Raw genomic sequence first — 42,606 nt, forward strand, 5'->3', positions numbered from 1 at the left:
CGCCCCCCCCCGGCCGCCCGCGGGCCGGCCGCCCCCGCCCCCCCCGCCCCCCGCGCGCCGCGGCGGGCGCGGGGCCCCCCCCCCCCCCGTCCGGTGTGGCGGGTGGCGCGGGGTCAGGAGACCTTCTTCGCCTTCTCGATGGCCTTCGCCAGGTCCTCCAGGATGGGGGCGCACTTGGCGTACGAGAAGATCGGCTCGGTCACGCGCGGGATGACCTGCCCGGCCTTGACGGCGGGCAGCTTGCCCCACGTCGGCTTCTGCTCGGCGAGGCCCTCCGGCTGGAGCGCCGACGTGCGGTTGTCCATCATGATGACGTCGGCCTCGTACTTGTCGACGTTCTCCCAGGACAGGTTCTCGAACCAGCCCCCGCTCTCCTTCAGGGCCTTCGCGGGCGGCTCGACGAGGTTCACGCCGAGGGACTTGAAGTACTCCAGGTCGGCGGAGAGGTTCGAGCCGGAGACGTAGAAGATGTCGGCGCTCGCGGAGCCGACCAGGACCTTGATCTCCGGGCGGGCCTTCGCGGCCTTGCGCAGCCGCTCGGCCGCGGCCTCGAAGCGCTTCTTCGCCGAGACGACCTTGTCGGCCTTCACGTCGGCGCCGAGCGACTCGGCGAGGGCCAGCAGGCGCTCCAGGGGCTTGGTCATCTGGCGGTCGTAGACCGAGATGCCGACGCTCGGGGCGAGCTTGAGGATCTTGTCCTTGGACGCCTCGGGGACGTACCAGAGGGTGCCCTTGTCGTCGAACATCGTGGAGACCAGCACGTCGGGCTGGAGGCCCACGTACTTCTCGATGCTGAACTGGTCCCAGGCGTTGCCCAGGATGGTCACCTTGCTGATGTCCATGTCGCCGGCCTGGACGTCCGGCTTGCCGTCCTTGGTCTTTGTGGGGCCGAAGACGCCCTTGACCTCGATGCCGTAGTCGTACAGCGCGGCGGCGACGCCCGTGAACGCCACGATGTTCTTGGGCGTGGAGTCCTTCTTCGCCGTCGTGCCGCGGTCGTCCTCGAAGGACCAGGGGCCGCCCTCCTTGCCGGAGCCGCCGCCCTTGGTGCCGCTGCCGTTCTTGTCGCCCTTCTCGTCGCCGCAGGCGGCGAGGACGGCGGTGAGGCCGAGGGCGCCGCCCGCGGCGAGGAGGCCGCGGCGGGTGGGCTGGGGGAGTCGGGGCATGGGGGTCTCAGCTTTCGTACGGGGGCGCCTCGGGCGGCGTTGGCCGGAAAACGTGCTTAGGCTAACCTAACCTTCCCTGAGCTCCCCCACCCGCCCGCCCCTTCCCCGGCGTCCGGCCCCGGCTGCCCCCTCTGCACTCGTCTGGGGCTCCGCCCCTTTCCCCCGTTGTCGGCGCTCCGCGCCTCGCCCTCAAACGCCGGGCGGGCTGAAAGTCGCCCCTTTCGGCCGGGCGCGCCGCGCTGGTGAAGGGGGGGTGGGTGGGGGAAGCGGCGCCGGGCCTCAGCTCGTGAGGCCGAGCTCTCGGGCGATCAGCATGCGCTGCACCTCGCTCGTGCCCTCGCCGATCTCCAGGATCTTGGAGTCCCGCCACATCCGGGCCACCGGGTACTCGTTCATGAAGCCGTAGCCGCCGTGGATCTGGGTCGCCTCGCGCGCGTTGTCGACGGCGACCGTCGACGAGTACAACTTGGCGAGCGCCGCCTCCTTCTTGAACGGCTCCCCGGAGACAAGCCGCGACGCCGCGTCCCGCCAGGCGAGCCGGGCCGTGTGCGCCTTCATCTCCATGTCGGCGATCTTGAACTGGATGGCCTGGTTGGAGCCGATGGGCCGCCCGAAGGCGTGCCGCTCCTTGGCGTACTTCACGGACTGGTCGACGCAGCCCTGGGCGAGCCCGGTCGCGAGCGCCGCGATGGCGATGCGGCCCTCGTCGAGGATGCGCAGGAACTGGGCGTAGCCGCGGCCGGGTTCGCCGACGAGGTTGGCCTTGGGGACGCGGACGTCGGTGAAGGACAGCTCGCGGGTGTCCGACGCGTTCCAGCCGACCTTCGAGTACGGGGCGGCCACGGTGAAGCCGGGCGTGCCCGACGGCACGATGATCGAGGAGATCAGCGGCTTGCCCTCGGCGGTGCGGCCGGTGACGGCGGTGACCGTGACCAGGGCGGTGATGTCGGTGCCGGAGTTGGTGATGAAGCACTTGGTGCCGTTGATCACCCATTCGTCCGTGGCCTCGTCCAGGCGGGCCGTGGTGCGCGTGCCGCCCGCGTCCGAGCCGCCGTCCGGCTCGGTGAGGCCGAACGCGCCGAGGACCTCCCCGGCGCACAGCCGCGGCAGCCACTCCCGCTTCTGCTCCTCGGTGCCGAACAGGTGCAGCGGCATGGCGCCGAGCGAGACGCCCGCCTCCAGGGTGATGGCCACGGACGAGTCGACGCGCGCCAGCTCCTCCAGGGCGATGCCGAGCGCCAGGTAGTCGCCGCCCATGCCGCCGTACTCCTCCGGGAACGGCAGGCCGAACAGGCCCATGCGGCCCATCTCGCGCACGATCTCGTAGGGGAACTCGTGCCGCTCGTAGTAGTCGCCGATCTTCGGGGCGACCACGTCGTTGGCGAACTCCTCCACGGTGCGGCGGAGTTCGTCGTGCTCGGGGGACAGGTGGTGGTCCATCGTTCTCACGGCTCCTGGTGGGAGAGGGCGCGCACGGTGCGCGACGGGCTCGGTCGGCCCAGCTGGGCGGCCATCCACCCGCTCGTGGCGGTGAGACGGCCGAGGTCGACCCCGGTCTCGATGCCGAGGCCGTGCAGCATCCACACGAGGTCCTCGGTGGCGAGGTTCCCGGTGGCGCTCTTCGCGTACGGGCAGCCGCCGAGGCCGCCCGCGGAGGCGTCCACGGTGGTCACGCCGTGCTGGAGCGCGGCGAGGGTGTTGGCCAGGGCCTGGCCGTACGTGTCGTGGAAGTGCACGCCGATGCGGTCGGTGGGCACCCCCTGGTCGTTCAGGGCGGTGAGCAGGGCCTGGACGTGGCCGGGCGTGGCGACGCCGATGGTGTCGCCGAGGCTCAGCTCGTCGCAGCCCAGGTCGAGCAGGGCCCGGCAGACGCGGACGACCTGGGGGATCGGCACCGGGCCCTCCCACGGGTCGCCGAAGCACATCGACAGGTAGCCCCGTACGTGCGCCGGTCCGGCGTCGGCGGCCTTCGCCCGGGCCACCACCGGCTCGAACATGGCGAGCGCCTCGTCGACCGTGCGGTTCAGGTTGGCCTTGGCGAAGGACTCGGTGGCGCTGGCGAACACGGCGAGGCGGCGGGCACCGAGCGCGAGCGCCCGGTCCAGGCCGCGCTCGTTCGGCACGAGGACCGGCAGGTGCACGCCCTCCAGGTCCCGCACCTGGGGGAACAACCGCTCCGCGTCGGCCAGTTGGGGCACCCACGTGGGGTGCACGAAGCTGGTGGCCTCGACGGTGGTGAGCCCGGCGCCGGCCAGGCGGCGGATGAACTCCGCCTTCACCTCCGTGGGGACGGCCGTCTTCTCGTTCTGCAGGCCGTCCCGGGGGCCGACCTCGTGGATCCGCACGCGCGGCGGCAGCCCCGGCGCGGGGACGGCCATGGGCAGGCCGGTCGTCGCATCGCTCATGCCTCGTCCTCCACGGACTCGTCGGGGACCACCACGGCGAGGACCTGGTCCATGGCGACCGTGGTGCCCGGGGTGACGTCCAGCTCGGTGACGGTGCCCGCGTGCGGGGCGGAGACGACGTGCTCCATCTTCATCGCCTCCACCACGACGAGGCTCTGGCCCGCCGTCACCCGGTCGCCCGCGGCGACCTTGACGACGGTGACGGTGCCGGGCATCGGCGCGGTCAGCGCGTCCGCGCCCGCGTGGGCCGCGCCGGTCAGCGCGGCCTCCACCGGGTCGTGGTCGCGGACCTCCCAGGCGTCGCCGTCCCGGCCGAGCCAGTCGCCGGCGCGGTGGAAGGGGGTGACGGGGCCGGACCCGCGGGCCCCCTCGCCGTCGACCTCGACCGTGCCGTCGGCGGCGAGGCGGGTCCGTACCGACACCGGGTCGTGCCCCGGCACCCGCAGGTGGTGCACCGTCCAGGCGGGTTCGCCGCCCAGGCGCCAGCCGCTGGGCACGGAGAACGGGTCGGTCCAGGTGCTCCCGTCCCGCGCGGGGGCCGTCACCCGGGCCCGCGCGGCGGCCTCGTACACCTCCGCCGGGACGTCCGTGTCGAGCAGCGCCTCGGCCTCGCGCTCCACGAGGCCCGTGTCCAGCTCCCCGGCCACCACCGCCGGGTGGGCGAGCAGCCGCCGCAGGAAGCCGGTGTTCGTCGGCACGCCGAGGATCACCGTCTCCGCGAGGGCCGCCCGCAGCTTGCGCAGCGCCGTCGCCCGGTCGGGGCCGTACGCGACGACCTTGGAGAGCATCGGGTCGTACAGGCTCCCGACCTCCGTGCCCTCGCTGAGGCCGGAGTCGGTGCGCACCCCGTCGCCGGAGGGCTCGCGCAGGGCCAGGACCGTGCCGCCGGAGGGCAGGAACCCGCGGGCGCCCTCTTTGAAAGACACCGTCTCGGCGCAGATGCGCGCCTCCACCGCGTGCCCGGTCAGGCGCACGTCCTCCTGCGCGAAGGGCAGCGGCTCCCCGGAGGCGACCCGGAGCTGCCACTCCACCAGGTCCAGGCCGGTGATCAGCTCGGTCACCGGGTGCTCGACCTGGAGGCGGGTGTTCATCTCCATGAAGTAGTACGACGACGGGTCGCCGCCCGGGACGATGAACTCGACCGTGCCGGCGCCGACGTAGCCGCAGGAGCGGGCGGCGTCCACGGCGGCGGCGCCCATCGCGGCGCGGGTGGCCTCGTCGAGCAGGACGCTGGGCGCCTCCTCGATGATCTTCTGGTGGCGGCGCTGGAGGGAGCACTCGCGCTCGCCGAGGTGGACGACGGTGCCGTGGCCGTCGGCGAGGACCTGGATCTCGATGTGCCGCGGGCGGTCGACCCAGCGCTCCACGAGCAGCGTGTCGTCGCCGAAGGAGGCACGCGCCTCGCGCCGGGCGGCGGCGATCTCCTCGCCGAGCAGCGCGGCGTCCCGCACCAGGCGCATGCCCTTGCCGCCGCCGCCCGCGGACGGCTTCAGGAGCACCGGGGTGCCGATCTCCTGGGCGGCCTCGGTCAGTTGGGCGTCGGTGAGGCCGCTGCCCGAGGAGCCGGGCACCACCGGCACCCCGGCCGCGCGCACCGTCTCCTTGGCGCGGATCTTGTCGCCCATCAGGTCGATCGCGGCGGCGGGCGGCCCGATGAAGACCAGGCCGGCGTCCGCGCAGGCCTGGGCGAAGGCGGCGTTCTCCGCGAGGAAGCCGTAGCCGGGGTGGACGGCCTGGGCGCCGGAGACCGCGGCGGCGGCGAGGAGCCGCTCCACGGACAGATAGCTCTCGGCGGCGGGCGCCGGGCCGAGCCGCACCGCCGTGTCGGCCTCGCGCACGTGCCGGGCCTCGGCGTCGGCGTCGGAGAAGACGGCCACCGAGCGCACGCCGAGACGGCGCAGCGTGCGGATGACGCGGACGGCGATCTCGCCCCGGTTGGCCACAAGGACTGTGTCGAACATGCTCATCGCGTCCGTTCCCCTCACATCCGGAAGACGCCGAAGCCGCGGTCGCCCAGGGGCGCCCCCGAGCAGGCGGTCAGGGCCAGGCCGAGGACCTGGCGGGTCTCCAGCGGGTCGATGACGCCGTCGTCCCACAGCCGCGCCGTGGCGTAGTAGGCGTTGCCCTGCTGTTCGTACTGCGCGCGGACCGGGGCCTTGAAGGCCTCCTCGTCCTCGGCGGACCACTCCTCGCCGCGCGCCTCCAACTGGTCGCGCTTGACCGTGGCGAGGACGGACGCGGCCTGCTCGCCGCCCATGACGGAGATCTTGGCGTTCGGCCACATCCACAGGAAGCGGGGCGAGTAGGCCCGGCCGCACATGGAGTAGTTGCCCGCGCCGTAGCTGCCGCCGACCACGACGGTCAGCTTCGGCACGCGCGTGCAGGCCACGGCGGTGACCATCTTGGCGCCGTGCTTGGCGATGCCGCCGGCCTCGTAGTCCCGGCCCACCATGAAGCCGGAGATGTTCTGCAGGAACACCAGCGGGATGCCGCGCTGGTCGCACAGCTCGATGAAGTGCGCGCCCTTCTGGGCGGACTCCGAGAACAGGATGCCGTTGTTGGCGACGATCCCCACCGGGTGGCCGTGGATGTGCGCGAAGCCGGTGACCAGGGTCTGCCCGAACTCCGCCTTGAACTCCGCGAAGCGGGAGCCGTCGACCACGCGCGCGATGACCTCCCGCACGTCGTACGGCGTACGGGAGTCCACCGGCACCGCGCCGTACAGGCCGAGCGGGTCGGCCTTCGGCTCCTCGACCGGCCGCACCTCCCAGGGCGGCGCCCCGCGCGCGGGCAGCGTGGAGACGATCGTGCGCACGATGCGCAGCGCGTGCGGGTCGTCCTCGGCGAGGTGGTCGGTGACGCCCGAGACCCGGGCGTGGACCTCGCCGCCGCCCAGCTCCTCGGCGGTCACGACCTCGCCGGTGGCGGCCTTCACCAGCGGCGGGCCGCCCAGGAAGATCGTGCCCTGGCCGCGGACGATCACGGCCTCGTCGCTCATCGCCGGGACGTACGCGCCGCCGGCCGTGCAGGAGCCGAGCACCGCCGCGATCTGCGGGATGCCCGCGCCGGACATCCGCGCCTGGTTGTAGAAGATCCGGCCGAAGTGGTCGCGGTCGGGGAAGACCTCGTCCTGCATCGGCAGGAAGGCGCCGCCGGAGTCGACCAGGTACACGCACGGCAGGCGGTTCTCCAGGGCGATCTCCTGGGCCCGCAGGTGCTTCTTGACCGTCATCGGGTAGTACGTGCCGCCCTTGACGGTGGCGTCGTTGGCGACGACCACGCACTCGCGGCCGCTGACCCGGCCGACGCCCGCGATGACCCCGGCGGCCGGGGCCTGCCCGTCGTACATCCCGTCGGCGGCCAGCGGCGCGACCTCCAGGAAGGGCGAGCCGGGGTCGAGCAGGGCGTCCACGCGGTCGCGCGGCAGCAGCTTGCCGCGCGCGGTGTGGCGCGCGCGGGCCTTCTCGCCGCCGCCGAGACGGGCCGCGGCGAGCTTGCCGCGCAGCTCCTCGGCCAGCGCGCGGTGCGCCGCCTCGTTGGCCCGCCAGGCGTCCGAGGCGGGATCCGCCGCGCTCGTGAGGACTGGTGCCTGTTGCATCCGCTGAGCTCCCCGGGTTAGTGAGCGTTAACGTGTGGCCACCAGGTTAACGACCGCTAACCGCCCTGTCTAGAATTGCTGCCATGGCCACCAGGACCGACGCCCCCACCCGCCGCGAGCAGATCCTCAAGGAAGCCGCCCGGCTCTTCGCCGAGCGCGGCTTCCACGGCGTGGGCGTGGACGAGATAGGGGCGGCCGTCGGCATCAGCGGGCCGGGCCTGTACCGGCACTTCGCGGGCAAGGACGCGATGCTCGCCGAGCTGCTCGTCGGCATCAGCGAGCAGTTGCTCACCGGGGGCAGGCGCCGCGTGGCGGAGACGGCGGGGGCGCCCGAGGCCACCCTCGACGCGCTCATCGAGGGGCACATCGACTTCGCCCTCGACGACCGCTCCCTGATCACCCTGCACGACCGCGAGCTGGACCGCCTGCGGGACACCGACCGCAAGAAAGTGCGCCAGCTCCAGCGCCAGTACGTCGAGCTGTGGGTGGCCGCCGTCCGCGAGGTCTACCCCGCCCTCGCCGAGGCGGAGGCCCGCGCCTCCGTGCACGCGGTCTTCGGCCTCCTCAACTCCACCCCCCACCTCTCCCGCCCCGGCACCCTCCCCGACCGCGACGCCACGGCCCACCTCCTCCACCGCCTCAGCCGCGGAGCCCTGGCCGCGGCGGCGAACTCCGCCGCGCGAGAGGGCGGGGATTTCAGCCCGCCCGGCGCCTGAGGGCGAAGACCCGCACCCGACCGGCAGCGGAGGGCAGTCCCAGCCCGTCCGGCGTTTGAGGGCGAAGACCCGCACCCGACCGGCGGCGGAGGAGACGTCTCAGCCCGTCCGGCGTTTGAGGACGAGGAAGGCCGAAGGTCGCGAGGAGGAACCCGCACCCGACCGCCGGCGGAGGGCAGTCCCAGCCCGTCCGGCGCTTGAGGACGAGAAAGGCCGAAGGCCACGAAAACCCGCACCGAAGCCACCCCGCTCTGGACGGCACCCGAAACCCACGGGTAACCTCAGCCCCTGAGCAAGCGCTTAGTCGGATCCGTGACCCAGGGAGCCAAACCGTGCGGCGTACCGTCTTCAACGAGGACCACGAGGCGTTCCGGGAGACCATCCGGGCCTTCATCGAGGCCGAGGTCGTCCCCGTGTACGACGAGTGGTACGCGGCCGGCCAGGCGCCCCGCGACTTCTACCGCAAGCTGGGCGAGCTGGGGGTCTTCGGCATCCGCGTCGAGGAGGAGTACGGCGGCGCCGGCATCGACTCGCACAAGTTCGAGGCGGTCATGTACGAGGAGACCGCCCGCGCGGGCGTCACCTTCGGCGGCTCCGGCGTCCACGTGCTGCTCGGCCTGCCGTACCTCCAGATGCTCGCCACCGACGAGCAGAAGAAGCGCTTCCTGCCGAAGTTCGTCACCGGCGAGGAGATGTGGGCGCTCGCCATGACCGAGCCGGGCACCGGCTCCGACGTCGCGGGCATGAAGACCACCGCCAGGCTCTCCGAGGACGGCACGCACTACGTCCTCAACGGTGCCAAGACCTTCATCACCGGCGGCGTGCACGCCGACCGCGTGATCGTCTGCGCCCGCACCTCCGCCCCGCGCGAGGACGACCGCCGCTTCGGCATCTCCCTGTTCGCCGTGGACACGAAGTCCGAGGGCTACTCCGTCGGCCGCAAGCTCGACAAGCTCGGCCTGAAGGTCTCCGACACCGCCGAGCTGGCCTTCACCGACGTCAAGGTCCCCGTCGAGGACCTGCTCGGCGAGGAGAACAAGGGCTTCGCCTACCTCGGCCACAACCTCGCCTCCGAGCGCTGGGGCATCGCCTTCGGCGCCTACGCGCAGGCCAAGGCCGCCGTCCGGTTCGCCAAGGAGTACGTCCAGGAGCGCACGGTCTTCGGCAAGCCCGTCGCCGCCTTCCAGAACACCAAGTTCGAACTCGCCGCCTGCCAGGCCGAGGTGGACGCCGCCGAGGCCGTCGCCGACCGCGCCCTGGAGGCCCTGGACGCGGGCGAGCTGACCCCGGCCGAGGCCGCGTCCGCGAAGCTGTTCTGCACCGAGGCCGCGCACCGCGTCATCGACCGCTGCCTCCAGCTCCACGGCGGCTACGGCTTCATGAACGAGTACCCCATCGCCCGCCTGTACGCCGACAACCGCGTCAACCGCATCTACGGCGGCACCAGCGAGGTCATGAAGATGATCATCGCGAAGTCGATGGGGCTGTAGCACCGCGCATGAGCACGGAACACGCCGCCCTCGACGCCCTCCTGGACCTGCTCGACCTGGAGCGGATCGAGGAGGACATCTTCCGGGGCGCGTCCCGCCCGGCGCTCGTGCCGCGCGTCTTCGGCGGGCAGGTCGCGGCCCAGGCGCTGGTCGCCGCGGGCCGCACCGTGCCCGGCGACCGCCCGGCCCACTCCCTGCACGCGTACTTCCTGCGCCCCGGCGACCCCGGCGCGCCCATCGTCTACACCGTGGACCGCATCCGCGACGGGCGCTCCTTCACCACGCGCCGCGTCGTCGCCGTGCAGCACGGACAGGCGGTCTTCCACCTGTCGGCGTCGTTCCAGGCGTACGAGGAGGGCCTGGAGCACCAGGTCCGGATGCCGGCCGCGCCCGACCCGGAGACGCTGCCCACGGCCGCCGAGGCGCTGCCGCGCGACCTGCCGCCGGACGTCGCCGCCCGGCTGGTCGAGGCGCGCGCCGCCGTCGACCTGCGCTACGCCGAGGCACCGCCCTGGGCCACCGCGGGCCGCCCCCGCGAGCCCCGCTCCCAGGTCTGGTTCCGCACCGCCGGCAAGCTCGACGGGGAGGACGCGGGCTCGCTGCTGCACGTCTGCCTGGCCACGTACGTCTCCGACATGACGCTGCTCGACTCCGTGCTGCTGGCGCACGGGCGCGGCGGCTGGGCCGTCGGGGACGTGGTGGGCGCCTCGCTGGACCACGCCATGTGGTTCCACCGGCCGTTCCGGGCCGACGAGTGGCTCCTGTACGACCAGGAGTCCCCGACGTCCGGCGGCGGCCGCGGCCTCGGCCAGGCGCGGATCTGGACCCGGGACGGGCGGCTCGCCGTCACCGTCATCCAGGAGGGCGTCGTCCGGGTGCCCCGGGACTGAGGACCGCCGGACCACTGGACCTCCGGACCTCCGGACCCCGGACCGCCGGACCACCGAGCCCCCGGCCCGCCGGACCGCCGACGAATCCGGCATACTCCCCCGACATGGGTGAAACCTCAACACGTACGGCGGAGGGCGACGGCGCCGCGGCGGGCGGCGAGAGCACCGTCACGGTCGTCGTCGCCGCGCTCGCCAACCTCGGGATCGCCGCCGCCAAGGCCGTGGCCGGCGCGGTCAGCGGCTCCAGCGCGATGCTCTCCGAGGCGGCGCACTCCGTGGCCGACACCGTCACCGAACTCATGCTGCTCGTCTCGCTGAAGAGCGCCGAGCGGCCCGCCGACGAGGACCACCCCCTCGGCTACGGCGGCGCGCGCTACGTCTGGGCGCTGCTCGCCTCCGTCGCCACGTTCGTCGGCGGCGGCGTCTTCGCCGTGTACGACGGCGTCCACACCCTCACGCACGGCCACGAGCCCGGCGACCCGCTCCTGTCGTACGTCGTCCTCGGGGTCGCCTTCCTCCTGGAGGGCTACTCCCTGCGCACCGGCCTCAAGCAGGCGCGCGGCGCGGCGGCCCGCTTCGACGTACGGGTCGGGCGCTATCTGCGGCACACGCCCGACACCGCGGTGAAGGCGGTCGTCATGGAGGACTCGGCCGCACTCGCGGGCCTCGTGCTCGCCGCGGGCGGCCTGCTCGGCGGCCAGCTCACCGGCTCGGGCGTCTGGGACGGCGTCGCGTCGCTCACCATCGGCGTCCTGCTCGTGTACGTGGCCTGGGTCCTCGGGCGCGCCAACGCGGACCTGCTCATCGGGCGGCCCCTGCCGCGCCCCGTACGGGAACGGGTGCGGGCCGAGCTGCTCGCCGACCCGCACGTGGTGGACGTCCTGGAGCTGACCACCCTGCTCCAGGGGCCCGACGAGGCGCTCGTCGCGGCGAAGGTGAACTTCCGGGACGTGTCCACGGCCGCCGAGGTCGAGCAGGCCTGCGACCGCATCGCCCGGCGGGTCCGGGAGCGCTTCCCCGCGGTCCGGCGCGTGTACCTGGACCCCACGCCCGGGCCCCGCTGACCGCGGCCCCGGGCCGTCGTCGGCGGCCGGGCGGGCTCACCTGTCCCCGGCGAGCCCCGCCGCTCCCAGGAGGTAGGCCGTCAGCGGGTCGTAGTACCGCGGGCTGGTCACGTGGTCGTCCAGGGGGACCGTCACCTGGACCGTGCCCTCGGCCTCGCCGATGAACAGGGCCGGGTCGTTGCAGTCCGCGTAGCCGACGGCGTCGATGCCGCGCTGGCCCGCGCGGCCCGCCCAGCCGTGGTCGGCGACGACCAGGTCGGGCAGCGGGCGCTCGGCGCGCAGCAGCCCGTCAAGGACGACGTTCATCGGCTCGGGGGAGTGGGTGTGCCACAGCGTGGCGCCCCGCTCCAGGACCGCCACGTCCGCGAACTGGAAGACGAAGCCCTCGTCCGCCGTCAGGCCGTCCGGGACGACCACGATCTCGCAGCCCGCGGCGCGCAGCGCGGCGGCCGTCGCGCGGTGCACGTCGAGCAGCCCGCCGGGGTGCCCGGTCGCGAACAGCACCCGCTCCCTGGCGTCGGCGGCCTTGCGCAGGCGGCCCGCCATCCGCTCCAGGGCGTCGACCGTCAGCTCCGGGTCGATGGTGTCCTGGCCCTGCCGGTGCCCGGGGTCGTCGATGACGCCGCAGCGCTCGGCCATCACGGCGAGCACGTCCTGCTCGTCGCTCCAGCGGTCGCCGAGTTCCAGGCCGAGCCAGTAGTGCCGGTCGCCGTTCGCGAGCTTGCGGTAGTGGGAGAGGTTGTTCTCGCGGGGTGTCGCCACGCTGCCCGCAATGCGGGTGCGGACGAGGTGGTCTACGAGCGCTGCGCGGGTCGGTATCGGCATGGGTCCATTGTGCCGTCGGTCCGGCTCGGCTCCGTCGGAGTCCGGCGCGCGGTTCCCCGCCCCCTCGGGGCGCCGACCCTGGGCGTTGTCGCTCAGCCGGGCCGGGTCAGGGCGAACCACAGCTCCATGCGGACGTCCGGGTCGTCCAGGTCGGCGTCCAGCAGGGCGGCGCAGCGCGCGACGCGCTGGCGGACGGTGTTGCGGTGCACGGCCAGGGCGGCGGCCGTGCGGTCCCAACTGCCGTGCAGGGACAGCCAGGTGCGCAGGGTCTCGGTGAGCGGCGTGCTGCCGCCGAGCGGGGCGAGCAGCGCCCGCGCGTGGGCGTCGGCCTCGGCGGGCGCGACGAGCGCGGCGAGGCCGGTCCCGTGGTGCCGTACGAGGGGGGCGCGGGTGGCGGCGGCCCGGCGCAGCGCCCGCGCGGCCTGCGCGTCGGCGGCGACGAGCGCGTCGGCCCCGGCTGGGGCGGAGACCCCGAGGGTCCAGCCGCGCTGCGGGGTGACCTCGCGGTCGGCGGGGACGAGGAGGGTGGTGTCCCGCGCGCCGGCCCCCTCGCCCTCGCTCTCGCCCCCGCCCCCGTCCTCACCGCTGCCGCCCCCGTCGCCGTCCCGGCCCGGGTCCACCAGCGTGCTGCCCAGGGCCGCCGCGAGGGACGCCGCCGTCGGCGCGGTGCCGTCGGGGGCGGCGCGCTGCGCCCGCGCGTGGACCACCCGCCAGGGCCCGGCGCCGAGGAGGGGCGCCACCGCCTGCGGGGCCGCTCCGAGCAGCAGCCGGACCAGGGCGGCGGAGCGGGCCGCCTCGGTGGCGCCCTGGAGGGGCGCGGTGAGCAGCGAAAGCAGCACGGCGGCGACCTGGGCGACGGTGTGGTCGCCCGGCTCGCGGCGCCGGGTCGCCACGCCCAGGGCCAGACCCTGCGGCCCGGCGAGCGCGTAGGCGGCCAGATGGGTGCCCGCGACGGTGTCGGTGCCGGAGGCGGGGGCGGGCGCGGGGCGGGGCCCGGCGGGGTGCAGCACCACTCCGGCGAGCCGGGCCAGGGCGGCCCGCGCGGCCTCGCCCGGCGGGGTGCCCGCGCTCTGGGCGGGGGTGCCGTCGGCGGCGTGCAGGGCCGCGTACCCGCCGAGGCGCGTCGCGAGCTGCCGCAGCAGCGCGGGCACCGGGTCGGGCCGGGCCGCGGCGGCCGCGAGCCCCTGCTGCGCCTGAGCGACGCGGCGCAGCTCGGTGTGCCTGGCCTCCGCCATGAGCTGCCACACGGCGCGCGCGACCCCGCTGAACGTGGTCCGGGGCGGCACCTCGAGCAGCGGCAGCCCGTACCGGTCGCAGGCCGCCACCAGCGCGGGCGGCACCGCCGCGTGCACGGGCGCGACCCCGAACCCGAGAGCGGCGCCGCCCGCCGCGACGATGCGGGACACGTACGCGTCCAGATGCGGACCCGCCTGCGCCCCGTCCGGTACGTGCACCCCGGCCGTGAGCAGCAGCTCACCCCCGAGCAGGTACGGGTACGGGTCGCTCATCTCCGAGGTGTGCACCCAGTGCACGGCGGTCCCCGCCGCGTCCGGGCCCGCGATCCGGCGCAGGCCCAGCTCCTCGTGGGCGAGGAGGGCGGTGAGGGGGACGGCGGGGGTGGGCGGGGCCGGTGAGACGGCCCCGGCGGCGGGCGGCGGGGGCGGCGGTGTGGCCCCGGCGGCGGGCGGCGGGGGTGGCTCGGCGGACGACACGATGGATGGTTCCTCCATCTCCGGCTCGGAGGGTGGAGGAAACGTACACTTCAGCGTCGCTTTCCGGCCACCTAGGGTCGTGCCGACCGGGCGCCGCGGGTACGGGCGGATGTCCCCGCGACCGGTCGCCTTCCGGCTCCATCCGCACGACACGCCACCGACCAAAAGCGCAAGGAGACCCGCCATGGCCGTGGACTACACCGTGATCGTCCTCTACCTCGCCGGGATGCTCGCGATGGGCTGGTGGGGCATGCGCCGCGCCCGGTCCAAGGCCGAGTTCCTGTTGGCGGGCCGCCGCCTCGGGCCGTGGATGTACTCCGGCACGATGGCCGCGATCGTCCTCGGCGGCGCCTCCACCATCGGCGGGGTCGGCCTCGGTTACACCCACGGCCTGTCCGGCGCCTGGATGGTCTTCACCATCGGCCTCGGCCTGCTGGCCCTGTCGGTCTTCTTCTCGGCCCGCATCGCCCGCCTGCGGGTCTACACCGTCTCCGAGATGCTCGACCTGCGCTACGGCGGCCGCGCCGGCGTCCTGTCCGGCGTCGTCATGTGGGGCTACACGCTGATGCTCGCGGTGACCTCCACCATCGCGTACGCCACCATCTTCGACGTCCTGTTCGACGTCCACCGCACGCTCGCCATCGTCATCGGCGGCTCCATCGTCGTCGCGTACTCCACGCTCGGCGGCATGTGGTCGATCACGCTCACCGACATGGTGCAGTTCGTCGTGAAGACCATCGGCGTCCTGCTCCTGCTCCTGCCGATCGCGGTCGTCAAGGCGGGCGGCTTCGGCGCGATGCGCGACGAGCTGCCCGGCGACTACTTCGAGCCGCTCGGCATCGGCGGCGAGACCATCTTCACGTACGTGCTGATCTACACCTTCGGCATGCTCATCGGCCAGGACATCTGGCAGCGGGTGTTCACCGCGCGCAGCGACAGGGTCGCCCGCTGGGGCGGCACGGTCGCCGGGACGTACTGCCTCGTGTACGCGCTCGCGGGCGCCGTCATCGGCACCGCGGCCAAGGTCATGTACCCGAACCTGCCCAGCGCCGACTCCGCGTTCGCGACCATCGTCAAGGACGAACTGCCCGTGGGCGTACGGGGCCTCGTCCTCGCCGCGGCGCTCGCCGCCGTGATGTCCACCTCGTCCGGGGCGCTCATCGCGTGCGCGACCGTGGCCAACAACGACATCTGGGCACGGCTGCGGGGCGCGACCGCGGGGGCTGCGGGGGCCTCGGGGGCCTCGGAGGCCGACCCGCACGACGAGGTGCGGGGCAACCGCGCCTTCATCCTCGTCATGGGAGTCGCCGTGATCGGCGTCTCCATCGCCATCGACGACGTCGTCCAGGCCCTGACCGTCGCCTACAACCTGCTCGTCGCGGGCCTGCTCGTGCCGATCCTCGGCGGACTGCTCTGGCGCCGGGGCACCGGCGCCGGGGCGCTCGCCGCCGTCGTCGCGGGCGGCGCCTCGGTCATCGGCCTGATGGGGCACTACGGCATCCTCGCCACCGAGCCCGTCTACTACGGGCTGCTCGCGTCGCTCGTGGTGTACGTCGTCGGCTCACTGGTGACCCGGCCCACCGACCCGGTGACGCTGGCGGCGTGGCGGGAGCGGGTCGCCGGGCGCGAGGCCGAGGCGGAGGTGCCCGTGACGGCCTGAGTTTCCCCCGGCCCTTCCCGGCCCCCTGGGCCCCGCCCGGCTTCCAGCCCGTCCGGCGCTTGAGGACGAGGCCGAAGGCCGATGAAGGCGGGGTCCAGGGGCGGCAGCCCCTGGTAGGGGAAAAGGGGCGGGTTCGGGGCGCCCCGCGAGGGTTCACACTGTTTACGTACATTCGCACCGTACATACGCAACACCAGGAGACACCGACCATGACCAGCACCGAGAACACCGCCCAGGGCACCCCCGCCGAGCCCCGCGGCCCGGTCGACTCCTCGCGGATCCCCCGCTACGCGGGCCCCGCCACCTTCGCCCGCCTGCCCCGCCTCGACGAGGTCGGCACCGCGGACGTGGCCGTCGTCGGCGTCCCCTTCGACTCGGGCGTCTCCTACCGCCCGGGCGCCCGCTTCGGCGGCAACGCCATCCGTGAGGCGTCCCGCCTGCTGCGCCCGTACAACCCGGCGCAGGACGCCTCCCCGTTCGCGCTCGCCCAGGTCGCCGACGCCGGCGACATCGCGGCGAACCCGTTCAACATCAACGAGGCCGTGGAGACCGTCGAGGCCGCCGCCGACGACCTGCTCGCCACCGGCGCCCGCATGATGACGCTCGGCGGCGACCACACCATCGCCCTGCCGCTGCTCCGCTCGGTGGCGAAGAAGCACGGCCCGGTGGCGCTGCTGCACTTCGACGCGCACCTGGACACCTGGGACACGTACTTCGGCGCCGAGTACACGCACGGCACGCCGTTCCGCCGGGCCGTGGAGGAGGGCATCCTCGACACCGAGGCCCTCAGCCACGTCGGCACGCGCGGCCCGCTGTACGGCAAGCAGGACCTCACCGACGACGAGAAGATGGGCTTCGGCATCGTCACCTCGGCGGACGTCTACCGCCGCGGCGCCGACGAGGTCGCCGACCAGCTCCGCCAGCGCATCGGCGACCGGCCGCTGTACATCTCCATCGACATCGACTGCCTCGACCCGGCGCACGCCCCGGGCACCGGCACCCCGGAGGCGGGCGGCATGACCTCCCGCGAGCTCCTCGAGATCCTGCGCGGCCTGGCCTCCTGCAACCTGGTCTCCGCCGACGTCGTGGAGGTCGCACCCGCCTACGACCACGCCGAGATCACCGCCGTGGCCGCGTCCCACACCGCGTACGAACTGACCACGATCATGTCCCGCCAGATCGCGGAGGCCCGTTCGAAGTGACCCACGACCACGACCTGGAACTGCGGCCCACGCCCGCGCAGACCGAGGCCGCCCTGAACCCGCCCGCCGGGCGCACCGGCGGCGACCTGGTCGTCGAGACCCTGCGCGGCCTCGGCGCGTCGACCGTCTTCGGCCTGCCCGGCCAGCACGCGCTCGGCATGTTCGACGCGCTGCGCCGCTCGGACCTGGCGTACGTCGGGCTGCGCGTGGAGAACAACGCGGGGTTCGCGGCGGACGCGTACGGCCGGGTGACCGGCGAGGTCGCGCCGCTGCTGCTCTCCACCGGGCCGGGTGCGCTGATGTCGCTCGCCGCGCTCCAGGAGGCCGCGGCGGCGAGCGCGCCGGTGCTCGCGATCGGCAGCCAGGTCCCCGTCGCCGGGCTCGGCGGCGGGCGCCACGGCTATCTGCACGAGCTGCGCGACCAGCAGGCCTCGTTCCGGGACGTGGTCAAGTCCGTCCACACGGTCCGTACGCAGTCCCAGATCCCGTCCGCGCTCGCGGCGGCCTGGGAGTCGGCGCTCACCGCGCCGCACGGGCCGGTGTGGGTGGAGATCCCCCAGGACGTCCTCCTCGCGGAGACGTCCCTGCCCGTCGTCACAGCGGTGGACGCCACACCACGCGAGCTGGTCCCGCGCCCCGAGCTGACCGCCGTAGCGGCGGACCTCCTGACGCGGGCCGAGCGCCCGGTGATCGTCGCGGGCGGCGGCGTGGTCCGCGCGGACGCCGCCGGCAAGCTCCGCGCGCTCGCCGAGAAGCTGAACGCGCCCGTCGTCACCACCTTCGGCGGCAAGGGCGCCTTCCCCTGGGAGCACCCGCTGTCCCTCCAGTCGTGGCTGGAGGACCGGCACACCACCGACTTCCTGGAGGACGCCGACGTCCTCCTCGTGGTCGGCTCGGGCCTCGGCGAACTCTCCTCGAACTACCACACGTTCCGCCCCCGCGGCCGGGTGATCCAGATCGAGGCCGACCCGGGCAAGCTGGAGTCCAACCACCCGGCGCTCGGCATCCACGCGGACGCCCGCCTGGCCCTGTCCGCGCTCCTGGAGACGGTGGGGGAGCGGCCCGACCCGGCGGCGCCCGAGCGGGTCGCGGCGGTGCTGGCGAGGGTCCGCGAGCGCATCGCAGCCCAGGACCTGACCCTGGAGCAGCAGGTCCTGGCCTCGGTGCGGGCCGCCCTGCCCTCCGACTCCCCGTCCTTCTGGGACATGACGATCCTGGCCTACTGGGCGTGGTCGGCCTTCGACGCCCGCCGCCCCAACACCATGCACTCCGCCCAGGGCGCGGGCGGCCTCGGCTACGGCTTCCCGGCCGCGCTGGGAGCGGCCGCCGCGGACCCCACCCGCCCCGTCCTCGCCGTCTCCGGCGACGGCGGCGCGATGTACTCGATCGCCGAGCTCGCCACGGCACGCCAGTACGACCTGAACGTCACCTGGCTGATCGTCGACGACGGCGGCTACGGCATCCTGCGCGAGTACATGACGGACGCGTTCGGCGAGCCGACGGCCACGGAGCTGACCCGCCCCGACTTCGTCGCGCTCGCGCACTCCTTCGGCGTCCCGGCCACCCGCACGACCCCGGACCACCTGCGCGACGACCTGACGAAGGCCCTCTCCGAACCGGGCCCGTCGGTGGTGGTCCTCCCGGCTCTGCTGCGGATGTTCGCGCCTACGCACGTCGACGGGGGCTGATCACCCGGGGGGTCGGCCGCGCGGCAGCCCGAGTTCCGCCCATACCGTCTTGCCGATCCCGTACGCGCGGGGGCGACACCCCCACCGCTCCGACAGGGTGACCACGAGGGCCAGGCCCCGGCCGTGCTCGTCGTCGGCCCCCGCCGCACACGGCGCGGGCCGCTCGCTGTTCGCGTCGGCGACCTCGATCCGCAACCGCCGGTCGAGGCGGACGATCCGTACGCCGATCTCCCGGCCCGCGGGCACGTACGCGTGCCGGATGGAGTTGGTGACCAGCTCGGAGAGCACCAGCACGGCGGTGTCCGCCACGTCGCCGTCGACTTTCCAGACAACGAGCTGCTCACGCAGCAGGGCTCGGGCACGACCTGCGCTGCGGGGGGTGCGGGGTAGTTGCCACCTGGCTTCGAAGCATTCGGGGCCTGCCGGTTGCGGGGACGCGGTGTGGGCTGACACAGGTACCTCCAGGGCGACGCCGGTCGCAACATCTCTAGAGATGTTGTTTCTGCCGCCAGTGAAGCGAAGCCCCTCGTAGGGCGTCAAGACATCTCTAGAGATGTACACCCGTACCGGTGAGGTCGAGCGTGGCTACGTCACGCGGTGCGCGGTACTTAAGGTGTCCGGAGACGACAGGAGGAGGTCGGATGAGCGGGCGCAGCAGGGAACGCCAGGCCAAGTACCAGCGCATTGCCGCCGAGCTGAGGGCAGGGATCGAGGCCGGTGACTACGAGCCGGGGCAACGGCTGCCCGGCGAGAACGACCTCATGGCCGCCCATGGCGTTGCGCGTATGACGGCCCGGCAGGCGCTCGCGCTCCTGCAGGCGGAGGGGCTCGTCGAGGCTCGTAAGGGCGCCGGGGTGTTCGTCCGGGATTTCAAGCCGATCCGGCGGCGCGGCGTCGAACGCCTCGCTCACGCGCAGTGGGGTGCGGGACGTTCCGTCTGGGCCGCTGACGTCGGTGAACGCGACCTGGTGGTCGACTCCGTCGAGGTGGCCGAGGAGGACGCTCCGGCCGCGGTGGCGGACATCCTGGGCCTCGGTGAGGAGGGCCGCGTCTGTGTTCGGAGGCGCCGGTTCGTCCTCGACGACAAGCCGGTGCTGCTCTCCGTCTCGTACCTTTCGGCGGAGCTGGTCGGGGAGACGCCCATCGCCCAGCCGGACACCGGTCCCGGCGGTACGTACGCAAGGCTCGAAGAACTCGGGCGCCGTCCGGTCCGGTTCCGCGAGGAGGTGCGCTCACGTATGCCCAACAGCGAGGAGTCCGCCCACCTGCGTATGTCGCCGGGCATGCCGGTCATGCTCATCGGCCGCACCGCGTTCGACGAGCAGGGTCGTGCCGTCGAAGTCAACGAGATGGTCCTTGACGCCTCGGCTTACGTCTTGGAGTACAACTTCGAGGCCTGACATCGGCTCCGTGGACGCGCCCGGAGGGTGGACCGTGCGAAGCGGGGCCAGAGAGGAAGTGCGGAGATGCCGTTGCTCTCGTCTGAGTGGTGCGAGAGCAGTTACAGCGGCCAGAACGGCGAGTGTGTTGAGGCCCGTTCGGTAGCCCGGGGCCTCGATGTGCGTGACTCCACGGCTTTCGCGGAGCCGATGCTGACCTTTTCCGCTCCTGCCTGGACCACTTTCCTCGTCGGAGTCAAGGCGGGCGTCCTGGACGCGGGTCCTCGCTCACCGCATCGGTGCCGATAGGGCTGTTGGGATACCGGGCTGTCGTTTCTGTCCTGCGGTGAGGGACCACCTGAGCGTGGAGGGGGCGGCCACCTTGATGATGGCCCCTGCCCTGGCCTTCTTCAGGCTCTGTTCGTTGTACGCACTGCTGACTTCGCCCTTCACGCAACTAAGGGGGAAGTGCATACCCATGGGCTGAAGGGTCACCTTGAGCGTGCCCTTGCCCTGGCAGTTGACGAGTACGGACAGCGGGCCTTCGCCGATTCGCCGGGGAGGGACGCTCGTCCCACCTCTGCGATCAACGTGCTCACGTCGGCCTGCGAGCAGCCGGTGTCAGCAGGCTCCTGGATGTTCCGGTGGGCTCGTGTGCCCGTCACGTCCTGCCCGGGTGGCGGTGGGCGACGAAGGTCACGGGGGCGGAATCGTATCTTCGTGCAACCTTCACCCACACCGGTGAGTCATGTGAGGCGAGTGCGCTGGGGGCGCACGCGTACGTACTTCGAGGGGGAACCTCCATGACGCACCATCTGTCCATATCCCGCCGTGCCCGCGTGCTGAGCGCGGGAGCGGCCGTCGCCGTGCTCGCGCCGCTCGGCGCGGTCGCCGTCGCCGCCCCGGCCACCGCCGCGGCACCGAAGGTGAAGTGCACCTCCGCGCAGGCCGGCCTGGCCGCGAAGCTGGAGAAGGACATCACCGCCGCCCTGAAGAACCGCAAGGGCACCATCGCGGTCGGGCTGCAGGACAAGAGCACCAAGACGACGTGCGCGCTGCGCGGCTCGACCTCGTTCGACTCGGCGAGCGTCGTCAAGGTGACCGTACTGGCCACGCTGCTGTGGGACGCGAAGAAGAACGACCGGTACCTCACGGACCGCGAGTCCGACCTCGCCACCGCCATGATCACCAGGTCCGACAACAACGCCACCAGCACGCTGTGGCGGCAGCTCGGCGTGGGAAAGATCAAGAAGTTCCTGGCCGAGGCCAAGATGACCAAGACCGTGCCCGGCGCGGACGGCTACTGGGGCCTCACCCGCATCAACGTCACCGACGAGCAGAAGCTCCTCGCGCTGATCACCGCCAAGAACTCCGTCCTCAGCGACAACGCCCGGGCGTACATCCTCAAGCTCATGAACAAGGTCGTCCGCGACCAGCGCTGGGGCACCCCGGCCGGGGCGCCCTCCGGCGTGAAGATCCACGTCAAGAACGGGTGGCTGCCGCGGGCCACGCACGGGTGGCGCGTCCACAGCGTCGGCGCCTTCAAGGGCGGCGGCCACGACTACACGATCTCCGTGCTCACGCACGGCAACAGCAGCATGCAGTACGGCGTCGACACCATCCAGAAGGTGTCCAAGGCCATCCACAAGGACCTGACGCCCCGCGCGTCGGGGGCCCTGCGCTACGTGCCCACGGACACGCCGAAGGAAGCGGCCGTGCCCGCGCCTCCGCAGGGCTGATCTGATCTGACCTGTCCTGGACTCTTCCGCCCGCGCGGCTCTGGTCACCGGTCCGGCCGCCCGTTCGGGCTCGGCCCGGCGACCGGGTGAAAAGTCTGACCCTTCGCGCAACTTATGCCGCGGCATCCCGGTTGGGCCCGGTATGGGCACCCGTACGGGGTGCCGTGGCATTCGCGGGAAGGGGCGCTCAGTGACCATGAGCTCTACGAACAAGAAGGTGCTGGCCGGGTCGATGCTGACGCTGGCCGCGACGGGTATGGCCGTTACGTCGGCCGCGGCCGACGAGGACGTCCACGGGCACTACGGGCAGAACATCGAGATCATCCGTGACGTCTGCCCGACCGTTCAGGACATCGACGCCGTCATCACCATCGAGGTGCTGGACCAGGCGCGTGCGTTCCAGTGCAACGAGATTCGGCAGAAGTCGCGGTACGTGAGTGACGCGGGGGCTCCTGCGTTGCCGGTTCTGGGCATGGTGCAGGGCTAGGGCTGGCGGGGGCGCCCTGGGCGGTTGTCGCTGGGCCTCCGCCCAGGCCCGGGGTGCCCCGGGGGCCTCCGGGCGGGGCCCGCGTTCCGCCGCCTCACCCGCCCGCCCACCCGTACCACCCCGGCGCCCGGCCCGGCCCCGACCTGGCGGCTTCCCGCCCGGCGGTCGGCCTTCCGCCGCTGCCGCGACGATGTTTTCCCACCCGCCCACCCGTGCTGCCCTGGCGTTCGGGCGTCCGGCCCCGACCTGGCGGCTTCCCACCCGGTGGTGGGTGTTCCGCCGCTGACGCGGCGGTGTTACCCAGCCGCCCACCTGTGCGGCCCCGGTGCAGGGCCCGGCCCCGACCTGGCGGCTTTCCGCTCGGTGGTCGGCTTTCCGCCGCTGCCGCGGCGATGTTTTCCCACCCGCCCACCCGTGCTGCCCTGGCGTTCGGGCGTCCGGCCCCGACCTGGCGGCTTCCCACCCGGTGGTGGGTGTTCGGCCGCTGCCGCGGCGATGTCTCCCGCTCGCCCACCCGTGCGGCCCCGGCGTTCGGGCGTCCGGCCCCGACCTGGCGGCTTCCCGCTCTGCCGCCTTTGCTGCCGCTTCGCAGCGGTGGGTTGGCTGTCAGCCCGTCCGGCGTTTGAGGACGAGCGCGCCAGCGCGATGCAGGAGCGGGCGGCAGGGAGCGGCGAGCCCGTCCGGTGGCCGAGGGCGACGCGCGCGTCAGCGCGGTGGGCGGGCGGGTGGCGGGAAGAGCCCGTCCGGGGCCGCGGGGCTGTGCCCGAGGGGGCGGGCGGGTGGGTGGGGGAAGAGCCCGTCCGGGGCTGCGCGGCTGCGGGCAAGGGGGCGGGTGGGTGGGAGAAGAGCCCGACGGTGAGCAAGGCCGAGGCACACCACGCCCAGAGCCCCACTCAAGCGCAGAGCCATCGTTTTGTTGCGGCGGGATGAAAAGCGCAGCGTCCCGTGTTGGGCCTCTCGGCAGGTCAGACGGTGGGAGGCGGACACGTGACGGAGCGGCCGGAGCAGCCGGAGCAGCGGAACCGGGCCGGGCAGCCGGAGGAGCCCGGGCCACGGAGCCAGGCTGCGCGGCCGAAGGAGCCCGAGCCGCAGAGCCAGGCGAAGCAAGGCCCGGCCGAGCGGCCGGAGCGAGCAGAGCGTCTCCGGCCTAGGAGCGAGGCGAAGCAGCCGCCGCAGCCCGAGTCGCAGAACGACGCCAAGCCGCCGAAGGCCCAGGCCCCGGTCGGCCAGCCCGAGGCCGGAAGCCGGCCCCAGTCGCCAAGCCAGGCCCACCCGCCGAAGGCCCAGGCCCCGGTCGACCAGCCCGAGGCCGGAGGCCAAGCCAAGCCGCCGCAGGCTCAAGGCCAGCCCGGCCAGGCCGGAGGCAGAGCCGGAGCTGACGCTGCGGTCGAAGCGCGGCCCACCCCCCAGGCCCAGCCGCCAAGCTGGGCCAAGCGGTTGTGGGCCTATGCCTGGCGGTATCCGAAGGACGTCGTGCTGGCGCTCGGGTCCTCGCTGGGCGGCATGGCCGTCATGGCCGTCGTACCGCTGCTCACCAAGGTCGTCATCGACGACGTGATCGGGGACCACAGCCGGGACATGGCGCCGTGGGCCGGGGCCCTGATCGGGGCCGCGGTGCTCGTGTACGTGATGACGTACATCCGCCGGTACTACGGCGGCCGCCTCGCCCTCGACGTGCAGCACGACCTGCGTACGGAGATGTACGACACGATCACCGCGCTGGACGGGCGGCGGCAGGACGAGCTGTCGACCGGGCAGGTCGTGGGCCGGGCCACCAGTGATCTGCAGCTGATCCAGGGGCTGCTGTTCATGCTGCCCATGACCATCGGGAACGTCCTGCTGTTCCTGATGTCCCTGGTGATCATGGCGTGGCTGTCGCTGCCGCTCACCCTCGTCGCGCTCGCCGTCGCGCCCGCGCTGATGTGGATCGCCCGCCGCAGCCGTACGAAGCTCCACCCCGCCACCTGGTACGCGCAGGCGCAGGCCGCCGCCGTCGCGGGCGTCGTCGACGGCGCCGTCAGCGGCGTGCGCGTGGTGAAGGGCTTCGGGCAGGAGGAGCAGGAGACCGGCAAGCTGCGCGAGGTGAGCCGCAGGCTGTTCGCGGGGCGGTTGCGGACCATCCGGCTGAACTCCCGCTACACGCCCGCCCTGCAGGCCGTGCCCATGCTCGGGCAGGTCGCGATGCTCGCGCTCGGCGGCTGGCTCGCGGTGGAGGGGAAGATCACGCTGGGGACGTTCGTGGCGTTCTCGACGTACCTGGCGCAGCTCGTGGGCCCTGTGCGGATGCTCGCCATGGTGCTCACCGTCGGGCAGCAGGCCCGCGCGGGCGCCGAGCGCGTCCTGGAGCTCATCGACACCCGGCCCGCGATCAAGGACGGGACGAAGGAGCTGCCCGCCGACGCCCCCGCGACCGTTGAGTTCGACGACGTGTCGTTCGGGTACGACGGGGGTAAGGTCCCCGTCCTGGACGGGCTCAGTTTCGAGATCCGGCCCGGCGAGACCCTCGCCGTCGTCGGCTCGTCCGGCAGCGGCAAGTCCACCGTCTCGCTGCTGCTGCCCCGGTTCTACGACGTGACGCGCGGGGCCGTCCTCATCGGCGGCCACGACGTGCGCGAGCTGACGCAGGAGTCGCTGCGCGCCGCCATCGGCCTCGTACCCGAGGACTCCTTCCTCTTCTCCGACACCGTGCGCGCCAACATCGCGTACGGCAAGCCCGACGCGACGGACGAGGAGATCGAGCGGGCCGCGGGCGCCGCGCAGGCGGACCGGTTCATCGCCGAGCTGCCCGAGGGCTACGACACGAAGGTCGGCGAGCACGGGCTCACCCTCTCCGGCGGCCAGCGCCAGCGCCTCGCCCTCGCCCGCGCCATCCTCACCGACCCGCGGCTGCTGGTTCTGGACGACGCCACCTCCGCCGTCGACGCCCGCGTCGAGCACGAGATCCACGAGGCGCTCCAGCAGGTCATGGAGGGCCGCACGACCCTCCTCATCGCGCACCGCCGCTCCACCCTGAACCTCGCCGACCGCATCGCCGTCCTCGACGACGGCCGCCTCGCCGCGATCGGCACGCACGCGGAGCTGGAGCGCACCTCACCGCTGTACCGGCGGCTGCTCACCGACCCGGACGAGCTGGGCGGCGTCTCGCCCGGCCACACCGCGCCCCGGACGGCGGACACCCCCGAGGACACCTCCGTACGCGACGAGCTGGACGCCGAGTTCGACGCCGAGCGCGGCATCACCCCCAGGCTGTGGACGGGCGACCGCGAGCCCAAGGACACCGCGCTGTCCGGCTCCCCGGCCACCCCCGAGCTGCTCGCCCAGGTCGAGGCGCTGCCGCCCGCCACCGAGACCCCCGGCATCGACGAGGCGCGCGCCGTCGCCCCCGAGGAGTCGTACGGCCTGCGCAGGCTGCTGCGCGGCTTCGGGGCGCCGCTGCTGCTCAGCCTCCTGCTCGTGGCCCTCGACGCGGGCATGGGCCTGCTGCTGCCCGTGCTCATCCGGCACGGCATCGACGAGGGCGTCACCCGGCTCGCGCTCGGCGCCGTGTGGGCGGCGTCCGGGCTCGCGCTCGCCGCTGTCGCCGTGCAGTGGGCGGCGCAGACCGCCGAGATCCGCATGACGGGCCGCACCGGCGAGCGCGTCCTGTACGCGCTGCGCCTGAAGATCTTCACGCAGTTGCAGCGGCTCGGGCTCGACTACTACGAGCGTGAGCTGACCGGGCGCATCATGACGCGGATGACGACGGACGTGGACGCCCTGTCCACGTTCCTGCAGACCGGTCTCGTCACCGCCTTCGTCTCCGTCGTCACCTTCTTCGGCATCATGGCCGCCCTGCTCGTGATCGACGTCCAGCTCGCGCTGGTGGTCTTCGCGACGCTCCCGCTGCTCGCCGTCGCCACGTACTTCTTCCGCCGGGCGAGCGTGAAGGCGTACGAACTGGCCCGCGAGCGTGTGTCCGTGGTCAACGCCGACCTCCAGGAGACGGTGGCCGGGCTCAGGATCGTGCAGGCGTTCCGGCGCGAGCGGACGGGCGGCGAGCGGTTCGCGGCCCACAGCCGCGCCTACCGCCAGGCGCGGGTGCGCGGCCAGTGGCTGATCTCCGTGTACTTCCCGTTCGTGCAGCTCCTGTCCTCGGTCGCGGTGGTCGCCGTGCTCGTCGTGGGCGCGCACCGCGTGGACGCCGGGACGCTCACCACCGGCGCGCTGGTGGCGTACCTGCTCTACATCGACCTGTTCTTCGCGCCCGTGCAGCAGCTCTCCCAGGTCTTCGACGGCTACCAGCAGGCCACCGTGTCGCTCGGCCGCATCCAGGAGCTGTTGCGCGAGCCCACCTCCACCAAGGCCCCCGACGAGCCGCTGGACGTGCTCTCCCTGCGCGGCGAGATCGCCTTCGAGGGCGTCGAGTTCGCGTACGGGGCCGACGGCGCGGTCCCGGCCGCGGACGCTCCCGGTGCCCCCGCGGGGGAGACCGCGCTCAGCGGCATCGACCTGCGCATCCCCGCGGGCCAGACCGTCGCGTTCGTCGGCGAGACCGGCGCGGGCAAGTCCACGCTCGTCAAGCTCGTCGCCCGCTTCTACGACCCGACGGCCGGCCGTGTCACCGTCGACGGCACCGACCTGCGCGCCCTGGACCTGACCGCGTACCGGCACCGCCTCGGCGTCGTGCCGCAGGAGGCCTACCTGTTCGCGGGCACGGTCCGCGACGCCATCGCCTACGGCCGCCCCGACGCCACCGACGCCCAGGTCGAGGCGGCGGCCCGCGCGGTCGGCGCGCACGACATGATCGCCACCCTCGAGGGCGGCTACCTGCACGAGGTCGCCGAGCGCGGCCGCAACCTGTCCGCGGGCCAGCGCCAGCTCATCGCCCTGGCCCGCGCCGAGCTCGTCGACCCCGACATCCTGCTCCTGGACGAGGCCACCGCCGCCCTGGACCTCGCCACCGAGGCCCAGGTCAACCAGGCCACCGACCGCATCGCGGGCCGCCGCACGACGCTGGTCGTCGCCCACCGGCTCACCACCGCCGCCCGCGCGGACCGCGTCGTCGTCATGGACCACGGCCGCGTCGCGGAGGACGGCACCCACGCCGAGCTGCTCGCGCGCGGCGGGCGGTACGCGGAGCTGTGGCGGACGTTCGTGGGGGAGCCGGTGGAAGCCTGACGGCCCGGCGGTCCGGCGGCCCGGCGTCCGATGCGGCCCGCCGGGCGCCCGGAGCCGGGCCGCCCGCGCGGTACGCGGCTCCGTACACGACTCGGTACGCGGCTTCCCGCCCGACTCGGTACGCGGCTCAGTACGCCGACTCGATGTCGGTGATCTTCCGCGTCGCGAGGTCGGACCGCACCGTCAGGTACGTGTACGTGCGCTCCTCGCCGGTGCCCCAGGTCAGCCGCACCGTGGACGTCGTCTTGCCCATGCCGCTGTCGCCCGCGGTCACGCGCCAGGCGGTGGGCACGTGCGCCGCGCGCAGTACGCCGTCCGCGTCGTGGCGCCGCTCCCAGACGGCGAGGCGGTCGCGCAGGTCCGCGGTCAGGTAGAAGTTCCGCAGCTCGGCGGCGGCCCGCGCGGAGCCCGCCTCGTCGGCCATGTCGACGTACGCGCCGTAGAAGTGCGCGACCCGCTCGTAGGCGGGGCCGGGGCTGCCGCTGCGCGGGGGCGCCTGGCCCGGCCCGTCGGCGGGGGCCGTCCCGGTCTCGGGGGTGGCCGAGACGGAGGACGGCACGGCGGCCGCGGCGGCGAGGACGACGGCGACGAGGGCGGCGCGGGGACCGAAGCGGCGGCGCGCCGGGCGTGACAGGTGCCGTGACGGGCGCCGTAACGGGCTTATCGAGGTCATGACAGACCCACCTTTCGCGTTCTGCTCCGTACTCGCGTTCTACTCCGTAGGGGCACGGGTATCTGCCGCGAGTTGTGTCAAACCTGAAAACTGGCAGGGACGATTCCGCAACCGTCGGATGCGTGTCCGGCGTCCGTACGTCAGTACGCTGATGCCGGTGTGACGGGAGGGCTCGTCGTGAACAGTGGTCGGATCCGGAGCCGCCTCGCGGCGGGTGCCGCCGCGCTCGCCGTCGCCCTGCTGTGCGCGCTCGCGGGTCCCGGCGCGGGCACCGCCCACGCCGCGTCGCCCTGCCCCGGCCACAAGATCCGCACCCTCGCCTTCGCCACCGGCAAGGTCGTCCTCTACAAGAAGCGCGGCTTCGTGTGCGCGGTGACGTACGCCAAGAACACCCGCGGCCGCAAGCCGATGGCGATCAGTGTGCAGGCGCGCGGCAGCCGCCCGGTGCGGGACGCGGGCCGCTACGTGCGCCTTGCGGGCCCGGTGAAGGTGCACGCGGGCCACCGCTGCGTATGGGTCAGGGGCAGCGTGAGCGGCCGCGGTGTCAGCACGGGCTGGACCCTGTGCTGAGGGAGCGCCGCTCCTGAGCCCGTGGCATCCCGAGGGCGCCCGTCCGTCCGCTCACCGGACGCCCCTGTCCCGTAAGTGAATGTTCCTGCCGGGGCGTTGGCGGCGTATCGCTCATATGCCCGCAATGCGGCCTGGTGTGCGGCCCGTTGCTCCGTTAGGTTCCGGGGAACCGCCGCGCCGACAGGGAGGACGCATGCGCAAGGCGCTCAGATGGGTGCTGTCGCTCACGGTGCTGATAGGCACCGCGGGCTACACCGGAACCACGGTGGCCACCGCCGACGAGGCCGGGACGCCCGCCACCGGCTCCGGGGCACCCGCCGCCACGACCGACATCAAGGACCGGCTCCTCGCGATCAAGGGCATGAGCCTCATCGAGGAGAAGCCGTACGACGGCTACCGCTTCTTCGTCCTGAACTACCGGCAGCCGGTCGACCACCGGCACCCCTCCAAGGGCACCTTCCAGCAGCGCATCACCGTGCTGCACAAGGACACCGCCCGCCCCACCGTCTTCCACACCTCCGGCTACGGCCTGAACACCAACCCGGGCCGCTCCGAGCCGACCCGCATCATCGACGGCAACCAGGTGTCGATGGAGTACCGCTTCTTCACCCCCTCGCGGCCCGACCCGGCGAACTGGAAGAAGCTCGACATCTGGCAGGCCGCCAGCGACCAGCACCGGATCTTCAAGGCCCTCAAGCCCCTCTACACCAAGAAGTGGCTGTCCACCGGCGCCTCCAAGGGCGGCATGACGGCCACGTACTTCGAGCGCTTCTACCCGCGCGACATGGACGGCGTGGTCGCGTACGTGGCGCCGAACGACGTGAACAACGACGAGGACTCCGCCTACGACCGGTTCTTCGAGACCGTCGGCACCAAGGAGTGCCGCACGAGGATCGAGGCCGCGCAGCGCGAGGCGCTGGAGCGCCGCAAGCCGCTGAAGAAGAAGTACGCCGCCTACGCGGCCGAGAACGACTACACCTTCCACACCGTCGGCACCCTCGACAAGGCCTTCGAGGCCGTCGTCCTCGACGTGAACTGGGGCTTCTGGCAGTACCAGCAGTCCACGACGGCCTGCGCGCAGGTGCCGGCCGCGGCGAGCGCGAGCGACCAGGAGCTCTTCGACTGGATCGACCGGGTCGGCGGCTGGTCCTCCTACACCGACCAGGGCCTGGAGTACTACACGCCGTACTACTACCAGGCCGGTACGCAGCTCGGCTCGCCCGACATCGAGCAGCCCTGGCTGGCCGATCTGAGCCGCTACGGCTACCAGCCGCCGCGGAACTTCGTGCCGCGTGAGATCTCGATGCGCTTCCAGAAGCACGCCATGAAGGACGTCGACCGCTGGGTGCGCACCCACTCCCACCGGATGATGTTCGTGTACGGCGAGAACGACCCGTGGGGCGCCGAGCCGTTCCGCCCCGCCCGCGGGGCGAAGCACGACTCGCACGTCTTCACGGCGCCGGGCGCCAACCACGGCGCGAACGTCGCCGGCCTCACCGCCGCCGACAGGGCCAAGGCCACGCAGCGCATCCTCGCCTGGGCCGGCGTGCCCGCGGCGAAGCCCGCGCCGTACGACGCGAAGCTGGACCGGGAGCGCCGCGACCGCCACAACTCGCTGCGGCCGTAGCCCGCGCGGGTGCGTCCCTGGCCCACCCCTTCCCGAACCGGGGGCTCCGCCCCGGACCCCCGGCTCGTCAAACGCCGGAGAGGCTGTTCCCAGCCTCTCCGGCGTTCTCCGTGGAGCCCCCGCTAGGGCAGCCGCACCGCGCAGCCCACCGGACGGGCCCCGCCCACCGCCACGTACAGGTCGGTGCCCGGCGCGCACGCCGCCCGCGTGCGGACGACGGCCGCCACCCGGTACTCCGGGCGCCGCCGGCCCGAGCCGTCGCAGGCGGTCTCCCGCACCTCGCCCCGCCCGGACCCGTACACGCAGTCACCGGCGACGGTGCGCGGCCCGCCCCCGCCGCCGGGGTCCCCGGGGTGCGGCGGCTCCAGGTTCCGCATGCAGGCGTAGCCCCGCGGCACCGCGCCGTCCCCGTCCTCGTCGGTGGCCGGGCGGGCCTGGCTGATGTGCAGGACGAAGTCGGTGCGCGCGGGGCAGGCCGGGCCCTCGCCGACGCGCCCGGTGTGGCGGGCGACGACGCGCGCGGCGGCCCGCTCGCTGCCGCACGGCACCTCCGTGACCCGCGCGCGCCCGCGCGACGCGCAGGCGTCGGCGCCGAGGAACACGCCACCGGTCCCGACGGGCCCGACGGTGCGCACCGGCTTCTCCGAGGCCGCCCGGGAGGCGCCCGGGCCCTGGCACCCCGTCAGCAGCAGGGCGGCGGCCAGCAGCGCGCCCCCGCACGCCGCCGTCGCCCCGGTCGCCCGCATGGCAGCCCCCCCGCTCCCCGGCCATGTGCACCCAGCGTGACCCCGGCGGGCGGGGCCACGCCAGGCGCTCCGGGGGCTTTGCGCTCGTTGGCGGCGGGGCCGGGCGCGGGCGGCGTACCGCCCGTACGCCCGTCAGCCGCCGGTGGCGTACGGCTCGTACGAGAGTCCGTGGCCGATCGGGTACAGCACCTGCCCGGGGTCGTCCGGGTGCGGCACGGGCACCGGCAGGCGTCCCTCGGGCCGGGCGCGGCCCGCGAGCACGCGGGCGGCGGCGCGCAGTTCGACGTCCGTCCAGGAGTAGGTGGCGAGGGCCGCGGTGGCCGGGGGGAGGTCCTGCGGGGTGCGGACCGCGAGCGTGACGACGGGCACGCCGGTCGCGGCGAGCGCGCTGACCAGGCCGTGCTGCGCGTCCCCGGCCGTGACGTCGTACGTGGTGACGAGCACCGCGTCCCGGCCCGCGGCGGCGGCGACCGCCGCCTCGACGGCCTCCTCCGCCGGGGCGGAACCGGTGCTCAACGCCTCGGCGCGGAACCCCAGTTCACTCAGCGCGGTGGCGAGAACGGCGGTCGGCGGCCCGGTCGTGCCGGTCGGCGACACCGGGTCGGCGCCGACGACGAGCAGGTTCGCGTGGCGGTCGGGGGACAGCGGAAGCAGCCCGCCGTCGTCGCGCAGCAGCGTGGTGGTGCGGTCGGCGATGCGGTCGGCGGCGGCGAGGTGGGCCGCGCCGCCGACGGCCTCGTCCAGGCCGTCCAGCGGCACGTACGGGTCCGCGAAGAGGCCGAGCTTCGCCTTGAGCTCCAGGACGCGCAGCACGGACGCCTCCAGGCGCTCCTCGCTCAGCTCGCCCTCGCGCACGGCCCGTACGACCGCGTTCCAGGCGAGTTCGGGCCGCGGCGGGTTCAGGAGCTGGTCGACGCCCGCCTTGAGGGCCAGCACGGCCACCCGGTCGTCGCCGTACGTGGTGCGCACGCCCCGCATGGACAGCGAGTCCGTGACGATCAGGCCGTCGTGGCCGAGCTGCTCGCGCAGCACGCCGGTGACGATCGGGTACGAGAGCGTGGCCGGCTCCAGCGCCGGGTCGAGGGCGGGGACGACGATGTGCGCGGTCATCACCGCGTCGACCCCGGCGGCGAGCGCCGCGCGGAACGGCGGGGCGTCCAGTTCCTCCCACTGCTCGCGGCTGTGGTGGATGGTCGGCAGCGCGCTGTGGCTGTCGGTCTCGGTGTCGCCGTGGCCGGGGAAGTGCTTGGCGGCCGAGGCGATCCCGGCGGCGCGGAAGCCCTCGATCTGCGCGGTCACGAAGTCCGCGACGGCGTCGGGTCCCGCGCCGAACGACCGTACGCCGATGACGGGGTTGGCCAGGTTCACGTTCACGTCGGCGGACGGCGCGTAGTTCTGGAGGACGCCGAGCGCGCGCAGCTCGGCCCCCGCGATGCGGGCCGCCTCGCGCACGTCGTCGCGGGACCCGCCCGCGCCCAGCGCCATCGCGCCCGGCAGCAGCGTGGCGGGCGCCCCGACGCGGGCGACGACGCCGTGCTCCTGGTCGATGGTGAGCAGCAGCGGCACCCCGGGCGACTGCCCGAGGGCGGCGCGCTGCACGTCGTTGGAGAGCGTGGCGAGCTGGCGCGGGTCGCGGGTGTTGTGGGCCCAGCCGAAGTAGATGAGCCCGCCGGGCCGGTACTTCGCGACGGCCTCGGCGGCCGTGCGGACGCCCAGCTCCCGCTCGTTGGCCTCGATGTCGGCCGGGTCCGGTTCGGTGGCGTGGTGCCCGTACACGTGCAGGACGAAGAGCTGGCCGACCTTCTCTTCGAGGGTCATACGGGACACGAGGGAGCGGAGGTCCGCAGGGGCTTCAGGGGCACTGTGGGAGTCGTGAGGCACCTGCCCACGGTGATCCCGAGGGGTGCGGCGGGTCAAGGGCCGGGCGGTACGGACCGGTTGCCGATGGGGATCGCTACGGGGTGCACGGCAGGGGCCCCCGCGCCCGCGAGGAGCCCGCCGCGCGCTCAGGGGCGCGGGCAAGGGGCCGCCACCGGCGCTAGGGAGGGGGCGCACCGGCGGCGGCGCGCTGCCGGCCGCGGGCGGCGGAGAGGGTGGTCAGCGGTCGCAGCCAGCAGCGATGCCGACACCGCCTCGCGGTGACTCTCCGACAGCGTGTTCGTTGGACGATCGGGCCGCCGTCCGGGTTCCCCGGAGCGTCCGGATGGTGGGAAGTCGGGGCGGACGGGGGCCGTGGGGCTGGGGGTGTCGGTCGCCGTGGCGCCGGGTCTGGCTGAGGGGTTCCGCTCGGGAGGGGGCGGGCGGCGGTCGGCGTACGGCGCAGGGCAGTGGGTGTGCGCGGTCGGCGGCTGGCGGAGGGCAGGCGGCGGTCGGCAGACGAAGGTCGGCGGACGGCAAGCGGCAAGCGGCGGTGGGCGGTCGGCAGGCGGCAGTCGGGTGGCGACGTATGGCGGTCGGCACGCGACGTGCGGCAGACGGCAGGCGACGCGCGGTAGACGGCAGACGAAGGTCGGCAGGCGGCAGGCAGCGGTTGGCGGTCGGCAGGCGGCAGGCGGCGGAGGGGGTGGTCGGGGGTCGGCAGACGTGCGGCATACGGCGGGCGGCAGACGACGCGCGGCATACGGCGGGCGGCAGGCGGCAGGCGGCAGTCGAGTGGCGACGTACGGCGGTCGGCAGGCGACGTACGGCATACGACGTGCCGCGGACTCAGCCCCCCATCCCGTCGAAGAGTGGTGGCGCGGGGGCGCACACGCGGGGCCAGGTCGCGCGCAGTACCCGTACCGTCTCGGCGATCGCGGGTCGCCGGACCGCGCCCGTCCGCCACATCGCGTACAGCCTGCGTACCGGCAGCGGGTCGAGGCGCACGGCCGCCACGCCGGGCGGCAGCGGCCCCCGGCCCAGGCGGGGGGCCACCGCGATGCCGAGTCCGGCGGCGACGAGGGCGATGATCGTCGGGTTCTCCTCGGCCCGGTGGGCGATGTCCGGCTCGCACCCGGCGGCACGCATCGTGCGCACCAGCCAGTCGTGGCAGACGCGCCCGGCCGGCTGCGCGATCCACCGCTCGCCCTTGAGCTCGGCCCGCCGGACCGCGTCACGGCCGGCCAGCGGATGGCCCTCCGGTACGAGGAGGTCGCACAGGTCGTCGCCGATGACGGCCTGCTCGACGCCGGGCGGGGCGGGCAGCGGGGCGATGTCCCAGTCGTGCGCGACGGCGAGGTCCACCGCGCCCTTGGCGACGAGGTCGACCGACAGGTGCGGCTCCACCTCGGTCAGGCGCGCGTCGAGCGCCGGGTGCAGCCGGGCGAGATCGGCGAGGACGCCGGGCAGCAGCCCCCGCGCCGCCGAGGCGAAGGCCACGACGTCCAGGCGCCCGGCCGGGACGCCGCGCCGCTCCTCCAGGTCCGTCTCGGCGCGCTCCATGATGGCGAGCAACTCCCGTGCTGTGGCGGCAAGATGGAGCGCCTCCTCGGTGAGGGCGACGCCCCGGCCGCGCCGTTCGAGCAGGGTGGTGCGGGTCTCCCGCTCCAGCTTGGCGATCTGCTGCGACACCGCGGAGGGGGTGTAGCCGAGCGCGGCCGCGGCGGCCCCCACGGACCCGTGCACGGACACCGCGTGCAGCGCCTTCAACCGCCCCAGATCCAGCACGGGACCCCCACCCCTCCACACACCTAAGCAGCTCTAAACCCAATCATGAAGAAATCCGCGCTGGTGCTACACACTTCCGGGGCGTGATCCTCGACGCATGCGTCCGTCCCACATCTGCCTCGCCGTGCTCGTCACCGCCGTCTGGGGCGTCAACTTCGTCGTCATCGACATCGGCCTCGACCACTTCCCGCCGCTGCTCTTCTCGGCGCTGCGGTTCCTGGTCGCGGCGCTGCCCGCCGTGTTCTTCGTCGGCCGCCCCAAGGTGGCCTGGAAGTGGCTGATCGGCGTGGGCCTCGCCCTGGGGGTGGCGAAGTTCGGCCTGCTGTTCATCGGCATGGACGCGGGCATGCCGGCGGGCCTGTCCTCGCTGGTCCTCCAGGTGCAGGCGGTCTTCACGGCGCTGTTCGCCTTCGTCTTCCTGCGGGAGGTGCCCTCGCGCGTCCGCGTCGCGGGCATGGCCGTGGCCCTGGCGGGCATCGGCGTGGCGGCGGTCGACGAGGGCGCGTCGGGCCCGCTGACCGCCTTCGGTCTGACCGTGGTGGCCGCCGCCTGCTGGGGTGTGTCGAACGTCCTCACGCGCAAGGCGGCGCCGCCCGACGCGCTGAACTTCATGGTGTGGGTGAGCACGGTGCCGGTCCTGCCGCTGGCGGCGCTGTCCCTCCTCTTCGAGGGCCCGGACCGCGACCTCGAAGCGCTCCGCTCCCTGGACCTGCAGGGCGTGGCGGCCCTCATCTGCGTGGCCTGGGTGGCGACGGTCTTCGGCTTCGGCGCCTGGGGCTATCTGCTGCGGCGCCACCCGGCGTCGGCGGTGGCGCCGTTCACGCTCCTGGTGCCGGTGTTCGGCATGACGTCCTCGGCCCTGTTCCTGGGCGAGTCGGTGAGCGGCCTCCAGCTGTGCGCGGGGGCGCTCCTGGTGGCTGGCGTGGCCCTCACGTCCCTCGCGCGCCCGGCGCGCCGGACCGAGGAGGCATACGCTGCACCGGTGCCCGCCCCGACGAAGGAACCCGCCGCCCCGGTATGACCCGAGCCCTGCGCCCCATCGATCTGGCCCGACTGGCGGGCGTCTCCACCCAGTTGGTCCGCGACTACGCCGACGCGGGCATCCTGCCGCCCGCCGAGCGCACCCCGTCCGGCTACCGCCGCTTCCACCGGGCGCACGCGGACGCCCTGCTCACGTACCGGGCGCTGGCCAGGGGCTTCGGCGCGGAGACGGCCCGCGGGGTGATGCGGGCGGTGCACGCGCGCGACACCGCCGCCGCCCTGGCGCTGGTGGACGGCGCGCACGCAACACTCCACGCTCGCCGCGAGGCCCTGCGGGCCACCGCCGAGGCCCTGGAAACGATCACCGACGAACCCGCCCCGAGCCCACGGTCTCCCCTCACCGTCGGCGAGGCCGCCGCCCACGTAGGCGTACGCCCGTCAGCACTGCGCGTGTGGGAAGCGGCGGGCCTGCTCACCCCGGCCCGGGACCGCGGCACCCGCTACCGCCGCTACCACGCCGCCGACGTCCGCGACGCCCGAGTGATCAGCCTGCTCCGCCAGGCCGGCTACCTGCTGCCCCGCATCCGCCCGGTCCTGGACGACCTGCGCGCGACCGGCTCCAGCGAGGCCCTGCGCGCGGCCCTGGCGGAACACTCCCGGACCCTGACCCGCACCTCCCGGGCCGCACTGGAAGGGGCGAGCCGCCTGCACGCCTACCTGGGCGACTGACCGGCCTCGCTCAGCAGCCGGGCGAGGAACTCCCGGCCCCGGCCCAGCAACTGGGGCAGCGGCGCGGCGCCCTCGTACCACCGCTTCTCGTACTCCCAGCACAGCCAGCCGTCCCACCCCTGCCGGGTGAGCGCGTCCACGCACTCGGCCAGCGGCAGCACCCCGTCCCCCAGGGCCAGCGGAGTGGTGTCATCCACACCGGCAACGTCCTTGACCTGCACATATCCCAGGTAGGGCCCGAGCGCGGCGAGCGTCTCGGCGACGTCCTCGCCCCCGAGCCACGTGTGCAGCAGATCCCACAGGGCGCCGGTGTGCAGATGCCCCACGGCACCGAGGACCCGCGCGGCGTCCGCGCCGGTGCGGTGCGAGTCGTGGGTCTCCATCAGCACCCGCACCCCCGCGTCGGCGGCGTGCTCGGCGATCACCCCGAGCCGCCGCGCGGCCACCTCGTCGGCGTCCGCCTCCTCACCTCCGGGGAACACCCGCACGAACGGCGCCCCCAGATCCCGCGCGAGCTCCACGAGCCCGCGCACCTCCTCCACCACCGCGGCGTCCTCCCCGGGAGCGGCGACCCGCGCGTACCCGGCGACCCCCGCCACGGCCACTCCCGCGGCCTTGAACGCGGCGGCCACGTCGGCCCGCTCGGCGAGCCCGAGGCCGGGGTGGACGGGTTCCTCCGGATGCGCCCGCAACTCGACACCGTGGTAGCCGTACGTGGTGGCGAGTCCAAGGACGTCCGCGACGGGCAGGCCGGGCACACCGAGCGTGGAGAAGGCGAGTTTCATGGCGAGGGCCTGCCCCCGAACCCGCCCACCAAACAGCCCGCACACCTCCCCCCACCCCCACTTGAGACTTTCACCCCACCGCCCCACCACCACGGACCGAAAGTCCCCACTCCCACTTCAATGGAACGATGGAAGGCATGAGATTCCACCTCCAGGTCGAACTCGACGACGCGGCGACCCCCGAGACCACCACCCGCGAACTGTCGCGGATCCTGCGCTACTGGGCGGGCAACCTCCACCACTACGACCTCGCCCCCGGCACCACGGAGGACATCCACGACTCCTCGTACGCCAAGAGGGGCACCTGGACGATCACCGACTGACACGGCCCAGGCGCTGACGCGCCTAGCTGTGGAAGGTCGTGGTCAACTCGAGCGGAGCCCGCTCGCCCGGGAGCAGAAGCTGCGCATGGTGACGCTGATCGCCGACTTGGTGACGGAACTCGGCTGCCGCGACCCCCTCCTGCTCGCCGAACAACTGGCCACGCTCGCGGACGGCGCGGCCAGCCGCGCCATGGTGCTGGACGATGCCGACTACGGCCGACACGCGCGGGCGGCGGCGGAAGTCCTGCTCGACCAGGCCCTGCGCGAAACCTGACCGGCACGGGCTCGTACACGAGCACCGACCGACACCGTCGGACGCCGACGAAACGGAAGGGGCCGCGGCGGTATGTCCGCCCGCAGCACAGCAACGACACCGCCCCGCACGAGGAACCGCCCCGCGCACATGACGGCGAGGACGGACATACCGCCGCGGCCCCGCCCCAAGGGCGACGCAGGCGAGGGCAACGGCGGGAAAGGCAAGGAACGCACCGCAACCACAGGGAAGCGGCGGTAAGGGAAACGAACGCACCGCAGCCGAGGGCGGCGACGGGAAAGGCAACGAACGCACCGCAGCCGAGGGAAACGGCGAGGAAGGGAAACGAACGCACCGCAGCCGCAGGGCGAGGCGGACGAACGCACCGCAGCCGCAGCCCGCAGCCGCAGCTTCAGAGGACAGTGCCCACCCCCGCCCCTCACCCCCTTGAGCCCACACCCCCCGTGGACCCCCGCACCATCAACTCCCCCTGAATCGTCGCGATCCCCCCGGGCGGCTCCTCCTCCCGCCCCATGGCGACCCGCCCGGCCCGCGCCCCCGCCCCGGCGAGGGGCAACCGCACGGTGGTCAGCGCCGGCACCGCGTCCACGCTGAACGGCAGGTCGTCGAAGCCCGCCACCGACACGTCCCCGGGTATCGACAGCCCCCGGTCCCGCAGCGCGGCACACGCGCCCAGCGCGACCGTGTCGTTCGCGGCGACGACGGCCGTCAACGACGGCTCGCGCCGCAGGAGTTCGACCGTGGCGTCGTACCCCGAGCGCCGGTCGTACGGCCCGTGCAGCGTCAGCCGGGGATCGTCGGCGACCCCGGCGGCGGCCAGTGCCTCCCGGTGCCCCTCCAGCCGGTGCCGCGTGGTGGTGCGCCCCACGGGCCCCGCGATGTACCCCATGCGCCGGTGCCCGAGCCCCAGCAGATGCTCGGTCAGCCGCCGCCCGCCGCCGCGGTTGTCGAAGGTGAGGGCCACGGCGTCCGGCGCCCCCTCGGCCGGAGGCCGCCCGCACAGGACCACGCGCGACCCCGCCTCCCCGAGCCGCCGCAGCTTCGCGCCGATGGCGGCCACGTGCTCCGGGTCCTCACTGGCCCCGCCGGTGAGGACCACGGCGGCGGCCCGCTGCCGCTGGAGCAGCGTGAGATAGGTGAGCTCGCGCTCGGCGGAGCCGCCGGTGTTGCAGACGACGGCCATCCGCTCACCCCCGGCCCGCCCGCCCGGCCCGCCGATCTCGGACTGCACGGCACCGGCGATGATGCCGAAGAAGGGGTCGGCGATGTCGTTGACGAGGATGCCGACCAGGTCGGACGTGGCGGCGGCGAGGGAGCTGGCGGGGCCGTTGAGGACGTAGTCCAGCTCGTCCACGGCGCGCAGCACGCGTTCGCGGGTGGCGGCGGCGACGGGGTAGTTGCCGTTCAGCACGCGGGAGACGGTGGCAGGGGACACCTGGGCACGAGCCGCCACGTCCGCCAGGGTCACGGTCATCCACTGTCCTCCGGTGGTCTTGTACGAACGTTGCCCGCAGGCTAGCTTCTCCCCAGTAGTAAGCGCTTGCTATGCCTGCTCGCCCCACGGAGGAACACGTGACGCGACGGAGGAGCACGTGACACGTACGACGGTCCGCGTCGCCATGAACGGGGTGACGGGACGGATGGGCCACCGCCAGCACCTGGTCCGCTCCTTGCTTGCGCTGCGCGAGCAGGGCGGCCTCGACCTGGGCGACGGCAGGGTCCTGTGGCCGGAGCCGGTGCTGGTGGGCCGCAGGGAGGCGGCGCTGCGGGCGCTGGCGGACCGCTACGGCCTGGAGCACTGGTCGACGGAGCTGGGGGCGGTCCTCGCGGACCCCGCGGTCGACGTCTACTTCGACGCCCAGGTGACCGCGGCGCGGGAGGAGGCCCTGCGGGCGGCGATCGCGGCGGGCAAGCACGTCTACACGGAGAAGCCGACGGCGACCACGCTGGCGGGCGCGCTCGACCTGGCGCGCCGGGCGCGGACGGCGGGCGTCCGGCACGGCGTGGTCCAGGACAAGCTGTTCCTGCCGGGCCTGCGCAAGCTGAAGCGGCTGGTGGACGGGGGCTTCTTCGGCCGGATCCTCTCCGTGCGCGGGGAGTTCGGCTACTGGGTGTTCGAGGGTGACTGGCAGCCCGCGCAGCGGCCGTCGTGGAACTACCGGGCGGAGGACGGCGGCGGCATCGTCGTGGACATGTTCCCGCACTGGGAGTACGTGCTGCACGAGCTGTTCGGCCGGGTCCGCACGGTCCAGGCGCTGACCGCGACGCACGTCCCGCAGCGCTGGGACGAGCGGGGCAAGCCGTACGACGCGACGGCGGACGACGCGGCGTACGGCATCTTCGAGCTGGAGGGCGGGGTGGTCGCGCAGATCAACTCCTCCTGGGCGGTGCGGGTGCACCGGGACGAGCTGGTGGAGTTCCAGGTGGACGGCACCGAGGGCTCGGCGGTCGCGGGCCTGCGCACCTGCCGCTTCCAGCACCGGGCGGCGACGCCGAAGCCGGTGTGGAACCCGGACCTGCCCTCGCCGCACGCCTTCCGGGAGCAGTGGCAGGAGGTGCCGGACAACGAGGGCACCCTCGGGGGCGGGGGCACGGCCGAGCCGGTCAACGGCTTCAAGGCGCAGTGGGAGCTGTTCCTCCGGCACGTGTACGCCGACGCGCCGTACCGCTGGGACCTGCTCGCGGGCGCCCGGGGCGTGCAACTCGCGGAGCTGGGGCTCCGGTCGGCGGCGGAGGGGCGCAGGCTGGTCGTACCGGAGGTGAGCCTGTGACGGGCGCGGCCGGGGCGGCGGAACCGCAGCGGACGGAACCGCAGCGGACGGAACCGCAGCGGACGGAACCGCAGCGGACGGGCCCGCAACGGACGGGCCCGCGGTCCCGCACCCTCCTCGCCGCCGCCCACATCGTCGCCGACCCGCGCGCGGACGTCTCGCCCGACGACCCCGCGGCCGTCGACTGGGACGCCACGCTGGCCTTCCGCCGCCACCTGTGGGCGCACGGCCTGGGCGTGGCCGAGGCGATGGACACCGCGCAGCGCGGCATGGGCCTGGACTGGGCGGGCGCGCGGGAGCTGATCCGGCGCTCGGCGGCGGAGGCGAGGGCGGTGGGCGGCCGCATCGCGTGCGGCGCGGGCACCGACCAGCTCCGGCCGGACGCGGCCCCGCCCACCCCGGCGGAGGTGCGCCACGCGTACGAGGAGCAGCTCGCCGTCGTGGAGGAGGCCGGCGCCCAGCCGGTGCTGATGGCGTCCCGGGCCCTGGTGAGGGCGGCCCGGGGCCCCGACGACTACCTGCACACGTACGGCGAACTCCTGCGCCAGGCCGCACGGCCGGTGATCCTGCACTGGCTGGGCCCGATGTTCGACCCGGCCCTGGAGGGCTACTGGGGCACGCACGACCTGGACGCGGCCACGGACACGTTCCTGGAGGTCGTCGCCGCCCGCCCGGACAAGGTGGACGGCGTGAAGATCTCCCTGCTCGACGCGGACCGCGAGAAGGCCCTGCGCCGCCGCCTCCCGCCCGGCGTCCGCTGCTACACGGGCGACGACTTCCACTACCCCGAGCTGATCGAGGGCGACGAACACGGCCACAGCGACGCCCTCCTCGGCGTGTTCGACCCGCTGGCCCCGGTGGCGGCGCGGGCGGTGCGGGCGCTGGACGCGGGCGACCCGCGGACCTTCCGCGCGCTGCTCGACCCCACGGTGGAGCTGGCCCGCCACCTGTTCGCGCCGCCGACCCGCTACTACAAGACGGGCGTGGTCCTGCTCGCCTGGCTGGCGGGCCACCAGGACCACTTCACGATGGTCGGCGGCCTCCAGTCGGCCCGCTCGCTGCCGCACCTGAGGACGGCGTACGAACGCGCGAGCGCGCTCGGCCTGTTCCCCGACCCGGACCTGGCGGAGCACCGTATGCGCGCCCTGCTGACCGTCCACGGGGCGGGCACCCGATGACGGCGCCGGGCCCCCGCGCCCCGGCGGAGCTGAGCGTCAACCAGATGACGGTCAGGCAACTCGCGCTGCCCGACCTGGTCACCGCCTGCGCGGACCTCGGCGTCCGCGGGGTCGGCCTGTGGCGGGAACCCGTCCGGGCGTACGGCGTCGAGGCCGCGGCCGCGCTCGTGCGCGCGGCGGGCCTGAGCGTCACCACGCTGTGCCGGGGCGGCTTCCTCACGGCCATCGACCCGGCACGGCGCGCCCACGCCCTCGCCGACAACCGCGCGGCCGTCGACGAGGCCGCGGCGCTCGGCACCGCCACGCTCGTGCTGGTCTCCGGCGGCCTGCCGCCCGGCGACCGCGACCTGGCGGCGGCCCGCGCCCGCGTCGCCGACGCCCTCGCGGAGCTGGCGCCCTACGCCGCGGCCCGGGGCGTGCGCCTGGCCGTCGAGCCCCTGCACCCCATGTACGCCGCCGACCGCTGCGTGGTGTCCACCCTCGACCAGGCCCTGGACCTGGCCGAGCCGTTCCCCGCCGGGCAGGTGGGCGTGTGCGTGGACACGTACCACGTGTGGTGGGACGACCGGGCACCCGCCGCCGTCGCCCGCGCCGGGGCGGCGGGCCGCCTGCACGCCTTCCAGCTCGCCGACTGGACGACGCCGCTGCCGCACGGCGTCCTCACCGGCCGCGGGCAGCTCGGCGACGGCGCGGTCGACCTCCGCCGCTGGCGCCGCCTGATGGTGGCGGCGGGCTACACCGGGCCGGTGGAGGTGGAGCTGTTCAACGAGGAGCTGTGGGCGCGGGACGGCCGCGAGGTCCTCGCGGAGACCGTCGCCCGCTACCGGGCCCACGCCCGGACGCCCGCCCGCTGACTCGTCCGAGCCCCCGCCCGCTGACGCTTCCTGAACTCTTCCGAGGTGATCCGGAACTCTTCCGAGGTGACTTTCCGAAGTCGTGCAACCCTTCTCCGTCGCCGGGTGTCGTAGTAGGTGCCGGTCGCCCCGGAGGGGGGAACCACGAGGCACCGGCGAGGGAGGGGAAGACGAGGGGGGCCCGGGCCAGGGCCCGGGCCCCCCCCACCCCCGAAGGCCCCCCCCCCCGGGGGCGCGCGCCCCCCACCCCCCCCCCCCCCCCCCCCCCCCCC

General features: G+C 74.0%; 34 protein-coding genes and 1 pseudogene. 21 read left to right on the forward strand and 14 right to left on the reverse strand.

The genetic code is table 11. The annotated features are described in order from the left end of the window. Nucleotides 1–113 precede the first annotated feature (113 nt). The 5 genes from QK440_RS28020 to QK440_RS28040 all read right to left on the reverse strand — a co-directional run bounded on the left by QK440_RS28020 (nt 114) and on the right by QK440_RS28040 (nt 7,169). Nucleotides 114–1,166 carry an ABC transporter substrate-binding protein gene (locus QK440_RS28020; protein WP_282796002.1) on the reverse strand — a complete coding sequence of 351 codons (1,053 nt, stop codon included), beginning with the start codon at nt 1,164–1,166 and terminating at the stop codon, nt 114–116. A gap of 279 nt (nt 1,167–1,445) precedes the next feature. After that, nucleotides 1,446–2,606 (reverse strand): acyl-CoA dehydrogenase family protein, encoded by a 1,161-nt coding sequence (locus QK440_RS28025; RefSeq protein WP_282796035.1) that lies wholly within the window; start codon nt 2,604–2,606, stop codon nt 1,446–1,448. Nucleotides 2,607–2,611: 5 nt separating this feature from the next. Further along, complete coding sequence (locus QK440_RS28030; RefSeq protein WP_282796003.1) at nt 2,612–3,571, reverse strand: hydroxymethylglutaryl-CoA lyase; 960 nt, start codon at nt 3,569–3,571, stop codon at nt 2,612–2,614. Then, on the reverse strand, nt 3,568–5,538 hold the full coding sequence (locus tag QK440_RS28035) for a biotin carboxylase N-terminal domain-containing protein (RefSeq protein ID WP_282796004.1): 1,971 nt from the start codon (nt 5,536–5,538) through the stop codon (nt 3,568–3,570). Before QK440_RS28035 ends, QK440_RS28030 begins: the two co-directional genes overlap by 4 nt. 14 nt (nt 5,539–5,552) lie before the next feature. After that, a complete protein-coding gene (locus QK440_RS28040) occupies nt 5,553–7,169 on the reverse strand; it encodes a carboxyl transferase domain-containing protein (protein ID WP_282796005.1) in 1,617 nt (538 codons plus the stop codon). Between the two features lie 83 nt (nt 7,170–7,252). Between QK440_RS28040 and QK440_RS28045 the strand changes: the two genes are divergently transcribed. The 4 genes from QK440_RS28045 (at nt 7,253) to QK440_RS28060 (ending at nt 11,329) form a co-directional block, all read left to right on the forward strand. After that, on the forward strand, nt 7,253–7,885 hold the full coding sequence (locus QK440_RS28045) for a TetR/AcrR family transcriptional regulator (RefSeq protein WP_282796006.1): 633 nt from the start codon (nt 7,253–7,255) through the stop codon (nt 7,883–7,885). A 332-nt stretch (nt 7,886–8,217) separates the two neighbouring features. Continuing rightward, nucleotides 8,218–9,375 carry an acyl-CoA dehydrogenase family protein gene (locus QK440_RS28050; RefSeq protein WP_282796007.1) on the forward strand — a complete coding sequence of 386 codons (1,158 nt, stop codon included), beginning with the start codon at nt 8,218–8,220 and terminating at the stop codon, nt 9,373–9,375. Between the two features lie 8 nt (nt 9,376–9,383). Further along, nucleotides 9,384–10,265, forward strand: coding sequence for an acyl-CoA thioesterase II (locus tag QK440_RS28055; protein WP_282796008.1), 882 nt, complete (start codon nt 9,384–9,386; stop codon nt 10,263–10,265). 104 nt (nt 10,266–10,369) lie between these two features. Then, nucleotides 10,370–11,329 carry a cation diffusion facilitator family transporter gene (locus QK440_RS28060; RefSeq protein WP_282796009.1) on the forward strand — a complete coding sequence of 320 codons (960 nt, stop codon included), beginning with the start codon at nt 10,370–10,372 and terminating at the stop codon, nt 11,327–11,329. Between the two features lie 36 nt (nt 11,330–11,365). On the opposite strand, the gene QK440_RS28065 is transcribed toward QK440_RS28060, so the two are convergent. After that, the gene (locus QK440_RS28065) at nt 11,366–12,154 is read right to left on the reverse strand and encodes a phosphatase (RefSeq protein ID WP_282796010.1); all 789 of its coding nucleotides are present in this window, start codon (nt 12,152–12,154) and stop codon (nt 11,366–11,368) included. A gap of 92 nt (nt 12,155–12,246) precedes the next feature. Next, complete coding sequence (locus QK440_RS28070; protein WP_282796011.1) at nt 12,247–13,884, reverse strand: PucR family transcriptional regulator; 1,638 nt, start codon at nt 13,882–13,884, stop codon at nt 12,247–12,249. A gap of 166 nt (nt 13,885–14,050) precedes the next feature. On the opposite strand from QK440_RS28070, the gene QK440_RS28075 reads away from it, so the two are divergent. From QK440_RS28075 to QK440_RS28085, 3 genes are all read left to right on the forward strand, one after another. After that, entirely contained in the window at nt 14,051–15,526 is a 1,476-nt protein-coding gene (locus tag QK440_RS28075; RefSeq protein ID WP_282796012.1) for a sodium:solute symporter, read from the forward strand. Between the two features lie 209 nt (nt 15,527–15,735). Further along, nucleotides 15,736–16,728 (forward strand): agmatinase, encoded by a 993-nt coding sequence (gene speB / locus QK440_RS28080; RefSeq protein ID WP_282796013.1) that lies wholly within the window; start codon nt 15,736–15,738, stop codon nt 16,726–16,728. Beyond that, complete coding sequence (locus QK440_RS28085) at nt 16,725–18,416, forward strand: thiamine pyrophosphate-binding protein (RefSeq protein ID WP_282796014.1); 1,692 nt, start codon at nt 16,725–16,727, stop codon at nt 18,414–18,416. Before speB ends, QK440_RS28085 begins: the two co-directional genes overlap by 4 nt. Here the strand turns inward: QK440_RS28085 and QK440_RS28090 are convergent, their stop codons facing one another. After that, nucleotides 18,417–18,977: an ATP-binding protein gene (locus tag QK440_RS28090; protein ID WP_349239325.1), complete on the reverse strand. Its 561-nt coding sequence runs from the start codon at nt 18,975–18,977 to the stop codon at nt 18,417–18,419. Between the two features lie 80 nt (nt 18,978–19,057). On the opposite strand from QK440_RS28090, the gene QK440_RS28095 reads away from it, so the two are divergent. The 5 genes from QK440_RS28095 to QK440_RS28115 all read left to right on the forward strand — a co-directional run bounded on the left by QK440_RS28095 (nt 19,058) and on the right by QK440_RS28115 (nt 27,178). After that, entirely contained in the window at nt 19,058–19,816 is a 759-nt protein-coding gene (locus tag QK440_RS28095) for a GntR family transcriptional regulator (protein ID WP_282796016.1), read from the forward strand. 66 nt (nt 19,817–19,882) lie between these two features. Further along, the gene (locus QK440_RS28100) at nt 19,883–20,104 is read left to right on the forward strand and encodes a DUF397 domain-containing protein (RefSeq protein WP_282796017.1); all 222 of its coding nucleotides are present in this window, start codon (nt 19,883–19,885) and stop codon (nt 20,102–20,104) included. Nucleotides 20,105–20,598: 494 nt separating this feature from the next. After that, nucleotides 20,599–21,534, forward strand: a complete 936-nt coding sequence (locus QK440_RS28105; RefSeq protein WP_282796018.1) for a serine hydrolase — start codon at nt 20,599–20,601, stop codon at nt 21,532–21,534. Between the two features lie 196 nt (nt 21,535–21,730). After that, entirely contained in the window at nt 21,731–22,021 is a 291-nt protein-coding gene (locus tag QK440_RS28110; protein ID WP_282796019.1) for a hypothetical protein, read from the forward strand. Nucleotides 22,022–23,458: 1,437 nt separating this feature from the next. Further along, complete coding sequence (locus QK440_RS28115) at nt 23,459–27,178, forward strand: ABC transporter ATP-binding protein (protein ID WP_282796036.1); 3,720 nt, start codon at nt 23,459–23,461, stop codon at nt 27,176–27,178. A 127-nt stretch (nt 27,179–27,305) separates the two neighbouring features. On the opposite strand, the gene QK440_RS28120 is transcribed toward QK440_RS28115, so the two are convergent. Next, complete coding sequence (locus QK440_RS28120) at nt 27,306–27,851, reverse strand: hypothetical protein (protein ID WP_282796020.1); 546 nt, start codon at nt 27,849–27,851, stop codon at nt 27,306–27,308. A gap of 177 nt (nt 27,852–28,028) precedes the next feature. On the opposite strand from QK440_RS28120, the gene QK440_RS28125 reads away from it, so the two are divergent. Together QK440_RS28125 and QK440_RS28130 are read left to right on the forward strand one after the other, a co-directional pair. Continuing rightward, the gene (locus QK440_RS28125) at nt 28,029–28,421 is read left to right on the forward strand and encodes a hypothetical protein (RefSeq protein WP_282796021.1); all 393 of its coding nucleotides are present in this window, start codon (nt 28,029–28,031) and stop codon (nt 28,419–28,421) included. A 193-nt stretch (nt 28,422–28,614) separates the two neighbouring features. Next, a complete protein-coding gene (locus tag QK440_RS28130; protein ID WP_282796022.1) occupies nt 28,615–30,048 on the forward strand; it encodes a S28 family serine protease in 1,434 nt (477 codons plus the stop codon). Between the two features lie 122 nt (nt 30,049–30,170). On the opposite strand, the gene QK440_RS28135 is transcribed toward QK440_RS28130, so the two are convergent. From QK440_RS28135 to QK440_RS28145, 3 genes are all read right to left on the reverse strand, one after another. Continuing rightward, a complete protein-coding gene (locus QK440_RS28135) occupies nt 30,171–30,794 on the reverse strand; it encodes a hypothetical protein (RefSeq protein WP_282796023.1) in 624 nt (207 codons plus the stop codon). A gap of 132 nt (nt 30,795–30,926) precedes the next feature. After that, nucleotides 30,927–32,675: a glycoside hydrolase family 3 protein gene (locus QK440_RS28140; RefSeq protein ID WP_282796024.1), complete on the reverse strand. Its 1,749-nt coding sequence runs from the start codon at nt 32,673–32,675 to the stop codon at nt 30,927–30,929. 825 nt (nt 32,676–33,500) lie between these two features. Then, nucleotides 33,501–34,439, reverse strand: coding sequence for a LysR family transcriptional regulator (locus QK440_RS28145; protein ID WP_282796025.1), 939 nt, complete (start codon nt 34,437–34,439; stop codon nt 33,501–33,503). Between the two features lie 97 nt (nt 34,440–34,536). Here QK440_RS28145 and QK440_RS28150 point away from each other — a divergent pair, with 97 nt between their 5' ends. Together QK440_RS28150 and QK440_RS28155 are read left to right on the forward strand one after the other, a co-directional pair. Further along, entirely contained in the window at nt 34,537–35,460 is a 924-nt protein-coding gene (locus tag QK440_RS28150; RefSeq protein ID WP_282796026.1) for an EamA family transporter, read from the forward strand. Then, on the forward strand, nt 35,457–36,149 hold the full coding sequence (locus QK440_RS28155) for a MerR family transcriptional regulator (RefSeq protein ID WP_282796027.1): 693 nt from the start codon (nt 35,457–35,459) through the stop codon (nt 36,147–36,149). Before QK440_RS28150 ends, QK440_RS28155 begins: the two co-directional genes overlap by 4 nt. Here the strand turns inward: QK440_RS28155 and QK440_RS28160 are convergent. After that, complete coding sequence (locus QK440_RS28160; protein WP_282796028.1) at nt 36,134–36,934, reverse strand: sugar phosphate isomerase/epimerase family protein; 801 nt, start codon at nt 36,932–36,934, stop codon at nt 36,134–36,136. The genes QK440_RS28155 and QK440_RS28160 overlap by 16 nt on opposite strands. 137 nt (nt 36,935–37,071) lie before the next feature. Between QK440_RS28160 and QK440_RS28165 the strand changes: the two genes are divergently transcribed. Continuing rightward, nucleotides 37,072–37,257, forward strand: coding sequence for a hypothetical protein (locus QK440_RS28165; protein ID WP_282796029.1), 186 nt, complete (start codon nt 37,072–37,074; stop codon nt 37,255–37,257). A 64-nt stretch (nt 37,258–37,321) separates the two neighbouring features. Then, nucleotides 37,322–37,531, forward strand: a pseudogene (locus QK440_RS28170) (TetR family transcriptional regulator); the annotation flags it as partial. A gap of 418 nt (nt 37,532–37,949) precedes the next feature. Here the strand turns inward: QK440_RS28170 and QK440_RS28175 are convergent. After that, entirely contained in the window at nt 37,950–39,005 is a 1,056-nt protein-coding gene (locus QK440_RS28175; RefSeq protein WP_282796031.1) for a LacI family DNA-binding transcriptional regulator, read from the reverse strand. Between the two features lie 118 nt (nt 39,006–39,123). Here QK440_RS28175 and QK440_RS28180 point away from each other — a divergent pair, with 118 nt between their 5' ends. From QK440_RS28180 to QK440_RS28190, 3 genes are read left to right on the forward strand one after another with little or no spacing between them, the layout of a single operon-like run. After that, a complete protein-coding gene (locus tag QK440_RS28180) occupies nt 39,124–40,302 on the forward strand; it encodes a Gfo/Idh/MocA family oxidoreductase (protein WP_282796032.1) in 1,179 nt (392 codons plus the stop codon). Then, a complete protein-coding gene (locus QK440_RS28185; protein WP_282796033.1) occupies nt 40,299–41,480 on the forward strand; it encodes a dihydrodipicolinate synthase family protein in 1,182 nt (393 codons plus the stop codon). Before QK440_RS28180 ends, QK440_RS28185 begins: the two co-directional genes overlap by 4 nt. Continuing rightward, entirely contained in the window at nt 41,477–42,334 is an 858-nt protein-coding gene (locus QK440_RS28190; RefSeq protein ID WP_282796034.1) for a sugar phosphate isomerase/epimerase family protein, read from the forward strand. Before QK440_RS28185 ends, QK440_RS28190 begins: the two co-directional genes overlap by 4 nt. Nucleotides 42,335–42,606: the final 272 nt, after the last annotated feature.

Source organism: Streptomyces sp. CC224B (assembly GCF_030010595.1).
Classification (GTDB): domain Bacteria; phylum Actinomycetota; class Actinomycetes; order Streptomycetales; family Streptomycetaceae; genus Streptomyces; species Streptomyces longispororuber.

Bases quoted from the DNA above. Each gene is read 5' to 3' on its own strand.
- QK440_RS28020 (WP_282796002.1), bottom strand. From the start codon at position 1,166: ATGCCCCGACTCCCCCAGCCCACCCGCCGCGGCCTCCTCGCCGCGGGC.
- QK440_RS28025 (WP_282796035.1), bottom strand. From the start codon at position 2,606: ATGGACCACCACCTGTCCCCCGAGCACGACGAACTCCGCCGCACCGTG.
- QK440_RS28030 (WP_282796003.1), bottom strand. From the start codon at position 3,571: ATGAGCGATGCGACGACCGGCCTGCCCATGGCCGTCCCCGCGCCGGGG.
- QK440_RS28035 (WP_282796004.1), bottom strand. From the start codon at position 5,538: ATGAGCATGTTCGACACAGTCCTTGTGGCCAACCGGGGCGAGATCGCC.
- QK440_RS28040 (WP_282796005.1), bottom strand. From the start codon at position 7,169: ATGCAACAGGCACCAGTCCTCACGAGCGCGGCGGATCCCGCCTCGGAC.
- QK440_RS28045 (WP_282796006.1), top strand. From the start codon at position 7,253: ATGGCCACCAGGACCGACGCCCCCACCCGCCGCGAGCAGATCCTCAAG.
- QK440_RS28055 (WP_282796008.1), top strand. From the start codon at position 9,384: ATGAGCACGGAACACGCCGCCCTCGACGCCCTCCTGGACCTGCTCGAC.
- QK440_RS28060 (WP_282796009.1), top strand. From the start codon at position 10,370: ATGGGTGAAACCTCAACACGTACGGCGGAGGGCGACGGCGCCGCGGCG.
- QK440_RS28065 (WP_282796010.1), bottom strand. From the start codon at position 12,154: ATGCCGATACCGACCCGCGCAGCGCTCGTAGACCACCTCGTCCGCACC.
- QK440_RS28070 (WP_282796011.1), bottom strand. From the start codon at position 13,884: ATGGAGGAACCATCCATCGTGTCGTCCGCCGAGCCACCCCCGCCGCCC.
- QK440_RS28075 (WP_282796012.1), top strand. From the start codon at position 14,051: ATGGCCGTGGACTACACCGTGATCGTCCTCTACCTCGCCGGGATGCTC.
- speB (WP_282796013.1), top strand. From the start codon at position 15,736: ATGACCAGCACCGAGAACACCGCCCAGGGCACCCCCGCCGAGCCCCGC.
- QK440_RS28095 (WP_282796016.1), top strand. From the start codon at position 19,058: ATGAGCGGGCGCAGCAGGGAACGCCAGGCCAAGTACCAGCGCATTGCC.
- QK440_RS28100 (WP_282796017.1), top strand. From the start codon at position 19,883: ATGCCGTTGCTCTCGTCTGAGTGGTGCGAGAGCAGTTACAGCGGCCAG.
- QK440_RS28105 (WP_282796018.1), top strand. From the start codon at position 20,599: ATGACGCACCATCTGTCCATATCCCGCCGTGCCCGCGTGCTGAGCGCG.
- QK440_RS28110 (WP_282796019.1), top strand. From the start codon at position 21,731: ATGAGCTCTACGAACAAGAAGGTGCTGGCCGGGTCGATGCTGACGCTG.
- QK440_RS28120 (WP_282796020.1), bottom strand. From the start codon at position 27,851: ATGACCTCGATAAGCCCGTTACGGCGCCCGTCACGGCACCTGTCACGC.
- QK440_RS28130 (WP_282796022.1), top strand. From the start codon at position 28,615: ATGCGCAAGGCGCTCAGATGGGTGCTGTCGCTCACGGTGCTGATAGGC.
- QK440_RS28135 (WP_282796023.1), bottom strand. From the start codon at position 30,794: ATGCGGGCGACCGGGGCGACGGCGGCGTGCGGGGGCGCGCTGCTGGCC.
- QK440_RS28150 (WP_282796026.1), top strand. From the start codon at position 34,537: ATGCGTCCGTCCCACATCTGCCTCGCCGTGCTCGTCACCGCCGTCTGG.
- QK440_RS28155 (WP_282796027.1), top strand. From the start codon at position 35,457: ATGACCCGAGCCCTGCGCCCCATCGATCTGGCCCGACTGGCGGGCGTC.
- QK440_RS28160 (WP_282796028.1), bottom strand. From the start codon at position 36,934: ATGAAACTCGCCTTCTCCACGCTCGGTGTGCCCGGCCTGCCCGTCGCG.
- QK440_RS28165 (WP_282796029.1), top strand. From the start codon at position 37,072: ATGAGATTCCACCTCCAGGTCGAACTCGACGACGCGGCGACCCCCGAG.
- QK440_RS28175 (WP_282796031.1), bottom strand. From the start codon at position 39,005: ATGACCGTGACCCTGGCGGACGTGGCGGCTCGTGCCCAGGTGTCCCCT.
- QK440_RS28190 (WP_282796034.1), top strand. From the start codon at position 41,477: ATGACGGCGCCGGGCCCCCGCGCCCCGGCGGAGCTGAGCGTCAACCAG.